The organism is Pseudooceanicola antarcticus (assembly GCF_900215355.1).
GTDB lineage: Bacteria > Pseudomonadota > Alphaproteobacteria > Rhodobacterales > Rhodobacteraceae > Pseudooceanicola > Pseudooceanicola antarcticus.
Genome location: NZ_OBEA01000001.1, coordinates 889,515 through 931,265, shown reverse-complemented (window position 1 = coordinate 931,265; position 41,751 = coordinate 889,515). Strand labels below are relative to the sequence as shown.

Annotated in this window: 42 protein-coding genes and 1 tRNA gene (1 of these 43 cut by a window edge); 17 read left to right on the top strand and 26 right to left on the bottom strand. The window is 66.5% G+C overall.

The window, feature by feature from the left end; translation table 11 throughout:
- Positions 1–776: 776 nt before the first annotated feature.
- The 3 genes from CRO50_RS04530 to leuB all read right to left on the bottom strand — a co-directional run bounded on the left by CRO50_RS04530 (position 777) and on the right by leuB (position 3,112).
- Positions 777–853, bottom strand: a tRNA-Pro gene (locus tag CRO50_RS04530).
- 81 nt (positions 854–934) lie between these two features.
- Positions 935–1,903 (bottom strand): DMT family transporter, encoded by a 969-nt coding sequence (locus CRO50_RS04525; RefSeq protein WP_097144652.1) that lies wholly within the window; start codon positions 1,901–1,903, stop codon positions 935–937.
- Between the two features lie 105 nt (positions 1,904–2,008).
- Positions 2,009–3,112 carry a 3-isopropylmalate dehydrogenase gene (gene leuB, locus CRO50_RS04520; protein ID WP_097144651.1) on the bottom strand — a complete coding sequence of 368 codons (1,104 nt, stop codon included), beginning with the start codon at positions 3,110–3,112 and terminating at the stop codon, positions 2,009–2,011.
- A 239-nt stretch (positions 3,113–3,351) separates the two neighbouring features.
- On the opposite strand from leuB, the gene CRO50_RS04515 reads away from it, so the two are divergent.
- Positions 3,352–4,689 carry a globin-coupled sensor protein gene (locus tag CRO50_RS04515; RefSeq protein ID WP_198431775.1) on the top strand — a complete coding sequence of 446 codons (1,338 nt, stop codon included), beginning with the start codon at positions 3,352–3,354 and terminating at the stop codon, positions 4,687–4,689.
- A 236-nt stretch (positions 4,690–4,925) separates the two neighbouring features.
- On the opposite strand, the gene CRO50_RS04510 is transcribed toward CRO50_RS04515, so the two are convergent.
- From CRO50_RS04510 to leuC, 5 genes are all read right to left on the bottom strand, one after another.
- A complete protein-coding gene (locus tag CRO50_RS04510) occupies positions 4,926–5,918 on the bottom strand; it encodes an endonuclease/exonuclease/phosphatase family protein (protein WP_232617692.1) in 993 nt (330 codons plus the stop codon).
- Between the two features lie 11 nt (positions 5,919–5,929).
- A complete protein-coding gene (locus tag CRO50_RS04505; RefSeq protein ID WP_232617693.1) occupies positions 5,930–6,769 on the bottom strand; it encodes a hypothetical protein in 840 nt (279 codons plus the stop codon).
- A 273-nt stretch (positions 6,770–7,042) separates the two neighbouring features.
- On the bottom strand, positions 7,043–7,561 hold the full coding sequence (locus CRO50_RS04500; RefSeq protein ID WP_179747195.1) for an HdeD family acid-resistance protein: 519 nt from the start codon (positions 7,559–7,561) through the stop codon (positions 7,043–7,045).
- Between the two features lie 144 nt (positions 7,562–7,705).
- Positions 7,706–8,311, bottom strand: a complete 606-nt coding sequence (leuD, locus tag CRO50_RS04495) for a 3-isopropylmalate dehydratase small subunit (RefSeq protein ID WP_097144647.1) — start codon at positions 8,309–8,311, stop codon at positions 7,706–7,708.
- A gap of 12 nt (positions 8,312–8,323) precedes the next feature.
- Complete coding sequence (leuC, locus tag CRO50_RS04490; protein WP_097144646.1) at positions 8,324–9,745, bottom strand: 3-isopropylmalate dehydratase large subunit; 1,422 nt, start codon at positions 9,743–9,745, stop codon at positions 8,324–8,326.
- A 268-nt stretch (positions 9,746–10,013) separates the two neighbouring features.
- Between leuC and CRO50_RS04480 the strand changes: the two genes are divergently transcribed.
- From CRO50_RS04480 to CRO50_RS04455, 6 genes are all read left to right on the top strand, one after another.
- Positions 10,014–10,685 (top strand): ferredoxin reductase domain-containing protein, encoded by a 672-nt coding sequence (locus CRO50_RS04480; protein WP_097144644.1) that lies wholly within the window; start codon positions 10,014–10,016, stop codon positions 10,683–10,685.
- Between the two features lie 150 nt (positions 10,686–10,835).
- Positions 10,836–11,249, top strand: coding sequence for a ribosome silencing factor (gene rsfS / locus CRO50_RS04475; RefSeq protein WP_232617704.1), 414 nt, complete (start codon positions 10,836–10,838; stop codon positions 11,247–11,249).
- 22 nt (positions 11,250–11,271) lie between these two features.
- The gene (gene rlmH / locus CRO50_RS04470) at positions 11,272–11,742 is read left to right on the top strand and encodes a 23S rRNA (pseudouridine(1915)-N(3))-methyltransferase RlmH (protein WP_097144642.1); all 471 of its coding nucleotides are present in this window, start codon (positions 11,272–11,274) and stop codon (positions 11,740–11,742) included.
- Between the two features lie 336 nt (positions 11,743–12,078).
- Positions 12,079–13,596, top strand: coding sequence for a 2,3-bisphosphoglycerate-independent phosphoglycerate mutase (gpmI, locus tag CRO50_RS04465; RefSeq protein WP_097144641.1), 1,518 nt, complete (start codon positions 12,079–12,081; stop codon positions 13,594–13,596).
- 30 nt (positions 13,597–13,626) lie between these two features.
- Positions 13,627–14,769, top strand: coding sequence for a murein hydrolase activator EnvC family protein (locus tag CRO50_RS04460; protein WP_232617694.1), 1,143 nt, complete (start codon positions 13,627–13,629; stop codon positions 14,767–14,769).
- On the top strand, positions 14,769–16,145 hold the full coding sequence (locus tag CRO50_RS04455; RefSeq protein ID WP_097144714.1) for a S41 family peptidase: 1,377 nt from the start codon (positions 14,769–14,771) through the stop codon (positions 16,143–16,145). The genes CRO50_RS04460 and CRO50_RS04455 overlap by 1 nt, the downstream gene beginning before the upstream one ends.
- A gap of 82 nt (positions 16,146–16,227) precedes the next feature.
- Here the strand turns inward: CRO50_RS04455 and CRO50_RS04450 are convergent, their stop codons facing one another.
- The gene (locus CRO50_RS04450; RefSeq protein ID WP_097144640.1) at positions 16,228–17,187 is read right to left on the bottom strand and encodes an NAD(P)-dependent alcohol dehydrogenase; all 960 of its coding nucleotides are present in this window, start codon (positions 17,185–17,187) and stop codon (positions 16,228–16,230) included.
- 93 nt (positions 17,188–17,280) lie between these two features.
- Here CRO50_RS04450 and CRO50_RS04445 point away from each other — a divergent pair, with 93 nt between their 5' ends.
- A complete protein-coding gene (locus CRO50_RS04445; RefSeq protein ID WP_097144639.1) occupies positions 17,281–18,183 on the top strand; it encodes a LysR family transcriptional regulator in 903 nt (300 codons plus the stop codon).
- On the opposite strand, the gene CRO50_RS04440 is transcribed toward CRO50_RS04445, so the two are convergent.
- On the bottom strand, positions 18,153–18,554 hold the full coding sequence (locus tag CRO50_RS04440; RefSeq protein WP_097144638.1) for a VOC family protein: 402 nt from the start codon (positions 18,552–18,554) through the stop codon (positions 18,153–18,155). The two genes, CRO50_RS04445 and CRO50_RS04440, sit on opposite strands and share 31 nt — an antisense overlap.
- Positions 18,555–18,763: 209 nt before the next feature.
- Complete coding sequence (locus tag CRO50_RS04435) at positions 18,764–19,990, bottom strand: acyl-CoA dehydrogenase (RefSeq protein WP_097144637.1); 1,227 nt, start codon at positions 19,988–19,990, stop codon at positions 18,764–18,766.
- A gap of 129 nt (positions 19,991–20,119) precedes the next feature.
- Between CRO50_RS04435 and CRO50_RS04430 the strand changes: the two genes are divergently transcribed.
- The 3 genes from CRO50_RS04430 to CRO50_RS04420 all read left to right on the top strand — a co-directional run bounded on the left by CRO50_RS04430 (position 20,120) and on the right by CRO50_RS04420 (position 22,197).
- Positions 20,120–21,016, top strand: coding sequence for a LysR substrate-binding domain-containing protein (locus tag CRO50_RS04430; protein ID WP_097144636.1), 897 nt, complete (start codon positions 20,120–20,122; stop codon positions 21,014–21,016).
- A 201-nt stretch (positions 21,017–21,217) separates the two neighbouring features.
- The gene (locus CRO50_RS04425) at positions 21,218–21,700 is read left to right on the top strand and encodes an RNA pyrophosphohydrolase (RefSeq protein ID WP_097144635.1); all 483 of its coding nucleotides are present in this window, start codon (positions 21,218–21,220) and stop codon (positions 21,698–21,700) included.
- Positions 21,697–22,197: a hypothetical protein gene (locus tag CRO50_RS04420; RefSeq protein WP_097144634.1), complete on the top strand. Its 501-nt coding sequence runs from the start codon at positions 21,697–21,699 to the stop codon at positions 22,195–22,197. Before CRO50_RS04425 ends, CRO50_RS04420 begins: the two co-directional genes overlap by 4 nt.
- Positions 22,198–22,199: 2 nt before the next feature.
- Here the strand turns inward: CRO50_RS04420 and hemC are convergent, their stop codons facing one another.
- Positions 22,200–23,147: a hydroxymethylbilane synthase gene (gene hemC, locus CRO50_RS04415; RefSeq protein ID WP_097144633.1), complete on the bottom strand. Its 948-nt coding sequence runs from the start codon at positions 23,145–23,147 to the stop codon at positions 22,200–22,202.
- Between the two features lie 128 nt (positions 23,148–23,275).
- On the opposite strand from hemC, the gene hemE reads away from it, so the two are divergent.
- The gene (hemE, locus tag CRO50_RS04410) at positions 23,276–24,310 is read left to right on the top strand and encodes a uroporphyrinogen decarboxylase (RefSeq protein WP_097144632.1); all 1,035 of its coding nucleotides are present in this window, start codon (positions 23,276–23,278) and stop codon (positions 24,308–24,310) included.
- Positions 24,311–24,322: 12 nt separating this feature from the next.
- Here hemE and CRO50_RS04405 read toward each other — a convergent pair whose 3' ends face one another.
- The 5 genes from CRO50_RS04405 to clpS all read right to left on the bottom strand — a co-directional run bounded on the left by CRO50_RS04405 (position 24,323) and on the right by clpS (position 28,652).
- Positions 24,323–25,348, bottom strand: a complete 1,026-nt coding sequence (locus tag CRO50_RS04405) for a YihY/virulence factor BrkB family protein (protein ID WP_097144631.1) — start codon at positions 25,346–25,348, stop codon at positions 24,323–24,325.
- Between the two features lie 22 nt (positions 25,349–25,370).
- Positions 25,371–26,261: an oxygen-dependent coproporphyrinogen oxidase gene (gene hemF / locus CRO50_RS04400; protein WP_097144630.1), complete on the bottom strand. Its 891-nt coding sequence runs from the start codon at positions 26,259–26,261 to the stop codon at positions 25,371–25,373.
- 229 nt (positions 26,262–26,490) lie between these two features.
- Positions 26,491–27,291 (bottom strand): SDR family NAD(P)-dependent oxidoreductase, encoded by an 801-nt coding sequence (locus tag CRO50_RS04395; RefSeq protein ID WP_097144629.1) that lies wholly within the window; start codon positions 27,289–27,291, stop codon positions 26,491–26,493.
- A 2-nt stretch (positions 27,292–27,293) separates the two neighbouring features.
- Complete coding sequence (locus tag CRO50_RS04390) at positions 27,294–28,319, bottom strand: class I SAM-dependent methyltransferase (RefSeq protein WP_097144628.1); 1,026 nt, start codon at positions 28,317–28,319, stop codon at positions 27,294–27,296.
- Positions 28,320–28,325: 6 nt separating this feature from the next.
- Complete coding sequence (clpS, locus tag CRO50_RS04385) at positions 28,326–28,652, bottom strand: ATP-dependent Clp protease adapter ClpS (protein ID WP_179747203.1); 327 nt, start codon at positions 28,650–28,652, stop codon at positions 28,326–28,328.
- 263 nt (positions 28,653–28,915) lie between these two features.
- Here clpS and CRO50_RS04380 point away from each other — a divergent pair, with 263 nt between their 5' ends.
- The gene (locus CRO50_RS04380; RefSeq protein WP_097144627.1) at positions 28,916–29,617 is read left to right on the top strand and encodes an HAD family hydrolase; all 702 of its coding nucleotides are present in this window, start codon (positions 28,916–28,918) and stop codon (positions 29,615–29,617) included.
- Positions 29,618–29,990: 373 nt separating this feature from the next.
- Positions 29,991–31,454 carry a D-alanyl-D-alanine carboxypeptidase family protein gene (locus CRO50_RS04375; protein ID WP_232617695.1) on the top strand — a complete coding sequence of 488 codons (1,464 nt, stop codon included), beginning with the start codon at positions 29,991–29,993 and terminating at the stop codon, positions 31,452–31,454.
- A 90-nt stretch (positions 31,455–31,544) separates the two neighbouring features.
- Here CRO50_RS04375 and ccoS read toward each other — a convergent pair whose 3' ends face one another.
- The 5 genes from ccoS to CRO50_RS04350 form a co-directional block, all read right to left on the bottom strand.
- On the bottom strand, positions 31,545–31,703 hold the full coding sequence (ccoS, locus tag CRO50_RS04370) for a cbb3-type cytochrome oxidase assembly protein CcoS (RefSeq protein WP_097144625.1): 159 nt from the start codon (positions 31,701–31,703) through the stop codon (positions 31,545–31,547).
- 59 nt (positions 31,704–31,762) lie between these two features.
- Positions 31,763–33,961, bottom strand: coding sequence for a heavy metal translocating P-type ATPase (locus CRO50_RS04365; protein ID WP_097144624.1), 2,199 nt, complete (start codon positions 33,959–33,961; stop codon positions 31,763–31,765).
- A 7-nt stretch (positions 33,962–33,968) separates the two neighbouring features.
- Positions 33,969–34,442 carry a FixH family protein gene (locus tag CRO50_RS04360; RefSeq protein ID WP_097144623.1) on the bottom strand — a complete coding sequence of 158 codons (474 nt, stop codon included), beginning with the start codon at positions 34,440–34,442 and terminating at the stop codon, positions 33,969–33,971.
- A complete protein-coding gene (ccoG, locus tag CRO50_RS04355) occupies positions 34,442–35,875 on the bottom strand; it encodes a cytochrome c oxidase accessory protein CcoG (protein ID WP_097144622.1) in 1,434 nt (477 codons plus the stop codon). Before ccoG ends, CRO50_RS04360 begins: the two co-directional genes overlap by 1 nt.
- 93 nt (positions 35,876–35,968) lie before the next feature.
- Positions 35,969–36,862, bottom strand: coding sequence for a LysR family transcriptional regulator (locus tag CRO50_RS04350; RefSeq protein ID WP_097144621.1), 894 nt, complete (start codon positions 36,860–36,862; stop codon positions 35,969–35,971).
- A 96-nt stretch (positions 36,863–36,958) separates the two neighbouring features.
- On the opposite strand from CRO50_RS04350, the gene CRO50_RS20065 reads away from it, so the two are divergent.
- Positions 36,959–37,111, top strand: a complete 153-nt coding sequence (locus CRO50_RS20065; RefSeq protein WP_157791706.1) for a hypothetical protein — start codon at positions 36,959–36,961, stop codon at positions 37,109–37,111.
- Positions 37,111–37,293, top strand: a complete 183-nt coding sequence (locus tag CRO50_RS04345) for a hypothetical protein (protein ID WP_097144620.1) — start codon at positions 37,111–37,113, stop codon at positions 37,291–37,293. Before CRO50_RS20065 ends, CRO50_RS04345 begins: the two co-directional genes overlap by 1 nt.
- Positions 37,294–37,532: 239 nt before the next feature.
- Here CRO50_RS04345 and ccoP read toward each other — a convergent pair whose 3' ends face one another.
- From ccoP to ccoN, 4 genes are read right to left on the bottom strand one after another with little or no spacing between them, the layout of a single operon-like run.
- Complete coding sequence (gene ccoP, locus CRO50_RS04340) at positions 37,533–38,393, bottom strand: cytochrome-c oxidase, cbb3-type subunit III (protein WP_097144619.1); 861 nt, start codon at positions 38,391–38,393, stop codon at positions 37,533–37,535.
- Entirely contained in the window at positions 38,390–38,602 is a 213-nt protein-coding gene (locus tag CRO50_RS04335) for a cbb3-type cytochrome c oxidase subunit 3 (protein WP_097144618.1), read from the bottom strand. The genes ccoP and CRO50_RS04335 overlap by 4 nt, the downstream gene beginning before the upstream one ends.
- Before the next feature lie 10 nt (positions 38,603–38,612).
- A complete protein-coding gene (ccoO, locus tag CRO50_RS04330; RefSeq protein WP_097144617.1) occupies positions 38,613–39,344 on the bottom strand; it encodes a cytochrome-c oxidase, cbb3-type subunit II in 732 nt (243 codons plus the stop codon).
- Positions 39,345–39,355: 11 nt separating this feature from the next.
- Complete coding sequence (ccoN, locus tag CRO50_RS04325; protein WP_097144616.1) at positions 39,356–40,960, bottom strand: cytochrome-c oxidase, cbb3-type subunit I; 1,605 nt, start codon at positions 40,958–40,960, stop codon at positions 39,356–39,358.
- Positions 40,961–41,212: 252 nt separating this feature from the next.
- On the opposite strand from ccoN, the gene CRO50_RS04320 reads away from it, so the two are divergent.
- Positions 41,213–41,751: the 5' portion of a universal stress protein gene (locus tag CRO50_RS04320; RefSeq protein ID WP_097144615.1), read on the top strand. 301 nt of this gene lie beyond the right edge of the window; 539 of the gene's 840 nt are visible here — the first part of the coding sequence; its start codon is at positions 41,213–41,215; the stop codon falls past the right edge of the window.

The window sequence follows — 41,751 nt, the reverse complement described above, 5'->3', positions numbered from 1 at the left end:
TCTGAATTTCTATCACCACCTCAGCTTCAGGTCCTTCAAGCAGCTCCGCCGCCCTCCGTTCCGTCCGCCTCCGTGGCGCCCCGGTGCGCCTCAGCGCCGCCGGTGAAGGGGGTTCTACGGTTAGTGACCCAAACCCGCAAGGGGTTTTTGAAGGGAAAATCGAAATTCTTGCAAAAATATGAATTTGTGTGCAAAATCAAATGGTTAGAGACACAATTATCTTCGCTACTGCGCGCGCACCCAGGCTTCCCTTTGGTCAGCCATCACGCCACTTTCCCCATATCTTGGGTTATCCACCGGGTTATCCTCAAGAGGCCCCGGAATCGCGGGGGAATCCCCCCTCCTACCCCTCGGCACCTTCCTGAATCGGTGTCTCGAGACGTCTCGGTGACTCGGTCAGCCCGGACTCGCCCTATCCCCTGCCAATCCCCCTCCTGGGAGCGGGACGGTGGAAGAAGGATAGGCTGGGCCGGGTTCCGGCGCTGCGTGGGGATGGCGGACTACATCGGACGGCCTGAGCCATGGGTGCCCTGCCCCCACTAGAGCCCCCGGTTGCGGAGCGTCGGGCTGTCAGGCGTGACGACCGCCGAGAGGCCTCACCCCCGGCGCTCCACGCTCTCTCTATATAGAGGTCGGACGACAGCGGAGATCGAAGCTCCGGGCACCATGGCCAGGGCCGGCACTGCGCGGATCCGTGAGAGGGGGAAGTCAGGACCACCTGCCGGAAACGACAAAGGCGCCCGCGGGGGCGCCTTGCATCAAGCTATTAGTGATATTGGTCGGAGTGAGAGGATTCGAACCTCCGACCCCTGCCTCCCGAAGACAGTGCTCTACCAGGCTGAGCTACACTCCGACCGTGCAGCGCGATCTACAGCCAGCCAGTAGGCTTGGCAAGAGCCAATCACAGGTTTTTACCGGCCCATCCCCAGTGCCGCTACCTCGCTCCGGTCTCGACCTCCGAGGTGCGCATCCGCATGAGCGGCCCGATCCTTAGCGCGGCAGGGGTGCCGGTCCGGTTGCGGGTGCGCAGCACGGGCTGCTTCGAGCCCCGGCCCTGGCGCGATTCCCGGATGACGATATAGAGGCCCGAGCCGATGATCAGCGCCGATCCGGCGGCGACATTGGCTCCGGGGAACTCGTCGAAGAGAAGCCAGCCGTAGAAGGTCGCCCAGAGGATCTGGGAATATTGCATCGGCGCGACCAGCGCGGCCTCTGCATTGCGGTAGGCCGAGATCATGAAGGTCATGGCCACCACCGACAGCAGGGCGATGGCGAAGAAGCCGCCGAGATCCAGCACCGGGACGGGTTTGTAGTAGAAGGGCATCAGCGCGCCCATCAGGACGAAGTTGGCCAGCAGCGGGTAGATCAGCATGACCACGTTGCGCTCGTCATTGCCGATCTTGCGCACGATGACCGAGGACAGGGCACCGCAGGCCGCCCCCGCCATGGCGGCGAAATGGCCGAGGCCCAGGGTGGCATTGCCCGGCTGCAGGACCACGCCCACCCCGAGCAGGCCGACGATTACCGCGATCCAGCGGCGCATGCGAACCTTCTCTCCGAGGATCGGGATGGCGAGGACGGTGATCAGCAGCGGCGAGGCGAAGAGGATGGCGTAGGTGTCGGCCATCGGCAGGACCGAGAAGGCGTAGTAGCCGCAGCCTGCCGCCACCACCGAGGCTAGGGTGCGCACCAGCATCCACCAGGGATGCACCGGGCGCAGCGTACCGGGGCGAGCGTCGCGGATGAGGATGATCGAGGTCAGCGGGAAGCTCATCAGCACGGTCAGCCAGACCATCTGGAAAGCAGAGTAATTCGCGCCGAGGATCTTGATGATCGCATCATGGCCCGAAAAGATCGCAAACCCCGCAAGGGCAAAGGCGATGCCTCGCATCGTTCCCGTCATCCTGCTGCTCCCCAAAAGAAAACCCTTTCCGTCACTATGGAGCGGAAAGGGTTCATGGCAAGCGGTCTGCCCGGCAAAGCCGGGATTACCGGGAAGAGGCGTGGCTCAGAGGCTCGCTTCGAGGGCTGCAACCACGGCATCGCCCATTTCGGAGGTCGTCGCCGGGGTGATGCCCTCTTCGTTCAGCAGGTCGGCGGTGCGGACACCATCGGCCAGCACCTTCTCGACCGCGGCTTCCAGGCGGGTGGCCTCGGCGCCCAGGTCGAAGGAATAGCGAAGCGCCATGGCGAAGCTGAGGATACAGGCACAGGGGTTGGCCTTGGCCTGGCCGGCGATGTCCGGGGCGGAGCCGTGCACCGGCTCGTAGAGCGCCTTGGGACGGCCGTTGGCCATCGGCGCACCCAGCGAAGCCGAGGGCAGCATGCCGAGCGAGCCGGTCAGCATCGCGGCGGCATCCGACAGCAGGTCGCCGAAGAGGTTGTCGGTGACGATGACGTCGAACTGCTTGGGCCAGCGGCAGAGCTGCATGGCGCCGGCATCGGCGTACATGTGCGACAGCTCGACCTCGGGGTAATCCTTGGCGACCTCGGTGACGACTTCACGCCACAGGATGCCCGATTCCATCACGTTGGCCTTTTCCATCGAGCACAGCTTCTTGCCGCGCTTCATGGCCAGCTCGAAGGCCGAGCGGGCAACCCGGTCGATTTCCGACTCGGTGTAGCGCTGCGTGTTGATGCCGACGCGCTCGTTGCCTTCTTCGATGATGCCGCGCGGCTCGCCGAAGTAGATGCCCGAGGTCAGTTCGCGCACGATCATGATGTCGAGGCCGGCGACCACATCCTTCTTCAGCGAGCTGAAGTCGGCCAGGGCGTCGAAGCACTGGGCCGGGCGCAGGTTGGCAAACAGGTCCATCTCCTTGCGCAGGCGCAGCAGGCCGCGCTCGGGCTTCACCGAGAAGTCCAGCACGTCGTACTTGGGGCCGCCGACGGCCCCCAGCAGGACGGCGTCGACTTCCTGGGCCTTGGCCATGGTGTCGTCGTGCAGCGGCGTGCCGTGCTTGTCGTAGGCGGCACCGCCCACCAGGTCTTCGGACACGTCGAAGGCAATGCCCCGCTTGGCGCCGAACCAGTCGATGATCTTGCGCACTTCGGCCATCACTTCGGGGCCGATCCCGTCACCGGGCAGGATGAGGAGCGAGGGGTTGCTCATGGGTGGGTCCTTCCTGATCTCTCTTGTCGCCCTCGGGTATCCTTGGGCGCGGGAAAGATCAAGAAACGAAAGGAATCCGGGCGCGGCCTCCAGAGACGGAATCTGGCGGCGGCCCGGCGCAATCCTTCCGAAAAATGCGCTCCGGTGGCGGCAGGGCCCCAAAAACCCCGGCGGTCTCAATGTTTCGGCAAGGACTTTGCCCGTAAATGCGAGCGAGAACTGGCTTGGAGGTGTTCCGCATGGGCTATGATATGCCCCGGCTGCTTGCGCGGATGGGAATGGATCAACAGAAGATCCGGCTGCTGATCGAGGCCGGCAAGGTGATCCTGCCCCGCATGGACAAGATCCTCCTTGGCCAGGCCGAGATGATCGAGGCCGATCCGACGCTCCATTCGATGTTCAAGGGCGAGGCCCATCTGCAAGCGGTGAACGCCGGGCAGGTGAAGCACTGGACCAAGCTGTTCCAGGGCCGCCTCGACGAAAGCTTCGCCGAGGAATCAATGGCGATCGGCAAGCTGCACTTCCGCGTCGGCCTGCCCTTCGAGGATTACTTTGCCTCCTACGCCAAGACCCTGACCGCCATGCACAACGTCGTGGTCTATTCCCACAGCCGCATGGGCCGGGTGAAGACCGGCGAGGTGAAGAAGCTGATCGACGTGGTCAATTGCGCCACGATGATCGACCAGCTGCTGGCCGTCGAGGGCTATACCCGCGCCCAGCGAGAGGACTTCGCCCGCCGCCTCGGCTCTCTCAGCGACAGCTTCCAGTCCGAGGTGGGCAATGTCTCGGAGGTGGTGAAGGATTCGATCACCAGTCTCGCCGGGATCGCCGGCGGCATGAGCCGCGGCACCGAAGGAGCGCTCAGCCAGGTCGACTCGGCGGTCAGCTTTGCCGGAGACACGGCCAGCATGATCCTGTCGGTCTCGACCGCCGCGGAAGAGCTCTCTGCCTCGATCAAGGAGATCACCGGCCAGGTGACCGACGCGCATCAGATCTCTGCCGTCGCCACCGAGAAGGCCGAGAAGACCGATACCCTGGTCCGCACCCTGCGCACCTCGGGCGACGAGATCGGCGGCGTCGTCGAGCTGATCTCGGACATTGCCTCGCAAACCAACCTGCTGGCGCTCAACGCCTCGGTCGAGGCCGCGCGCGCCGGCGAGGCGGGCAAGGGCTTTGCCGTGGTCGCCAGCGAGGTAAAGCACCTGTCGATGCGCATCTCCGAAGCTACCGAGGAAATATCGCACAAGATCGCCCAGATGCAGCAGGACATGGCAGAGGCCGTCTCGGCAATCCAGGACGTGGGCGGCACGATCCGCAAGATGGCCGAGATCTCCTCCTCGATCTCGGTCTCGGTCGAGCAGCAGAAGCTGGCCACCGACGACATCGCCCGCAACGCCGAAAGCACCGCCTCCAGCACCGATCAGATGACCCGCAGCATAGAGGCGGTCAGTGGGGTGATGCGACAGACCAGCAACGACACGCAGACGGTGCTCACCGCCGCCGAAGGGCTGCGCGGCAAGTCGGATGAGCTCAGCGCCCAGATCCGCAACTTCGTGCAGGGCATCAAGGCCGCCTAGGCAAGCGGCCCGCCAAGCCTCGGCCCGCCGCCTCGGCCGGGCACCGGGCCAGCCCCCCTCACGACCGCCGGCCCACTCCGTAGGGTGGGAGCCATCCCACCATCCCTGCCGCAGCACCACTGGCGCACTGATCGTGCCGCATCATCCCTGCCGCAGCGCCCTTGGCGCGCTGTCGCTGGCGCACCATCCCTGCAGCACCGTCCCCGCTCGACCGTCCCAGCCCGTCCCGGCGCCACCTAGGGCCAGCGCAGATCCAGCCAGATCAGCCGGTGACGGCTTGCCTGCGCCACCTGGCGCGCGAGGGGGGCCTCGCCTTCCGGCCAAAGCACCCCGCTGTCGATGACCTTCAGCCCGGCGGATGGCAGAAGGTAGTCCACCCGCATCTGTCCCGGCCCCGGCGCGGGCCAGTCTACCGTTGCAAGGGGCACCTCCGCCCTCCCCGGCCGCATCGGCCTTGTTTCCTGCAGGCGCCTGTCTTGCAGGAGCGCCCGGATCGCCGCCCGCCGGCCCTCGCTGCGATCACCATCCAGATTGGCGCCGCCGAGAATCACGAAGGGGTCGGGCAGCGCACCGGGCAAGGCGCCGTCCAGCAGCCTGACCCAGAACAGGATCTCGTCGTGATTGCGGCGACCGTTGCGATCCTCCGGCCCGTCGAAGACTGGCGGCGTGGCGTGGAAGATCCCCAGGTGCAGCCGCCGCCCCCGCACCTCGACTGGCAGCACCCAATGCACCATCGAGGACAGGCGCTGCACCCCCAGCCCCGGATCTCCGTCCGGCATCAGGTTGCCCGGCAGATCCTCCCAGAGCAGGGAGCTGAAGTCCTGCACCGTGCTGAACCCGTAGCGCGACAGCACCCCCATCCCCCCCGCCCCGGTGAACCGCCCATAGCCCTGCGCATCCCGCGCCTCGGCCAGACGGCCATTGCCATCAAGGTCGCGCCCCGTTGGCCTGCCGGCATTGGGACGGGCGGTGAAAAGATGGGGATAGGGCCGGGCCAGGGCCGCATTCAGCGCAGCAAGCGCCAGCCCCCCGGCATCCCAGTCCACGCCCGAGAGCACCAGCACATCAGCCTCCGCTGCCTCGATCACGGCCAGGACCGCCGCGACCTGGGCGTCCTCGTCGCGCAGGATATCGCGCAGGAGGAGGCCCGGACCATCGCGTTCCAGCTCGGAGTGGAAATAGGCCAGCCGCAAGGGCTCGGCCCCGAGGGGCGCGGCCAGCAACAGCAAGAGAAGGAAGATCAGGTGGCCAGGATGCCTTCGGCCTTGGCGGCGGCATAGGTGCGGCGGCGCTTGGCCTCGACCATGGCCGCGACACGGGCCAGGGCCACGCCGCGCATGATCAGGTTTGCCGGAAGGAATGCCCATGCCACCATCGTCCAGATCAGCGTCTGCGGCAGCGCGAGCGCATGCAGATCCACCATCGGCAGAAGGAAGCGCACCACCACCGGCGCCAAGAATGGCAGCAGGAAGCCTAACAGGATGTTAACCACCGAGTCGCGCTTCAGCCGCGCCAGCACGTCACCGCCGCCGGTCGGGTCGAAGAGCGGCAGGTTGATCCAGACGTTGAAGGCGCCGTATTGCGCCGGCCAGCCGTAGACCCGCACCAGGATGCCAAAGCCCACGAGGCCACAGAGCGAGGTCAGGTAGGCGATGCCGGCAGCGGCGCGCACGGTCTCGATAAAGGCGGGGCCAGCGTCAGACGGCAGGGCCAGGATCACCAGGCGCACCGGCGAATAGGGGAAGTCGACCGCGTTCACCAGCATCTGACCGACCCGCTGCAGCAGGTCCGAGATCGGGGAATCGAGCGCCGGGCCGGACTGGTAGACCGTCAGCAGCAGGATCATCCCGAAGGCGGTGAAGTAGCGCAGGCGGTTCACCGGCGGGGCGAAGCGGAACTCGATGATCGTCGGGAACTGGCTGAAGTACTCGATGAAGGTGTAGAGCGAGGCGACCATGGCAACGAGCACCACGATCTGTGCGGCATCGGCAGAGACATCCGGCAGCAGCAGGGACGGCGTGGCAATGGCCAGCGCAATCAGGATGGCACGCATCAGCGCGCCCGTGACTCGTACGATCACTGCTCGTTTTCCTTCAAACTGGCCCGGGCGGGTTCTGCGTCTGCCCGTGTTTCCACTTTGATGCCGCTGCATGGCGGTCTGCCTCATTGTTGCCACGATGTTGACGACCTTTCGCCGCATGCTCAAGGGTCACCCTCACAAGACTCTGATAATGAGGCAAAATGCGGGCCAAACTGGTGCCATCTTGCATCATTTGGCACGTGCAAACAGGGCCCCTTGGGCGCATGAGAAAGAGTTTTCGTTTGTCGGCAATGGGTTGAGTGCGCAGGCGGCTCAGTACCCCCGGTTGCGGGTCAGAAGCCCGAAAGCCATCAGCCCCAGCCCCTCGGCCAGCAGCTGCAACCCCAGCAGCATGCCCAGGACGGCACCGACCGCCGCCGCGCTGTCCAGCAGTACCACCCCGCCGATCATCGCCGAGACCAGGCCCGACAGCAGCACCAGCCAGAAATAGGGCAGGCCGCGCAGCGAGACCGACATCAGCACCCGCACGACGCCCACCACCAGGAAGACCGCGCCAAGCATCAATGTCAGAGAGATCGTCCCCGCCGTGGGATTGGCCAGCAGCCAGATCCCGGCAACCATGGTGAGAAAGGCAACGGCCCCGTTCGAGAACCGGCCCTTGTGCCGGCCCGCCTGGAACAGCACCCAGGCCTGGACCACACCGGAGCCCAGGAAGACCACCCCGACAAGGGTCGTCGCCGCCAGCGATGCTGCGAAGGGATTATTCAGGGCAAGGACACCGAAGATGGCCAATAGCAGCCCGATCACCAAAAACGCGGTGGATAGTCTCACCTTGCACCTCCTCTTGAAGCGCTTGGATGGGCGGAGAAACCGTCCGCCAGTACAAACAATATGGTTCCACGAATACCCCAGCATGACGCAAAGGCAAAGGGCCCCTGACGGGGCCCTGAGAAAATCTTGTGTTGTTGTTACGGATCAGACCCAGGGACGGGACTGCGCAAGGCCGGTCTCGAAGGTGTCGATCGAGGCGGCCTTTTCCAGGGTAAGGCCAATGTCATCAAGGCCTTCCAGCAGGCAATGCTTACGGAAGGGGTCGATCTCGAAGGAGAAGACCTCGCCGTCCGAGGTGGTGATGGTCTGTGCTTCCAGGTCCACCTCCATGCGGGCGTTTTGGCCCTTCTCGGAATCCTTCATCAGCACGTCCACAACCTCTTGCGGCATCACGATCGGCAGCATGCCGTTCTTGAAGCAGTTGTTGTAGAAGATGTCGGCGAAGGAGGTCGAGATCACCACCTTGATGCCGAAGTCCGCCAGCGCCCAGGGGGCGTGCTCACGCGAGGAGCCGCAGCCGAAGTTGTCACCGGCGACGATGATCTGGCTCTCGCGGTAGGCGGGCTTGTTCAGCACGAAATCGGGGATCTCGTTGCCCTGCTCGTCATAGCGCATCTCGGCGAAGGCGCTGACGCCCAGGCCCGAACGCTTGATCGTCTTCAGGTACTGCTTCGGGATGATCATATCGGTGTCGATGTTGACCAGCGGCATCGGCGCCGCGACGCCCGAGAACTTTTCAAACTTTTCCATGGGACTGGCTCCTCAGACGGCTTCTGCCGCGGTGAACTCGCGGATGTCGGTGATGCGGCCGGTGACGGCAGCGGCAGCCGCCATGGCGGGCGACATCAGGTGCGTGCGGCCTCCGCGGCCCTGGCGGCCCTCGAAGTTCCGGTTCGAGGTCGCGGCACAACGCTCACCCGGCGCCAGCTGGTCGGGGTTCATCGCCAGGCACATCGAGCAGCCCGCAAGACGCCATTCAAAACCGGCTTCCTTGAAGATATCGGCCAGGCCTTCTTCCTCGGCCTGGGCACGGACAAGACCCGAGCCCGGCACGATCATCGCCCGCATGCCTTCCTTGACCTTGCGGCCCTTCAGCACTTCGGCCGCGGCGCGCAGATCCTCGATCCGGCCATTGGTGCAGGAGCCGATGAAGACCGTGTCGATCTCGATATCGGTCAGCTTCTGGCCGGGGGTCAGACCCATGTAGTCGAGCGAGCGCTTGGCCGCCTCGACCTTGCCACCCTTGAAGCTTTCGGCCGCGGGGACCTCGGCGGTGACGGGCAGCGCATCCTCGGGCGAGGTGCCCCAGGTGACGGTCGGCGCGATGTCCTCGCCGCGGATGGTCACGACCTTGTCCCAATGGGCGTCGTCATCCGAGTAGAGCGTCTTCCACCAGTTCAGCGCGGCGTCCCACTGGGCGCCCTTCGGCGCATGGGGGCGGCCCTTGACGTAGTTGAAGGTGGTCTCGTCCGGCGCGATCAGGCCGGCACGGGCGCCGCCCTCGATGGCCATGTTGCAGATGGTCATCCGGCCTTCCATGGAAAGCGAGCGGATGGCCTCGCCACAATATTCGATCACGTAGCCGGTACCGCCGCCGGTGCCGGTCTCGGCGATGATGCGCAGCACGACATCCTTGGCGGTGACGCCCGGAGCCAGCTTGCCGGTGATCTCGACCTTCATGTTCTTGGACTTGGACTGGATCAGCGTCTGGGTGGCCAGCACGTGTTCCACTTCCGAGGTGCCGATGCCATGGGCGAGCGAGCCGAAGGCGCCGTGGGTCGCCGTGTGGCTGTCGCCGCAGACCACGGTCATGCCGGGCAGGGTCCAGCCGTTTTCGGGGCCGACGATATGCACGATGCCCTGGCGGATATCGCTGACGGGGTAGTAGTGGACGCCGAATTCCTTGGCGTTGGTGTCCAGCGCGGCCACCTGGATGCGGCTGTCTTCCGGCATCTGGTCGGGGTTCTCGCGGCCCTCGGTGGTGGGCACGTTGTGATCCGGCACGGCGATGGTGCGCTCGGGCGCGCGCACCTTGCGGCCCGTCATGCGCAGGCCCTCGAAGGCCTGGGGGCTGGTCACTTCGTGGACCAGGTGGCGGTCGATGTAGAGCAGGCAGGTGCCGTCATCGGCTTCGTGGACGACATGGGCGTCCCAGATCTTGTCGTAGAGTGTCTTGGGGGACATGAGTCCTCTCCCTTGATGTTCGTGGAAATTCGCAAAACTGGGAAACGCGCGCCGCGCAAGCGGGCGCGCCCGGCCTCATAGGCGGGCCAGGATCGTCATCGTCGCGCCGAAGAAGCGCCAGGGCAGGCGCGCGCGGTCATCCATGTCGAAAATCTGCGTCATGAGGGGTCAAATACGCCTGTCGGGCGCATTCATCAAGCCTCGGCTGAGGGCGGGCGCATGGAACCCTGCCCAAGCCGCATCGGTTGTTATCCCAAAGGAGACCCCGATGAGCCACCTGCTGACACTGCAGACGAGACAGCGCCTGACGCCCGACACCCAGGCCTACACCTTCACCCGGCCCGAAGGCCTGAGCTTCGCCCCCGGCGAGGCCACCGAGCTTTCGCTGCTGCGCGAGGGTTGGCGCGACAAGGGACGTCCCTTCACCTTCACCTCCCTGCCCGATGCCCCGGAGATCCAGTTCGTCATCAAGTCCTACGACGACCATGACGGGGTGACCCGGCAGATGGCCTCGCTGAGCTCGGGTGAGATGGCCCTGGTCACCGAGCCCTTCGGCGCCCTGCAGGACCAGGGGCCCGGCACCTTCCTGGCCGCCGGTGCCGGAATCACGCCCTTCCTCGCCATCCTGCGCAACCGCGCGGCCGGGCAGAGGCTGGACGGCAGCCGCCTGATCTACACCAACAAGACCACCTCCGACATCATCCTTAGGGACGAGCTCTCTTCCATGCCGGGCCTGACCACCCATTTCACCGTCACCGACGAGGAAGATGCCCCGGTTGAGACGGCACGGATCGACAAGGACTGGCTGGCAGACCGGCTGGAGGATGTCTCTGGGCGATTCTACCTCTGCGGCCCGCCGGGATTCGTCGACGCGATGCGTGACGCGCTGCGCTCGCTCGGTGCCGCCGGCGACCAGATCCAGACCGAGGATGGCTGGTGACATCGCCCATGATATGCCCTGAAGCCCTGCCCCGATCGCCGTCACGGCACTTCGGGGCAGGGTTCATTGAAATACCACGCCCGGACTGCTAAATTGGGGCCATGCCCAGCACCGGGGCCCTGACGGTGTGCTTCCAGGGAGGACAATGTCCTGTCACTTGACGCAACAGCGGAACTTTCCGCGCCTGAAGGGGCCCAGCTGATGGCCGCCCCGCAAGAGCTGAGTGTGAAAGACCAGCTCAACCTCATCCTGAAATCGCTGGAAGACGACAAGGCGGAAGAGATCGTCCAGATCGACCTCGCCGGGAAATCCTCTATCGGGGATTACATGGTCGTCTGCTCGGGCCGCTCTTCGCGGCAGGTCGGCGCGATGGCAGAGAAACTGGTCGAACGGCTGAAAGAAGCCACGGGCCGCACCGCCAAGGTCGAAGGCAAGGAAACCGGCGACTGGGTGCTGATCGACACGGGCGATGTCATCGTCCATGTCTTCCGTCCCGAGGTTCGCGAGTTCTACCAGATCGAGAAGATGTGGATGCAGCCGGGCCAGAAGGCCACGGTGTCCTGAGCCGGACCCTGAAGACCGGCTCATGAAACTGCATATCTGCGCCATTGGCCGGCTCCGCAAGGGGCCGGAGAAGGCGCTTCTTGACGATTACCTCGACCGCGCCGGCAAGACCGGCCGGGCGCTCGGGCTTGGTCCCTGCGCGGTCTCGGAAGCTGAGGCGAAGCGCGGCGGCGGTATGGCCGAAGAGGCTGAGCTTCTCTCCCGCATGATCCCCGCTGGCGCGGCGCTTGTCTGCCTGGACGAGCGCGGCAAGCTGCTAAGCTCGCCGCAGCTGGCCGATCAGCTGGGCCGCTGGCGCGACGACGGTATCCGCGTCGCGGCCTTCGTCATCGGCGGCGCCGACGGTATCGACCCCACTCTGCGCGCCCGCGCCGACCTGTCGATCTCCTTCGGCAAGATGGTTTGGCCCCACATGCTGGCCCGCGTCATGCTGGCCGAACAGCTCTACCGCGCCACCACGATCCTCGCCGGATCGCCCTATCACCGGGTGTGATGCCCGGCGGCACCCCCCCCCCGGACGCCTCCGGCGGGAGTATTTTCAGCCTGGTGATGAGATCAGGGCCGAGAGTTGAAGCCCCCTTCGTTTCCATGAAGAGCGTGCCACGCCCCTGGCGGGAAAGTAGGCCGCCATCCCGGGCGCCATCCCGCCATCATCACCAGGCCTGAAATACTCCGGGGGGAATGGCGCCGCAGGCGACAGGGGGGCAGCGCCCCCTTCTCGGGCAGCCTCCGGCGTCCTGCCGCCTCTCTGCCGCACCAGAGGTTTCCCCCTGCCCGCGAAGGGTCTAGAACCGGGACAACAGGCTCTAGGCCCAGGCAGGAGAATCCGATGTCCATCCCGAAACCCGTCGTCCTTTGCATCCTCGATGGCTGGGGCCTGCGCGAAGAGCGCGAGGCCAATGCCCCTGCCCTGGCCCATACGCCGACCTTCGACCGCATCATGGCCACCTGCCCCCATGCGACCCTGGTGACCTTCGGCCCCGACGTGGGCCTGCCCAAGGGCCAGATGGGCAATTCGGAAGTCGGCCATACCAATATCGGCGCGGGCCGCATCGTTGCCATGGACCTCGGCCAGATCGACCTGGCCATCGAGGATGGCTCCTTTGCCAAGAATGAAGCCATGGGCGAGATGATCGCCAAGCTGAAGGAAACCGGCGGCACGGCGCATGTCATGGGGCTGGTCTCGGACGGCGGGGTCCATGGCTCGCTGACGCACATCCTGGCCGCCGTGAACACCATTGCCGCAGCCGGTGTGCCCGTCGCGCTGCACGCGGTCACCGATGGCCGCGACGTGGCGCCGAAATCCGCCCTGGGCTACCTGGCCAAGCTGGAAGCCGGTCTGCCCGAGGGCGCGAAGATCGCCAGCGTTTCGGGCCGCTACTACGCCATGGACCGCGACAACCGCTGGGAGCGGGTCAGCCTCGCCTATTTTGCCATGATGCAGGGCAAGGGCGAAGCCGCAGCCTCTGCCGCCGAGGCGGTCGAGGCCAGCTATGCCGCCGGGAAAACCGACGAATTCGTCCTGCCCACGGTCATCGGCGATTGCGCAGGCGTACAGGACGGGGACGGCTTCTTCTGCCTCAACTTCCGCGCCGACCGCGCGCGCGAGATCCTGCGCGCCATCGGCGAGCCCGGCTTCGAGGATTTCGACACCGGCGAGCGCCCCGATCTGGCAGCGCTTCTGGGCATGGTCGAATATTCCGACGGCCATAACGCCTATATGACCACCTGTTTCCCCAAGCGCGAGATCGTCAATACGCTGGGCGCCTGGGTGGCATCCCACGGCAAGACCCAGTTCCGCCTGGCCGAGACCGAGAAATACCCCCATGTGACCTTCTTCCTCGATGGCGGGGTCGAGGCGATCAAGGAGGGCGAAGAGCGCTTCATGCCGAAATCGCCCAAGGTCGCCACCTACGACCTGCAACCCGAGATGTCCTCGGTCGAGGTCACCGACACCTTCGTCGAGGCCATCGAACGCGGCTTCGACCTGATCGTCACCAACTACGCCAACCCCGACATGGTGGGCCATACCGGCGATATCGACGCCGCGGTGAAGGCCTGCGAGGCCGTGGACCGGGGGCTGACCCGCGTGGTCGAGGCGCTGGAGAAGGTCGGCGGCGCCATGGTGGTCACCGCCGATCACGGCAATTGCGAAACCATGGTCGACCCCGAGACCGGCGGCCCGCATACGGCGCATACGACGAACCTGGTTCCGGTGGCGCTCTTCAACGGCCCCGAGGGGGCAGAGCTGCGCGACGGGCGGCTTGCGGACCTGGCCCCGACCCTGCTGCAGCTCATGGGGCTGGAACAGCCCGCCGAGATGACCGGCCAGAGCCTGATCAAGTAAGGGGCCTGATCGAGTGATGAGTCTGACCAAGTGAAAACGCTCTGCCGCCTTGCCTGCCTGGCGCTCATCGCGCTTGCCACGCCCCTCCGGGCCGCGGGCGATGCGGCCGAGCTGGCACAGGCCGCTGCCTCCGAGCTTGCCGCGGCCCATGACCGGCTGGAACGGGCCGAGGGCGCCTCGGACCGGGTGGCGGCGCTGACCGCCACCATCGCGGCCTATGAGAAGGGCCTTGCCGCCATGCGCGAGAGCCTGCGCGCCGCCGCCCTGCGCGAGGCCCGCATCCGGGCCGAGTTCGAAGCGCAGCGCGACGAGATCGCGGCGCTTCTGGGCACCCTGCAGACCCTCTCGCGCGAGCCGGCGCCGGTGCTGATGCTGCATCCCGATGGTCCCATCGGCACCGCGCGCTCGGGCATGCTGATGGCCGAGGCGACCCCGGCGCTCAATGCCCGCGTCGTCGAGCTGCGCGAGCGCTTGATGGAGGCGCGCCAGATGCGCGCGGTGCAGGAAGCCGCCGCCGACCAGCTGGCGCAGGCGCTGTCCGGCGTCCAGCAGGCGCGCACCGCACTCAGCCAGGCGGTGGCCGAGCGCACCGACCTGCCGCGCCGCTTCACCGCCGATCCGATCAAGACGCAGATCCTGATGGCCACCGCCGAGACCCTGCGCGCCTTCGCCGAGGGCCTGCCCGAGATCACCGATGGCCCCGAGGACCCGGCGCCGCAGGATATCCCGGCGCTCAAGGGCGAGCTGGCCCTGCCCGTCCAGGGCACCCTGCTGCGCCGGGCCGGAGAGACCGATGCGGCGGGAATCACCCGCCCCGGCATCGTCCTGGCCACCCGCCCCCGCGCGCTGGTCACCACCCCCCTGCCCGCCACGATCCGCTACCTTGGCCCGCTGCTGGACTACGGAAACGTGATCGTGCTTGAACCCGCTTCCGGTTTACTCTTTGTTCTCGCGGGGTTGGATATCGTCTACGGAGAGATGGGAGAGGTGCTGCCGCAAGGCGCGCCGATCGGCCTGATGGGGGGAGAGGACCCGGAACCGGGGGCCATTCTGACACAGGCCCAGCGGGGCTCTGGCCAAGACCGCTCGGAAACGCTTTACATGGAGGTCAGAGAGGGCGGCACGCCCCAGGACCCCGAAACCTGGTTCGCAGTCACGAAGGACACGCAATGATGAAGAAATTCGCCATGGCAGCGGTCAGCGGCATGACGGTGGCCATCGTCGCCACTACCCAGATTGCCCCGCCGCTGCTGGCGCAGGACAAGGCCCGAGAGAGCCTGGTCTACGAGCAGCTCGACCTTTTCGGTGATGTCTTCGAGAGGATTCGCAGCCAATACGTCGAAGACGTCGAACCCTCCGAGCTGATCGAGGCGGCGATTGACGGCATGCTGACCTCGCTCGATCCGCATTCCTCCTACCACCCGCCCGAAGAGGCCGACGACCTGCGCGTGCAGACCCGCGGCGAATTCGGCGGCCTTGGCATCGAGGTGACCCAGGAAGAGGGCTTCGTGAAGGTGGTCACGCCGATGGACGACACCCCCGCCGATGAGGCAGGCGTCGAGGCCGGTGACTTCATCACCCATGTGGACGGCGAATCCGTTCTCGGCCTGACGCTGGATGAAGCGGTGAAGATGATGCGCGGCCCCGTCGGCTCGGAGATCGTGATCACCGTGGTGCGCGAGGGCGAGCCCGAGCCCTTCGATATCACCATCGTCCGCGACACCATCAAGCTGACCGCCGTGCGCGCGCGCACCGAAAGCGATACCGTGGTGCTGCGGATCTCGGCCTTCAACGACCAGACCTATCCCAACCTCGCCGACAGCCTCGCCGAAGAGATCGAGGCCGCGGGCGGCCTGGACAACATCAACGGCGTCGTGCTGGACCTGCGCAACAACCCCGGCGGCCTGCTGCTGCAGGCGATCAAGGTCTCTGACGCCTTCCTCGACGAGGGCGAGATCGTCTCGACCCGTGGCCGCAATCCCGACGAGGGCAAGCGCTACAACGCGGTGGCCGGCGACCTGGTCGAGGGCAAGCCGATCGTCGTGCTGGTCAACGGCGGTTCCGCCTCGGCCTCCGAGATCGTCGCCGGCGCCCTGCAGGATCACCGCCGCGCCATCGTCGTGGGCACCAAGAGCTTCGGCAAGGGTTCCGTCCAGACGGTGATGCAGCTGCGCGGGGATGGCTCGATCCGCCTGACCACGGCGCGCTACTACACGCCCTCGGGCCGTTCGATCCAGAACCTCGGCATCTCGCCCGACATCGTGGTGCGTCAGCCCCGTGTCGATCCCAATGCCGAACCGGAGGAGGAGACGCCCAGTCGCCCCCGCCGCTCCGAAGCCGACCTGCGCGGCACGCTGGACAACGACTCGCTGAGCGAGGACGAGATCCGCCAGATCGAGCAGGAGCGCGAGATGGCCGAGAAGGCCGCCGAGCTGCGCGACGAGGATTACCAGCTGGCCTATGCCATCGACATCCTGCGCGGCCTCGCGGCGCTTGGTCCGCAATATCGCGCCCTGGCCGATTTCGCCCCCGAGGCTGCCGACCAGTAAGCGCCTGCCAGAGAAACCGAAAACCCCCTCGCAGCCTGGCCGCGAGGGGGTTTTTTCTTGTCCGCGGCCGGGGCCGGATGGCTCAGGCGATGCGCAGCACCGCCGCGCCACGCTTGTGGCGGCCTTCCACCAGCCGGTGTGCCTCGCGCACCTCCTCCATCGGGAAGACCCCAGCGATCACCCCGCGCAGCAGGCCCTGGGCGCGCAGGTCCACCAGGTGCTGCAGGTCCTCGCTGCGATCGCCGCTGATATGCAGCTTCACCTTGCGGGCCCGGAGGCAATTGGTCAGCGCCTGAAGCATCTCGGGCAGGCCGAAATTCAGCGGTACGAAGACCCCGCCGCGCACCAGCACCCTGCGTGCCTCGGGGGTGGTGACGGCCCCGAAGGTGTCGAAGACCACGTCGAAGCGCCGGCCCAGATCGGCCACGGGATGTGTGCGATAGTCCAGTGCCTCCTCGGCGCCCAGCTCTTCGAGCAGGGTCAGGTTGCCTGCGCTGGCCATGGCCGTCACATGGGCCCCCATGGCGCGGGCAATCTGCACCGCCATGGCACCCACCTCGCCCGAACCGCCGAGGATCAGCACCCGAGAGCCCCGCGCCACCTTGGCCACGTCGCGCAGGAAGACCAGCGCCGACAGCCCGCCGAAGGGCATCGCCGCCGCTTCCTCGACGCCCAGGTCCGCCGGGCGCTCGATGATGCATTCGCCGGGCTTTACCAGCAGGTACTCCGCATGGGCCTTGCCCATGACGAAGCCCATCACCGGGCCCTCGGAAATCTCGGCACCCACCCCGGCCTCGACGACCTCTCCGGCAAAGGCGCTGCCCAGCACCGGGTTCTTCGGACGCCGCCAGCCGAACATCGCCCGGCCAACCGGCCCCAGGATGCCCGGAAAGGCCGCGGCCCGCAGCCGCCAGTCTGCCGTGGTCACCGCCGAGGCCTCGACCTTCACCAGCATCTCGCCGGGGCCGACCTCGGGCCGCTCCACCTCCGCCACCGAGAGCACCTCGGGGCCACCATATTCCTTGTAGACAATCGCTTTCATTTTCTTGGCTCCATAAAAATCCTGAGCCGGAAATACGCGCCGGCATACCCAAATATAATTGACTGATTTAGCATAGTATCCAAACATAAACGCATGGACTTCACCCATGTCTCCTTCGACTGGTCCCGCGCCCGTGCCTTCCTGGCCACGGCAGAGACCGGCTCTCTCTCCGCGGCAGCGCGCGAACTGGGGCTGACCCAGCCGACGCTGGGCCGCCAGGTGGCGGCGCTGGAAGAAGAGCTGGGCCTGCTGCTTTTCGACCGCACGGGCCGCAGCCTGGTGCTGACGCCCGCGGGCCGCGCCCTGCTGCCGCGCGCACGGGCCATGGCAGAGGCCGCGCTGGCCTTCTCGCGCTCGGCGGCGGGGCTGACCGACGAGATCGACGGCAAGGTCGTGATCACCGCCTCGGAGTTCTACGCCGCCTTCCGCCTGCCGCCGATCATCGCCCGGCTGCAGCGCCTGCACCCCGGCATCCAGGTCGAGATCCGCGCCGACAACGACATCAGCGATCTGGCCCGGCGCGAGGCCGATATCGCGCTCAGGAACACCCGCCCCGACAACCCCGAGCTGGTGGCCAAGCGCCTGCCCGACGACGAGGGCCGCTTCTACGGCAGCGCCGACTACATCGCCTCGCTCGGTCCCATCGAGCGCCTCGAGGATCTCTCTCGCGCCCGCTTCCTGGCATGGGACAGCGACGAGGCGCTGCCCCGCCTGCTGCAGGGCTTTGGCGTGGCCACCACGGCAGAGAGCTTTCCGCTCGCCACCCGCAACCACCTGGTGCAGTGGCAATTGTGCGGCGCGGGCCTGGGCCTGGGTGCCTTCGCCACCCCCGAGGGTGATCGCCACCTGACCCGCGTGCCCCTGCTGCCCGCCATCCCCTTCCCGGTCTGGCTGGTGGCGCACAAGGACCTGGCCCATTCACGCCGGCTGCGCATCACCTGGGACCTGATCGCGGCGATGATGCCTCAGCTCTCGGCCGCCTCCTCTTCGGCGTGACAGGCGACACAGACCTTGTTGCCATCCGGGTCGCGGAAATAGGCGCCGTAGAAATCGGGGTGATAGCGGGGCCTCAGGCCCGGAGCCCCCTCGTTCTTCGCCCCTGCGGCAATCGCAAGGTCGAAACAGGCCCGCACCGTCGCCCGGTCCCGCGCCAGGAAGCCCACCATCGGCCCGTTGCCGGGCGTCGCCTCGCCCTCGAAGGGCTTGGTCAGGAAGAACAGCGGGCGCGGCTTGCCGGGCTCGCGGTAGGCCGCCTCCTGCCCCGGCGCCAGCCAGGTCTCGTCAAACCCCAGCCGCGTCATCAGCGGCAGGTAGAAGTCCCGCGCACGGTCAAAATCGGAAACGGCGATGGTCACATGGCTCAGCATCCACCCATCCTGCCACGCCCCCACGACAGGAAAAGCCCTATTCCCATCCGATGGCTGAAAATACTGCGGGGGAGCCCGCCGCAGGCGGGTGGGGGCAGAGCCCCCACGACCTATCCATTTGTCGCCATGCGATGGAGAGAGCGCCAAGCTCCCAACAGAAAGGGCGCCGATCTCTCGACGCCCTTCTCTCTTTCAGCTGACCCGTGGGATCAGAAGAAGGCCTGAAGCCCGGTCTGTGCCCGGCCCAGAATCAGCGCATGCACGTCATGGGTGCCCTCGTAGGTGTTCACCGTCTCGAGGTTGGCCGCATGGCGCATCACCTGGTACTCGATCTGGATGCCGTTGCCGCCGTGCATGTCGCGCGCCATCCGCGCGATATCCAGCGCCTTGCCGCAGTTGTTGCGCTTGATGATCGAGACCATCTCGGGCGCCGCCTTGGCCCGGTCGAAGAGCCGCCCGACCTGCAGCGAGGCCTGCAGGCCAAGCGCGATCTCGGTCTGCATGTCGGCCAGTTTCTTCTGGTAGAGCTGCATGCCGGCCAGGGGCTTGCCGAACTGCTTGCGATCCAGCCCGTACTGGCGCGAGCGATGCCAGCAGTCCTCGGCCGCCCCCATGACGCCCCAGGCAATGCCGTAGCGGGCGCGGTTCAGGCAGCCGAAGGGACCTTTCAGGCCCGAGACATGCGGCAGCAGGGCCTCTTCGCCCACCTCCACGTTGTCCATGACGATCTCGCCGGTGATCGAGGCGCGCAGGGACAGCTTGCCGCCGATCTTCGGCGCGCTCAGACCCTTCATGCCCTTTTCCAGCACGAAGCCACGGATGGCGCCGTCATGGGCCTCGGACTTGGCCCAGACCACGAAGACATCGGCAATCGGCGCGTTCGAGATCCACATCTTGGAACCGACCAGACGATAGCCGCCCTCGGTCTTGATGGCGCGGGTCTTCATGCCCGCAGGGTCCGAGCCCGCATCGGGCTCGGTCAGGCCGAAGCAGCCGATCCATTCACCCGAAGCCAGCTTCGGCAGGTATTTCATCCGCTGCTCTTCGCTGCCGTAGGCATAGATCGGGTACATCACCAGAGAGCTCTGCACCGACATCATCGAACGGTAGCCCGAATCGACGCGCTCCACCTCGCGCGCCACCAGCCCGTAGCTGACGTAGCCCGCACCGATACCGCCGTATTGCTCGGGCACCGTGACACCCAGCAGGCCCATCTCGCCCATCTCGGCGAAGATGCCCGGTTCGACACCCTCGTTGAGATACATCTCCTCGACCCGCGGCATCAGCTTTTCCTGCGCGAAGGCATGGGCGGTATCGCGGATCATCCGCTCTTCCTCTTCCAGCTGGTCATCCAGCAGGAAGGGGTCCTCCCACGAGAAGCCGGACATGTTCGGGCGGTCCTTGTCCTTCAGGACGGGGCGGTTGGGGGTATCCATCAGATGTCTCCTCGGTTCGCGGGGGCCGCGCGGCCCTGGCCTTTGCGGCGCAATCTAGGCCATGGACGAGGCGGGCGCTAACGCGTAATTCTTGCAAAGCTATGAGTTCGATGAATAGGCGTCCCGAAAATGCGTAAGCCCTACATACCCTCGGTCGGAGAGCTTGAAGCCTTTTGCGCATGCGCCCGTGTCGGCACCACCACCGGGGCGGCGCGCGAGCTGGGGTTGACGCAATCCGCCGTCTCGCGCTCGATCGCGGCGCTGGAGGACCGGCTGGGAGTGGCGCTCTTCACCCGCGCGCGTCAGCGGCTGGCGCTGTCGGACGCGGGCCGCTCGTTCCGGGTCGAGGCCGAGGCCCTGCTGGCGCGGCTCGATGCGGCGGCGACCTCGGTCATGGCCTTCGGCGGACAGGAGAGCGTGCTGCGGATCTCGGTGCTGCCCAGCTTCGGGCGCTCTTGGCTGATCCCGCGCCTGGGCGCCTTCCAGTCGACCATGCCAGGCATCAGCTTCGACGTGGCCGCCCGGCTCGCCCCGGTGAACTTCGACGCCGATCCCTATGATCTGGCGATCCAGCGCAGCGCGCATCGTCAAAGTGGTGCGCAGCATCTGCACCTTCTGGACGAGGTGCTGGTCGCCGTGGCCGCGCCCGCGCTGACCCGCACCGGCGTGCTCTCGGATACCGAGCTACTGGCCCTGCCGCTGCTACAGCAGTCGACCCGCCCCACGCTCTGGCCCGACTGGTTCCGCGAAGCCGGCGTCGACCCGCGCCGGGCGCTGCGGGGTGCGCGATTCGACCATTTCGACATGGTGGTGGATGCGGCCGCCGCCGGGCTTGGCGTCGGCCTGGTGCCCGAGGTCATCGCCGAGCGTCCGCTGGCGGAAGGACGGCTGCGGCTGGCCTCCGACCGACGGCTGGATACCGGCCAGGCCTACATGCTGATCCATCCGGAGCGCTCCGAAGCCCTGCCGGGCTTCGCCCGCTTCCGCGACTGGCTGGCGGCAGAGCTGGCGGGGATCTGGGCCTAGTTCCCGCCCCGAATCGCCCCCCGTCCGGGTCAGGCCGGGCCAGACAAGGACAGGCGTATTCTTTGCCTGCGAATAGGGATATCTTCAGTGCATGTTTGCGAACTTTCTACTCTGCAGTAAGGCACAGGACACCTGCGCTTCTGGTGGAATGGACAAGCCCGCGCGGGTCCGTAGGATGCGTTGAAATCTTGAGGAGAACCGATGACACCGGACGAGAAATCCGCCCTCCCCTACCGCGCTTGCGTCGGCGTGGTCCTGGTCAATTCCGAGGGACAGGTCTTCACCGGACAACGTCTGGATTCAGAGGTCGCCGCCTGGCAGATGCCCCAGGGCGGAATTGATCCGGGAGAGACGCCGCAAGAGGCCGCACTGCGCGAGCTCTGGGAAGAGACCGGCGTGCAGGCCGAAAAGGTCACCGTAGAGGCCGAGACCGAGGAATGGATTCCCTACGACCTGCCCGATCACCTGCTGGGCAAGGTCTGGGGTGGCAAATACCGTGGCCAGGAACAGAAGTGGGTGCTGATGCGCTTCCACGGCACCGATGCCGATGTGAACATCGCAACCGAACATCCCGAGTTCAGCGAATGGCGTTGGATGCCGCCGCAGGACCTGGTCGAAAACATCGTTCCGTTCAAGCGCGCCGTCTATGCCCGCGTGCTGGAGCTGCTCGGAGATCGCCTGTGAAAAGCCCCATCCCCGCCCTCGTCACCGGCCTCTGGGCAGGCCTCGTGGCCAGCCTGGCCGCCGGTCCCGCGCTCGCGCTGTCCTGCGTGCCGATAGGTGTCGGCCAAAGCTACAACGAGCTCTCGGCGGCCCCCGGTGACTACGTGGTGCTGCTCGGCGATTTCGACTTCGAGAAGATCGAGCTGCCCGAACAGGATCTCAGGAACCCGGACCCGGAAGAGGTGCGCTTCCCGGCGCGGTTCACCGGGCAGGTCCTGGACGACGATGGCTTCGGCGGTGACTTCGCGCTGGACCTGACGGTGCTGCTGCGCTGCTTCGGGCCCTGGTGCGCCGGCCAGCCCGATCCGGGCGAGGCGCTGGCCTTCGTGCAGAAGACCGCCACCGGGCTGGTGCTGGGGCTGGGTCCCTGCGACGGGCGCCACTTCTCCCGCCCCGAGCCCTCGGACATCGCGCTGATCGAGGCCTGCCACGCCCAGGGCGCCTGCCCGACCGGCTGACCTCAGCTCTTGAAGTCGAAGAAACCGGCACCGGCCTGGGCCAGCAGTGCCTCGGCCATCTCAGTGCCCAGCGCCGCGCCGTCCTCGATGGGGGCGGAGCGGTCATCTGCCAGCGCCTCCGAGCCATCGGGGCGCAGGATCTCTCCGCGCAGGCGCAGGGTCGCGCCGTCAAGCTCCGCCAGACCCGCAATGGGCGTCTCGCAAGAGCCGTCGAGCCGGGCCAGGAAGGCGCGCTCTGCCGCCAGCCGCTGCGCCGTCTGCGTGTCGTGGATCGCCTCCAGCAGCGCCGCCGTTGCGCTGTCGGCCGCACGCCGCTCGATGCCGATGGCCCCCTGGGCAACGGCGGGCAGCATCTCTTCCGGCTGGATCGGGCTTTTCGCCACGTCGGCCATCTCGAGCCGGTTCAGCCCGGCCATGGCAAGGAAGGTCGCCTCCGCCACGTTTTCAGAGAGTTTGCGCAGGCGGGTCTGCACGTTGCCGCGGAACTCCACCACGTGAAGGTCGGGCCGCCGCACCAGCAGCTGCGCCCGGCGGCGCAGCGAAGAGGTGCCCATGACCGCGCCCTCGGGCACCGCCGCCAGCGATCCGTGCTTAAGCGAGACGAAGGCATCGCGCACGTCCTCGCGCGGCAGATAGCAATCCAGCACCAGCCCCTCTGGCTGATCCACCGGCATGTCCTTCATCGAATGCACGGCGATGTCGATCGTGCCATCCGAGAGCGCCACCTCGATTTCCTTGGTGAACAGGCCCTTGCCGCCCACCTCGCGCAGCGCGCGGTCCTGGATGCGGTCGCCGGCCACCGAGATCACCACGACCTCGAAGGCCTCGGGCGGCAGATCGAAGGCGGCAGCAATGCGCCCCAGGGTCTCATGCGCCTGGGCAAGCGCCAGCGGAGAACCTCGGGTGCCGATCTTCAGGGGCTGGGCGGGGGTCGGAAGCATCTGCGTCATGGCCCTTGGTTACGCGCGCCCGCGCGGGCTGGCAAGCATTGGCAGGCGGGCCGAGGTGTCGCAGGCCCCACGCTTGACATCAGGCCCTCGGGACGCGACCAGAGACACGACAACCAGAGAGGGACGACATGGCCGACAAGACGATCCTGCGCGCGCTGAAAGGCGAAACGCTGCCCACGCCGCCGATCTGGATGATGCGCCAGGCGGGCCGCTACCTGCCGGAATATCGCGCCACCCGCGCCCAGGCCGGAGACTTCCTGTCCCTGTGCTACAACCCCGAGCTGGCCGCCGAGGTCACCCTGCAGCCGATCCGCCGCTATGGCTTCGATGCGGCAATCCTCTTTGCCGACATCCTGCTGCTGCCCCAGGCCCTGGGGGCCGATCTGTGGTTCGTGACCGGCGAGGGCCCGCGCCTCTCGACCGTGACCACCCAGGCCGACTTCGACGTGCTGAAGCCCGCCTCGGATGTGCACGAGGTCCTGTCTCCGATCTACGAGACGGTGAAGATCCTCTCGCGTGAGCTGCCCGCCGAGACCACGCTGATCGGTTTCGCCGGCGCGCCCTGGACCGTGGCCACCTACATGATCGCCGGACGCGGCACCCCCGACCAGGGCCCTGCCCATGCGCTGATCGCCGAGAACCGCCCCCTCTTCGAGGCCCTGCTGGAGCGGCTGACCCTTGGCACCATCGAATACCTGTCGAAGCAGATCGAGGCCGGCGCCGAAGTGGTGAAGCTCTTCGACAGCTGGGCGGGATCGCTCTCGGGCGAGGACTTCGACCGTTACGCGCTGGAACCGGCCCGCCGCATCATCGCGGAACTCAAGGCGCGCCATCCGGGCATCCCGGTCATCGCCTTCCCCCGCGAGGCGGGCGAGAAATACGTGGGCTTTGCCAAGGCCACCGGCGCCGATTGCGTCGCGCTCGACAATTCCGTCAGCCCCGAATGGGCCGCGGCCAATGTGCAGATCGACGGCTGCGTGCAGGGCAACTTGGCCTCGAAGCACATGGTGACCGGCGGCGACGCCCTGGTGGCCGAAACCCGAGAGATCGTGAAGGCCTTCTCGAAGGGCCCGCATATCTTCAACCTCGGGCACGGGATCACGCCGGATGCCGACCCCGAGAATGTGCAGCTGATGATCGACACGGTGCGCGCAGGCGCCTGACCTTCTGCGCCGTCAGACCTTGACCTGACGCGGGTCATGCTCGGGCGGCGCGGGGGTATCCTCGGGCAGCTCGGCCGAGGTGTGGATCGGGCCTTCCTCGACCAGCTGATCCTCCTGCGGCGCATCCACCGCGCCGCCATCGGCCTCTTTCCCGGTCAGCACGGTATCCGCCTTGCCCCGCTGCGGCGCCGGGTCCGGGCTGCCCGCGGCCTGCGCCCGCGCCCGGTCGAGCTGCACGTTCAGCGAGGCTCCGAGCAGCACCACGAAGGCCGAGACATAGAGCCAGAAGAGCAGCGCCATGGCCGCCCCGAGCGAGCCATAGACCTCGTTGTAATTGGCGAAATTGGTGAAATAGAGCGACAGCCCGTAAGAGGCCCCCATCCACAGCACCACGCTGAGCAGCGCGCCGGGGGTGGCCCAGGACATGCGCTCTCCGCGGTTGTTCGGCCCGAAGCGGTAGAGCAGCGACAGGCCGACCATGACGGCGACGACGGCGCAGATCAGGCGCAGCGCCTCGACGGCGATAGAGGCCACGGGGCCCAGCGGGATGAAGGTCAGCACGATGGGCAGCACCACCACCGAAGCCAGCGCCACCAGCCCCACCCCCAGAAGCGCCACGGTCAGCAGGAGCGCGATCAGGTAGTGGCGCAGCGAGCCGCGGTTCTCTTGCCCGTGAATGGTGTTCAGCCCCAGGATCATCGCCGCCACGCCCGAGCGCGACGACCAGATCGCCACCGCGAGAGAGGCCACCCCCGCCCAGCCAAGGGTCGAGCCCGAGGAGGCCGAGATCTTGTAGACCTGCGCGGCGACCAGCGTATAGACCTCGTCCGGCATGATGTTGCGGGTCAGCTTGAGCTGCTCCATCACCACCGACGGGTCCGAGATGATCCCCCAGAGCGCGATCAGCGCGGCGATACCGGGAAAGAGCGCCAGCATGGCGTAGAAGGCCACCCCGGCGGCGACCAGGGCCATGTTGATCTCGCCGATCTGGAGGAAAATCCCCACCAGCACTGCCCAGGTCGTCTTCAGATACGCCATCCCGCCTCCGAGGCTGCTTTGCTCAGACCCACTTTGCCAGTGGTGGCAGGGACATCAACACGGCATTGGCATCATGGCCGGTTTCCAGGCCGAATTTCGTGCCCCGGTCATAGACCAGGTTGTATTCGGCATAGAGGCCGCGATGCACCAGCTGCGCATCCTTGTCCGCGTCATCCCAGGGCTGGGCGCGGCGCTTGTCGGCCAGCGGCAGGAAGGCGGGCAGGAAGGCCCGGCCCACGTCCTGGATGAAGGCGAAGTCCGTCTCCCAGTCGCCGGTGTTGTAATCGTCCAGGAAGATGCCGCCGACACCACGGGCGCGCTTGCGGTGCGGGATGTAGAAATACTCGTCCGCCCAGGCCTTGAAGCGGGGGTAATGACCCGCGTCGTGGCGGTCGCAATGCTCTTTCTGCACGGCATGGAAATGCGCGGTGTCCTCGGCATATTCGATGCAGGGATTCAGGTCAGAGCCACCGCCCAGCCACCAGCCATGCGGGGTCCAGAACATGCGGGTGTTCATGTGGACCGCCGGCGCATGGGGGTTCTGCATATGCGCCACCAGGCTGATGCCCGAGGCCCAGAAACGCGGATCCTCGGCCATGCCGGGCAGACCCTTGCGTGCCGCCATCGAAACCTGCGCCCGTTCGCCCAGGGTGCCGAAGACGGTCGAGATGTTCACGCCGACCTTCTCGAAGACCCGCCCGCCGCGCATCACCGACATCAGCCCGCCACCGGCGTCGCTGCCATCCTCGCTGGTGCGTTTCGTCGGCGTCACCTCGAACCGGCCCGCGGGCTGATCCGACAGCGGCCCCTCGACCTGAGCATCCTCGAGCCCCTCGAAAGCCGCGACGATCTGGTCCCGCAGCTCGCGGAACCACGCGCTGGCCCGCGCCTTCTCGTCCGTCATCTCTGCCATGAAGCGCTCCTTGTCACTGCTTGCCCCCTCCCTAGCAGCCCCGACGCGCAGGCAGAAGAGGGCGCCCCCTTCCATCTATCCGACGGCCACAAATACTGCCGCCGGAGGCTCGGTGCTCCGCAGGAGCGCCGAACGGCCAGGTCCGCAAGGGGTTGGCCCCTGCGGGGCCATGCCTCCGGCGGCAGTAGTTTTGGCCATCGGATGAGGAAAGGGGATTGCTGCCCGAGGGTCAGTGCGCAGGCGCGGCGACCGGGTCCAGCAGGGTGCGGCCACCGTCGACGGTGACGATCTGGCCGGTCATGAAGGACGAGGCATCGCAGGCCAGGTACTGCACCGCCTCGGCCAGTTCGCTGGGGGGCGCGATGCGCGACAGCGGGGTGTGGTCCTCGATATCCTCGCGGAAATCGGAATTGTCGCGCAGGGTCTCCTTCAGCGACGAGGACATGACCGAGCCGAAGGCCAGGGCGTTCACGCGGATGCCATGCGGCGCCAGGGCCACGGCCATCGAGCGGGTCATTTGGTCCAGCGCCGCCGTTGCCACCGAGAAGCCCATGAGGTCGGGGTGGGTGCGGCGCGCGGCAATGGACGAGAGATTGACGATGGCGCCGCCGCGCGGCCCTTCGGGCTCTTCGGCCTGCTTGATCATCCGCTTGGCCACCGTCTGGCTGACCCGCAGCGCCGTCAGCAGGTTCTGCTGCAGCATGGTCTCCATGGCATCGTCATCGGGGTTCAGCGGGTCCGAGACCAGCACCTGGCGCGAGGCATTGACCAGGATATCCACCTGGTCGAAAGCGTCGATGGTGGCCGAGAGCAGGTTGGCGATGGTCAGCTTTTCGCGCAGGTCGCCGGCGAAGTAGCGGATATTGCCCTCTTCCACCGCTTCGCCCAGTTCTTCGCGCAGGCGGTCTTCATCCATGTCGGCAAACATGACATTGGCGCCCTTGTCGGCAAAGAGCCTGCCGATGGCCAGACCGATTCCATGCGCGGCTCCGGTCACGATGGCGGTCTTGCCCGCAATCGAAAAACTCATCGCTATCTCCCCTGACGTCCCGTCCCGGACCCTAGCCCGGTACGCGGGCTTTGGCGAGAGGGGCGCTCGGCGCGGAACAGCTTGAAGCTGCGATCGCCGCCGATCCGGCTGACTTCGCCGAAGTTTTCGTCCAGGACGTTCTCGTATCCGAGATGCGCATTGGCCACCATCAGCAGGATGCCTCGCGGGGCCAGCATGCCCGCCGCTGCGCGGATGAAGGCGCGGCCCAGCTCCGGGTCCTGCTTGCGGCCCTGGTGGAAGGGCGGATTCATGATCACGAAGTCCAGCATCCGGTCCGGACGCCAGGTCAGCGCGTTGTTCCAGTGGAACTGCGCGCGCTCGTCGTCGATGTTCTGCTCTGCGCTGTCCAGGGCGGGATAGTCGGCCTCGACCAGGTGCAGCGCCTTGATGCCCTCGTTCTGCTTCAGCGCCATGGCCGACAGGTAGCCCCAGCCCGCGCCCAGGTCCGCGCCGTGGCCCTTGAGGGACGAAAGCTCTGCCGCCAGCAGCGCCGAGGCCCGGTCGACCCCATCGGCCGAGAAGACGCCCGGCTGGGTTTCCCAGCCATCGGCAGTCTTTCCAGGGTCCACCCACCAGTCGACGAAGTCGCCATCCTCGATCACGAAGAGCTTGCCATGGGCCTTGTTGACCGGCGCATCGATCAGGACCCGCTCACGGCAGGCCTTCAGCATCGAATCGACACCGTCTTCCTTCTGCCCGTCGACGATCACCGGCCCCTTGTCCGCAAGCAGGTGACGCCCCCAGGCGACCAGCAGCCGCCCCAGCGGCTTTGAGCGGGGCAGGCAGACGACCGCGGCGGCATAGCCCACCGAGGGAGCGGTACTTACCTTGTAGCCGCGGGCCTTGAAGACCTGGTGATCGGGATAGAAGCGCGAGATCACCTCGACCCGCTCTTTCGGCAGGGCCGAGAGATCGGCATCGACGGGCGGTTCGAAAACGGCGATTGTCCCGCTCTCGGGCAGGCTCAGCCCGCCATCGAGGGCGAGCTTCAGACGGGTTCCCAGCATGGGGCCCTATTCCTTTTCCATGGTGCATTGCAGCGGGTGCTGGTGCTTGCGGGCGAAATCCATCACCTGGGCCACCTTGGTCTCGGCGATCTCGTGGCTGAAGACGCCGACCACGGCGACGCCCTTCTTGTGGACCGTCAGCATGATCTCGAAGGCCTGGGCATGGTTCAGGCCGAAGAAGCGCTCAAGCACCAGGACGACGAATTCCATCGGCGTGTAGTCGTCGTTCAGCAGCAGAACCTTGTAGAGCGGCGGGCGTTTCGTCTTCGGCTTGGTGTCGAGCACCACCGAGAGATCGCCATCGTCACCGCCTTCATCATCCTTGCCCGCCATCCGCAGCACGTCGGCGCGAACCACCATCGGGTCCTTCAGCAACAGGGCATGCTGCCCGGCTTTCAGGGTCATCGTCACATCTCTCATTGTCACGTCGGTCGTCGCTTCCGCCGGTTTGCTGTCTGGGTCTTGCAGACCCTGACCGCGAGAACTGCGCGTCGAGGAGGCTGCCAGCGGTCAAGTTTGAGGTTTCGGGGTCAGGCTGCTCTATATAACGTCAGTCGGGCCTCAGGGAAGGCCCAGGCCGGGAGTACGTGGACAAAATGACTCGAAAAATCACAACAATCGGTTTCGATGCGGACGATACCCTCTGGCACAACGAGCGGTTCTTCCAGCTCACCCAGGAGCGATTCGCAGAGCTGCTGGCCGAGCATGCCGATCCCGACCACCTGGCAGAGCGGCTTCTGGCCGCCGAACGGCGCAACCTCGGTCACTATGGATTCGGCATCAAGGGCTTCGTTCTGTCGATGATCGAGACCGCGCTCGAGGTCACCGACAAGCGGGTCCCCGGCGAGGTGATCTCTCAGCTCATCGCCGCCGGGCAGGAAATGCTTCAGCATCCGATCGAGCTTCTGCCCCATGCCCGTGAGGCGGTAGAGCAGCTTTCCGAGGATCACCTGGTGGTGCTGATCACCAAGGGCGACCTGCTGGACCAGGAGCGCAAGCTGGCGCAATCCGGCCTGGGCGATCTCTTCGACGGGATCGAGATCGTCTCGGACAAGACCTCCGATATCTACGCCCGGATCTTCGCCGCCCATGGCGGGGGGGCCACGCAGGCGCTGATGGTGGGCAACTCGATGAAATCCGACGTTCTGCCGGCGATTGCCGCCGGTGCTCATGGGGTCCACATCCCCCATGGCCAGACCTGGGCGCTGGAACATGCCGAGGCGCCCGAGGCCGAGCCGCGCTTCCATGCCCTGCCCGATCTGGGCGAGCTCCCCGAGCTGGTGGCAAGGATCGGCTGACGGCGGAATGCGCAGGCTTTTCCGCCTGCGCACCTTAGCTGCGGCCTGCATCCAACTGAAAAACCTTCGCATTTGCACAATTACAAGAGCGCCTTTGCTTTTCGCATCGCGGCGGGTGCAATCGCACTTCTGGTAGGACCACATCTGTGGATAACTACATCTTGAAGCTGTACACAGCCCCCTGCGTTTCGCCCAGAAATGGTCGCTTTGTTCACTATGCGCCCTATGATATCACTTGCAGAAGACGACTGTCCCGGCCAACGGGGCGAAAAATGGGCCGACCGGAAAACCGGCGGCAACGAGGCAGATGGTGAATGACGTGGCAGGGCGGAGCATGAGGCCGGCTCTTACCGGGCTTTTCCTGAGATTTTCGATGCTTATCCTGATCCTGATGGGGTCGGGAGGCTTCTCGACACAGGTCCATGCGGCGCCCTACGCCGAGATGGTGGTCGACGCTCGCACCGGCGAGGTATTGCGGTCGCGCAATGCCGATACGCGGCTGCATCCGGCCTCCCTGACCAAGATGATGACGCTCTACATCGCCTTCGAGGCGGTGGAGAACGGCGAAATCTCGCTGGATACGATGGTGCGTGTCTCGCGCAATGCGTCGCAGGAGGAGCCCTCGAAGCTGGGCCTGCGCGAAGGGCAGCGGATCAAGCTGCGCTACCTGATCCGGGCCGCGGCGGTGAAGTCCGCCAATGACGCGGCCACGGCGATCGGCGAAGCCATCGAAGGCTCGGAGGCGGCCTTTGCGCGGCGGATGAACCGCACCGCCAAGGCGCTTGGCATGACCCGTACCACCTTCCGCAACGCCCATGGCCTGACCCGCGAGGGGCACATGTCCACCGCGCGCGACATGACCACCCTGGGCCGGCACCTCTATTTCGACTACCCCGAGTACTTCCATCTCTTCTCGAAGGTGACCGCGAACGTCGAGGGGCGGACGCTCTACAATACCAACCGCAAGTTCCTGGGCGCCTATAGCGGCGCCGACGGGATCAAGACCGGCTATACCCGTGCGGCGGGCTTCAACCTGACCGCCTCGGCACATCGCGGCAACAAGCACATCATCGCCACCGTCTTCGGCGGCCGCTCCACCGCATGGCGCAATGCCAAGATGGCCGAGCTGCTCGATCTCGGGTTCTCGCGTGCGCCGGCCTCGGCCACGACCCGTGCGCCCGGCAAGCCCAACTACGCCCCCAGCGATCCGCTGCTGATGGCAGGCAAGACTGTCCGGGTGAACGGCGCGCCGCGGCGCTCGCTGCGCCCCAAGGCGCGTCCCGCCGCCCCCGCCGCGCTGCCCTCGCAGGAGATGCTGCTGGCGGAAGCCGGCGCGCAGGAGAGCACCAGCCTCGATGCCGCCGCCGCCGAGGCCCTGGCCTTTGCCACCACCGGCCAGCGCAGCGATGCGCTGAGCCCGACGGAAGAGGTCATCGCAGAGGCCCCCGCCGCGCCCGCGGGTCCGGTGATCAACCCGGTCTCGCCCATGGCCCGGCCCAAGACACTGATGCAGCAACGCGCCCAGGACACCCCTGTCGCGGCGGCGCGCCCGGCAGCGCCGGAGCCGCAGCTGGTGACCCGCTCCGCCTCCAGCGGTGATCCGAACTGGGCGGTGAACGTGGGCCGCTATCCCAGCGAGGGTGCCGCGGAACGCGTGCTGCTGACCACGGCCCTGTCGGAAATCGAGACGCTGGAGGGGGCCGACCGTAAGGTCGTCCGCTCGCCCACCGGGTTCGACGCCAATTTCGCCGGGCTGACCCGCGACGCGGCGGACCGCACCTGCCAGCGGCTGAATGCGCGCAACATGACCTGCTTCATGGTGGGTCCCGGCGCCTGACACGACATTGCCGCGCCGGGGCTTGGCCACCGGCACGGCAATTCAGATCAGAGATCCACGATTGGGGCCCCTTCCGGGGCCCTTCGCTTTTCAGGGTTTCGGGTGGTCGTCCCATTGATCGGAGAGAATGCGCTGCGACGACCCGTCGGGGTCCTCGTATTGGTCGCTGCGCACGGTCCAGATGAAGGCCACCAGCCCCAGCCCGCCAAGAAACAGCGAGATCGGGATAAGCCAGACCAGTATATCCATTGCCTTGTCCCCTTTCGGGCCGATTGCGGCCCTGATGCCCCTGCCCCGGTCCCCGGCTGTCAGCGCAGCCGCAGGGCGTTGAGCGATACGGTGATCGAGCTGGTCGACATGGCCAGCGCCGCGATCAGGGGCGAACAGAGCCCTGCCACGGCCAGCGGCACCGCGATCACGTTGTAAAACGTCGCTATGCGGAAGTTCTCACGAATGCGCCGAGTCGCGCGAGAGGCAGTTTCGAGCGCCCCCGGAATGGGCGACAGCTCGCCTCCCAACAGCACGATATCGGAAGCAACCCGCGCAGCATCCAGCGCCGAGGCCGGCGAAATGGACACATGTGCGGTGGTCAGCGCGGCGGTGTCGTTCAGCCCGTCCCCGACCATCAGCACCTTTGCGCCCCCGTCCTGCAGCGCCGCGACACGGGCGGCCTTTTCGCCGGGCAGCGCGCCGGCCTGCCAGTCGGTGATGCCCAGCCTTGCGGCCAGCGCAGCGACCGCGCCCTCGGTATCGCCCGAGATGAGCGCCACCTTCTTGCCCTGCGCCAGCAACTGCGAGACGGCCTCCTGCGCGCCGGGGCGCAGGCTGTCCGCAAAGCGGATCTCGGTCAGCCCGGCGGGGGTCTGCAGCCAGGTGGCGGTCTCTTGCCCGCTGCTGGCGCCCAGCCATTCGGCGCGGCCAAGACGGACGCGCTGCCCGGCCAGGAAGGCCTCGGTGCCATAGCCCGGCACCTCGCGCAGATCGGTCAGGGGGGCGGGGGTCTCCTCCGCCAGCGCCGCGGCCAGGGCCTGGGACAGCGGATGCGAGGACCCGGCAGCCAGTGCCAGCGCGATGCCCCGCGCCTCGGGGGCCAGCACGTCGAGATTGACCACCCGCGGCTTGCCGGACGTCAAGGTGCCGGTCTTGTCGAAGACCACCGTATCGACCTCCGAGAGCCGCTCGAGCGCGGTCTCGTGCTTGACCAGCATCCCCTTGCGGAAAAGCCGCCCCGAGGCGGCGGTGGTCACGGCGGGCACGGCCAGGCCGAGGGCACAGGGGCAGGTGATGATCAGCACGGCGGCGGCGATATTGAGCGCCACGCGCAGGTCGCCGCTCCAGAGATACCAGCCCAGGAACGAGAGCGCCGAGAGGATATGGACCCCCGGCGCATAGAGCCTGGCCGCGCGGTCGGCCAGCGAGGTGTAGCGCGAACGGCCGCTTTCGGCGATGGCCACCAGGTCGGCCATGCGCGCCAGCGAGGTATCGCGGCCGATGGCCGTGGCGCGCAGGGTCAGGGGGCCGGTCAGGTTGACCTCTCCGGCGCTGACCGCCTGCCCCGGACGGGCCGGGACCGGGCGCGTCTCGCCGGTCAGCAGCGAGCGGTCGAGCTCCGAGGTCCCCTCGGCGATCTCGCCGTCGACCGGCATGCGGCCACCGGGCCGGACCAGAACGAGGTCCCCGATGCGCAGCTCGGCTATGGGCAGCTGCACCTCGGCACCGTCGCGCAGGGCGATGGCACGGGGCACCTCCAGCGCGGCCAGTTCCTCGGCGGCGGAGCGCGCGGCGGAGCGGGTGCGGTGGTCCAGGTAGCGGCCCGCCAACAGGAAGAAGGTCAGCGTGAGGGCGGCGTCGAAATAGGCGTGTTCGCCCGAAAGCGAGGTCTCCCAGAGAGAGGTGACCAGCGCCAGCGTGATGGCCAGGGCGATCGGCACATCCATGTTGAGACGGCGCACGCGCAGGGCGGCCGCGGCATTGGCGAAGAAGGGCTGGGCGCAGAAGGCGATGGCCGGCAGGGTGATCGCGGCGCTGATCCAGTGGAAGAGATCGCGGGTGGCATCCTCGGCGCCCGACCAGACCGAGACCGAGAGCAGCATGACGTTCATGCTGGCAAAGCCCGCCACTGCGAGACGCATCAGCAGGGCGCGGCCCGCGCGGTCGGTGGCGGTGGCGGCGATGGTGCCGGGGTCGAGCTCATGGGCCTCGTAGCCCACCCCCTCGACCACCCGCACCAGGTCTTCGGCGGTGACCTCGGGATCGGCTTTCACCTGCGCCCGCTTCAGGGTCAGGTTCACCCGCGCCTCGCGCACGCCCGGCGCCGCGACGAGGGCCCGCTCGACCGTGTCGATACAGGCCGCGCAATGGATGCCGGGCAGGGAAAGCGACAGGCTGGCGCCCTCGAGCTGCGCGGCGCGCGCCGCCAGCTCCTCTGCCGCCGGGGTGACGGCGCAGGCGGGACAGGCGGCGAAACCGCCGCGTTCCACAGTCGGAGAGACGCTCAGATCCGCCATTTCACCCTCAGCGCACTACGTGCAGGTCGAGCCGCTGCAGGAACTCGGTGCCGTCCTCGGCAATGGCCGAGAAGCGGACGATCCACTTGCCCTCGGTCAGCGCCAGCGGGGCCTCGAAGCCGGTGCCGTTCCAGGCCAGCTGGGGCACCAGGTCGTCGGTGGAATCGGTCGGGCGACCGACCACGGCGTGGATTTCCTGCGGGCGCACCGGCTGGCCGGCGGGGTCGGTGACGGTCAGGGTGATCCAGCCGTCGCGGTCCTCGGCCTCGACCACCCAGCCCAGGCGCTCCTGGTCCGCCACGCGCTCGTTGAACTCCTGGCTGAAGACATAGGTGTTGTCGACTTCCAGGCCGGGGAAGGTGCCGATGGCCTGGGAGGCCATGTAGACATTGACCGAGATGACCACTCCGAAGAAGCCCACGAAGCCGGCCAGCACATGCCAGCCCTTCAGCCGAAAGCCCGTATCCGCCGTTTCGCTCATCAGTCTGCCTTTCCGTTGAAGACCGTGCCCTCGCTGGCGCGGTCGCCGTTTTCCAGGTCCTCGACCCAGAGCGTGAACTCCGTCCGGTCGGTGCTTGCCGGGGCAGAGCCCGCGGGGGCGGTGACATAGACCCGTGCCAGGTGGGTGGCATCGGGGGCCACTTCGACCAGGGCATCCTCGCTGCCCTCGACCTGGACCTCAAGGGCCGTGGCATCGGTGGCCGAGACGCGGAACTCGCGCGCTTCGCCATGCTTGTTGCGCAGGCGCACGTCGTAGACGTTGCGAATCGTGCCGTCCGAGAGGGTGATGTAGGTCGGGTTGCGGACCGGGGCGACGGTGATGTCGATATCGGAGCGGATGAAGAGCGCCACCACCAGCCCGATGCCGACAGCCGCCCAGAGCGCAGTGTAGAGAATCGTGCGCGGACGGAAGACATGCTTCCAGATCTTGCGGGGCGCCTTGCCGGCGCGTTCGTTCACCTCGTCGGTCAGGGCCATGTAATCGATCAGCCCGCGCGGCTTGCCAACCTTGTCCATCACGTCATCGCAGGCGTCGATGCAGAGCGCACAGGTGATGCAGGCCATCTGCTGGCCATCGCGGATGTCGATCCCCATGGGGCAGACGTTGACGCAGGCGTTGCAGTCGATGCAATCCCCAAGCTTGTCCGCACCCTCGGCCTTGCGGTGCTTGCCGCGCGGCTCGCCGCGCCAGTCGCGATAGGCGACGGTGATCGTGTCCTCGTCCATCATGGCGGCCTGGATGCGCGGCCAGGGGCAGGCGTAGATGCAGATCTGCTCGCGCGCGAAGCCACCGAAGAGGAAGGTGGTGAAGGTCAGGATCAGCATGGTGGTATAGGCCACCGGATGCGCCGAGAGCGTCACCAGGTCGCGCAGCAGGCTGGGTGCATCGGCGAAGTAGAAGACCCAGGCACCACCCGTGGCCAGCCCGATGAAGAACCAGGCCACCCACTTGGTCACCCGCAGCCGCAGCTTGCGCAGGTCCCATTTCTTCTGCCGGTGCAGGCGCAGGCGCGCGTTGCGATCGCCCTCGATCCAGCGTTCGACCAGGATGAAGAGATCGGTCCAGACGGTCTGCGGGCAGGCATAGCCGCACCAGACCCGGCCCAGGGCCGAAGTGAACAGGAAAAGCCCCAGCCCCGCCATCACCAGCAGGCCGGCGATGAAGTAGAACTCATGCGGCCAGATCTCGATCCAGAAGAAGAAGAAGCGCCGGTTGGCCAGGTCGATCAGCACCGCCTGGTCGGGCAGGTTGGGGCCACGGTCCCAGCGCAGCCAGGGGGTGACGTAGTAGATGCCGAGGGTCACGATCATGATGACCCATTTCAGGTTCCTGAACCGGCCTTTCACTCTGCGGGGAAAGATGGGCTCCCTGGGAGCGTAGAGCTTGGGATCTTCGGTATCTGAGGCGGACACGTGGGGATTCCTTCGGTCATGTCGTGGCAGTCTTCTCGCAGCCGCAGGCTTTCGGAACATTGACTTGCATCAAATGCGACATTTTGAGCTTACCTATTCAGCTTCCCCCCAGGATTGCCGCGCCTGGCGCCGCACCCAACGAGCGAAATCCCGCGCAGCCGGGCGCAGCCCGTCTCGCCGAGTCACCAGATAATAGCCTTTTTTTCTTGTGTCTTCATGCAGAAGCCTGAGTCGCCCGGCCTCCAGGTCGGGCTCGGCAAAGGCCCTGGCCATGGGCCCCACACCGCGCCCCGAGCGCAGCGCCTCGATCATCAGGTTGCCCGGCAGCGACGTCACGCCGCGGGTCGGGTTCAGCCGCGCCCCCTGCCATTCCAGGAAATCGCTGGCCTCGTTGGTGCCCAGTTCCTGGAACCAGGGGTAATCGGCGAGCTCGGCGGGGGTGGGGTTGATCTCCCAGGGGATCAGTTCGGGCGAGGCCAGCACGCTGACCGGGCTGCGCACCAGCAGATGCGCCTCGAGCCCCGGCCAGGTGCCATTGCCGTAGCGCAGGGCGATGTCGGCTCCGCCGGGGCCGAGGTCGCGCAGCTGCGGCGTCGGGTCGATCATCAGCGAAACCTCGGGGTGGGCCTGCTGGTATTCTGCCAGGCGCGGCATCAGGAAGTAGCTGGCCAGGGTCGGGGTGCAGGTGACCAGCACCGGGCGGCTGGCCTCTTCGCCGCGCAGCTGACGCACGACCTCCTCGATGCCCGCCACTCCGGCCAGCACCGCCTGGGCCAGCTGGCGGCCCTCTTCGGTCAGTTCCAGCGCCTTGCCGCCACGGCTGACCAGGGCCAGGCCCAGGTGCTCTTCCAGCGCCTTCACCTGCTGGCTGACCGCGGCGTGGCTGACGCTCAGCCGGGCGCCCGCCGCCACGGTCGAGCCGGTCTCGGACAGCGCGGCAAGGGCACGCAACGCGGTAAGCGGGGGAAGGGAGCGCCAGTCTATCATGTAAGCACACCTTACAGCTTAGCAGCATTCCTGAATAGGTGCTTTGGGTCATGGGCCTTAAAACAAGGGTCAGACACCAGTTGAGGAGTAAGCCCCATGCTTCAGATATTCGCAAAAACCTACATGACTGCCACCCGTCGCCCGATCAGTGCCTCCGCCGCCCAGGGCGAAGAGGCCCTGCCCCGGCTCAACGCCGCCGCCCTGCATGGCGCGCGCGCCGCGGGCCGCCCTGACCGGGAGCAAGCGTGATGGACCCGATCCTCTACCGCCCGCTTGACGTGCTGGACGAGCGTATCCGTCGCGCCGATCCCCATCAGCGCCACGAGGCCCGGCCGCACCAGCCCCTGAAAGCCCCCGGCCCGCGCCGGGCGCGGCTGGGATGGCTGAACCCTCGGCGCTGGTCGCGCGGACCCGACGGCTTGCTGGAGTGAGGCGCGACACCCAGAGGCAGGCATAGGGTGGGAGAGATCCCACCGTCCCGACAAGCAAAGCCCGCCGCGGAGTGATCCGCGGCGGGCTGCCCCGTGAAGCGGGGGAGGAGGAGAAAAAGGGCGCCGGCCGTTTCAGGAAACGCGCGAACAGGACGAAGCGGCCAGCGCCGACCCCGCGATCTGGCGGGGTTGGGAGGGGCCGGGGACAGAGCGCCCCCGGCCGATCTTGTCAGGGGCGGTTACTCACCGCCGCCCAGCTGGTGCACGTAGCTCGCAACGGCACGGATCTGCGCTTCGCTCAGGCGGTTGGCCCAGGCGGGCATGACACCGAAGCGGGCATTCTCGACCGTCTCGCGGATGGCGGCATAGTCCCCGCCATAGAGCCAGATGGCATCGGCCAGGTTCGGAGCGCCCTGCTCGCGGTCGCCAAGGGCCTGCTCGCCGTGGCAGGCGGCGCAGTTCTCTTCAAAGACCACGGCGCCTTCCTCGACCAGCGCCGGGTCCTGCGGCGTGCCCGAGAGCGACATGACGTAGTTCACCACCGCGTCGATCTGCTCGTCTTCCAGCAGCTCGTCGGCACCGAAGGCCGGCATCTGGCTGTAACGGGCGTCGAAGTCTTCCTCGTTCCGGATGCCGTGGCTGACCGTGTAGTGGATATCCTCGATCGAACCGCCCCAGAGCCAGTCATCGTCCAGCAGGTTCGGATAGCCCTTGGCACCGGCGGCACCGGAGCCGTGGCACTGCGCGCACCAGGTCTGGAACACCGAGGCCCCGGCGGAAACCGCGAATTGGTTCAGCTCGGGATCGGCGCTGATCTGGGTCAGCTCTGCTTCGGCCAGGCGCTGGTTGATACCTGCGTTGGCGTTCTCGACCTCGGCAACCTGCTCGGCCAGTTCGGCACGGCTGGAATAGCCCAGGATGCCCCCGGTTGCACGGTTCACCAGCGGCCATGCGGGATAGAGGATCGTGTAGATGATCCCCCAGACGATGCAGATGTAGAAGGTGTAGAGCCACCAGCGCGGCAGCGGCGTGTTCAGTTCCTCGATACCGTCCCAGCTGTGGCCGGTCGTACCGTGCTTGTCCTTGAGGTCATCGCTCATTTTGCAAGGTCCTTTCCTGCCTGAGCTTCCACCGATGCGCTCGCAGCGGCGGGACGGTCTTCGTGACGGAAGGGGATGCCGGCGGTCTCCTGGTAGGTGCGGCGGGCGCCGGGCCGGAAGACCCAGAGCACCACAGCACCGAAGAACAGGAACAGCACGAGAAGCATCCAGCTGTCCGCGAATTCACGCAGAAGGGAATAGGTGTCCATGGCTCCCTCCTCAGCGGCTGTCATCGGGGTAGAAGGTCGAGAAATCGACCAGCGTGCCCAGCATCTGCAGGTAGGCGACCAGCGCATCCATCTCGGAGACACCGGGCTCGCCATCGAAGTTGCGCACGCTGACGCTGTCTTCGCCATAGCGCTCCAGCAGCCCGTCGTAGTCGCTGTCGGGATTGGCCTGGGCCAGGAAGTCGGCCTGACCGTTCTCGACCATCTCTGCCGTGTAGGGCACGCCGAGCAGGGCATGGGTGCCCATCTCGTCGCTGATGTACTCGCCCTCGATCATCCGGTCCGTGAGGAAGCCATACTTCGGCATCACCGATTCCGGCACCACGGACTGCGGGTTGGTCAGGTGATCGACATGCCATTCGTCCGAGTAGCGGCCGCCGACGCGGGCCAGGTCAGGCCCGGTCCGCTTCGAGCCCCACTGGAACGGCCGGTCGTATTTCGACTCGGCCGCCAGCGAGTAGTGGCCATAGCGCTCCACCTCGTCGCGCATCGGGCGGATCATCTGCGAATGGCAGACGTAGCAGCCCTCGCGGATGTAGATGTCCCGACCAGCGAGCTCGAGCGGCGTGTAGGGACGCATGCCCTCCACGTCCTCGATGGTGTTCTCGAGGTAGAACAACGGTGCGATCTCGACGATACCGCCGATGGTGACGACGAAGAACGAGCCTGCCAGCAGCAGAGTGGCGTTCTTTTCGAGGAACTTGTGTTTATCAAGAATACCCATTTATCCGCTCCTCATTCCGCCGGCACGAGGCCGTTGGCGGTTTCCACGGCCGGCGCCTTGCGGACGGTCAGCCAGAGGTTGGCGCACATGATCAACGCCCCGGCGAGATACATCACGCCACCCAGGCCACGCACCACGTACATCGGGAACTTGGCAGAGACGGTGTCGGCGAAGCTGTTCACCAGGAAGCCGTTGGCATCCACTTCACGCCACATCAGGCCTTCCATGATACCCGTGACCCACATCGAGGCGGCGTAGAGAACGATGCCGATGGTGGCGAGCCAGAAGTGCCAGGAGACCATGGAGAGGCTGTAAAGCTTCTCGCGGTTCCAGAGTTTCGGCACCAGGAAGTAGAGCGCACCGAAGGTGATCATCCCGTTCCAGCCAAGCGCGCCGGAGTGGACGTGACCGATGGTCCAGTCGGTATAGTGGCTGAGCGAGTTGACGGCCTTGATGGACATCATCGGGCCCTCGAAGGTCGACATGCCGTAGAAGCCGACGGCGATCACCATCATGCGGATGACCGGATCGGTGCGCAGCTTGTCCCAGGCGCCCGAGAGGGTCATCAGACCGTTGATCATGCCGCCCCAGCTGGGCATCCACAGGATCACCGAGAACACCATGCCAAGGGTCGAGGCCCAGTCAGGCAGCGCGGTGTAGTGCAGGTGGTGCGGACCGGCCCAGATGTAGAGGAAGATCAGCGCCCAGAAGTGGATGATCGACAGCTTGTAGGAATAGACCGGCTTCTCGGCCTGCTTGGGGATGAAGTAGTACATCATGCCCAGGAAGCCTGCGGTCAGGAAGAAGCCCACGGCGTTGTGGCCGTACCACCACTGCGTCATGGCATCCTGCACACCGGCGAAGACCTGCACCGACTTCGAGCCGAAGATCGACACCGGGATCACCAGGTTGTTCACGACGTGCAGCATGGCGACGGTGACGATGAAGCTCAGGAAGAACCAGTTGGCCACGTAGATGTGGGGCTCTTTCCGCTTGATGATCGTGCCCAGGAAGACCGCCAGGTAGGCCACCCAGACGATGGTCAGCCACAGGTCGACGTACCATTCGGGCTCGGCGTATTCCTTCGACTGGCTGCCGCCCAGAACGTAGCTGAGTGCCGCCAGCACGATGAAGAGGTTGTAGCCCCAGAAGACGAACCAGGCGAGGTTGCCGCCCCAGAGGCGCGCCGCCGAGGTCCGTTGCACCACGTAGAACGAGGTACAGATCAGCGCGTTGCCACCGAAGGCGAAAATCACCGCCGAGGTGTGTAGCGGGCGAAGCCGGCCGAAGTTCAGAAGGCCCTGGGACCATTCAAAGTTCAGTACCGGGAAGGCCAGCTGGAAGGCGATGAAGACCCCCACGAGAAAGCCCACGACGCCCCAGAAGGCGGTGGCGATGACCCCGTAGCGGACCACATCGTCCATGTATTCTCCGGACAGATCCCTGAGGACCCGGTCCTCATCTGCCTTGCGCAGCGTGATGACGAACATCACCGAGGCGACCAGCATGATCACCAGTGCGTTCACCATATACGCCAGATCGCGCGCGTAATTGGCTGCGATCGCGGCGAACAGCGCGACCAGCCCCAGCACGACTAGCTTGATTGCATTTGCCATAACGCGTCCCTTTTTCAGTCCAGCAGAGGGAATGGCCCCGCTCTGCCCAAATCGGGTTAACGACTTCCCGCTTCATGCGGCGCGAGCGAGTCGGATGCCTTGATCTGTATCAATCGCGGACTCGTGATGGGTTGATGCTGATCAAAGTGCGGCGATTTCCCACATGATAATGTGACCTTATCGACCGGGGACCGGTCAAGTTATCTCTCGGTAGGGTAACGGTTCATCTGAAATACAGATCAGGAGGCTCCCATGGCCTACAAGACGATCTTCACCATCCTGACCCGCAGCGAAGGGCTGAAAGCCCAGCTCGACCAGGTGGCTGCTCTCGCTCAATCCCACGATGCGCATCTCGACGTGCTCTGTCTCGGCGTGGATCGCACCCAGATGGGGTACTACTACGCCGGCGCCAACGCGGTGATCATGCAGGAAGCCATCGGCCGCGCGACCAAGGAAGCCGCCGCGCTCGAGGCTCAGGCCTCTGACGCGCTGAAGGGCACCCCCATCCGCTACGCCGTGGATACCGACGTGGCCCAGATGGGCGATCTCGGCCGCCACGTGGCCTGGCGCGCCCGTTTCTCGGACCTCGTGGTGCTGCCCAAACCCTATGGAGAGGGCAAGGGCGTCGAGGACGAGCCGATCATCGAATCGGTGCTCTTCGAGGGCCGCACGCCGGTCATGGTGCTGCCCGAAACGCTCGGCAGCCCGCAGGCGCCCGCCGCCCCGATGATCGCCTGGAACGAAACGCCCGAGGCCCTGGCCGCCGTGCGCAAGGCGCTGCCGCTGTTGCA

Coding starts and splice junctions, on each gene's coding strand:
- CRO50_RS04525 (WP_097144652.1), bottom strand. CDS start 1,903: ATGACGGGAACGATGCGAGGCATCGCCTTTGCCCTTGCGGGGTTTGCG.
- leuB (WP_097144651.1), bottom strand. CDS start 3,112: ATGAGCAACCCCTCGCTCCTCATCCTGCCCGGTGACGGGATCGGCCCC.
- CRO50_RS04515 (WP_198431775.1), top strand. CDS start 3,352: ATGGGCTATGATATGCCCCGGCTGCTTGCGCGGATGGGAATGGATCAA.
- leuD (WP_097144647.1), bottom strand. CDS start 8,311: ATGGAAAAGTTTGAAAAGTTCTCGGGCGTCGCGGCGCCGATGCCGCTG.
- leuC (WP_097144646.1), bottom strand. CDS start 9,745: ATGTCCCCCAAGACACTCTACGACAAGATCTGGGACGCCCATGTCGTC.
- CRO50_RS04480 (WP_097144644.1), top strand. CDS start 10,014: ATGAGCCACCTGCTGACACTGCAGACGAGACAGCGCCTGACGCCCGAC.
- rlmH (WP_097144642.1), top strand. CDS start 11,272: ATGAAACTGCATATCTGCGCCATTGGCCGGCTCCGCAAGGGGCCGGAG.
- gpmI (WP_097144641.1), top strand. CDS start 12,079: ATGTCCATCCCGAAACCCGTCGTCCTTTGCATCCTCGATGGCTGGGGC.
- CRO50_RS04455 (WP_097144714.1), top strand. CDS start 14,769: ATGAAGAAATTCGCCATGGCAGCGGTCAGCGGCATGACGGTGGCCATC.
- CRO50_RS04450 (WP_097144640.1), bottom strand. CDS start 17,187: ATGAAAGCGATTGTCTACAAGGAATATGGTGGCCCCGAGGTGCTCTCG.
- CRO50_RS04445 (WP_097144639.1), top strand. CDS start 17,281: ATGGACTTCACCCATGTCTCCTTCGACTGGTCCCGCGCCCGTGCCTTC.
- CRO50_RS04440 (WP_097144638.1), bottom strand. CDS start 18,554: ATGCTGAGCCATGTGACCATCGCCGTTTCCGATTTTGACCGTGCGCGG.
- CRO50_RS04435 (WP_097144637.1), bottom strand. CDS start 19,990: ATGGATACCCCCAACCGCCCCGTCCTGAAGGACAAGGACCGCCCGAAC.
- CRO50_RS04430 (WP_097144636.1), top strand. CDS start 20,120: ATGCGTAAGCCCTACATACCCTCGGTCGGAGAGCTTGAAGCCTTTTGC.
- CRO50_RS04425 (WP_097144635.1), top strand. CDS start 21,218: ATGACACCGGACGAGAAATCCGCCCTCCCCTACCGCGCTTGCGTCGGC.
- hemC (WP_097144633.1), bottom strand. CDS start 23,147: ATGACGCAGATGCTTCCGACCCCCGCCCAGCCCCTGAAGATCGGCACC.
- hemE (WP_097144632.1), top strand. CDS start 23,276: ATGGCCGACAAGACGATCCTGCGCGCGCTGAAAGGCGAAACGCTGCCC.
- CRO50_RS04405 (WP_097144631.1), bottom strand. CDS start 25,348: ATGGCGTATCTGAAGACGACCTGGGCAGTGCTGGTGGGGATTTTCCTC.
- hemF (WP_097144630.1), bottom strand. CDS start 26,261: ATGGCAGAGATGACGGACGAGAAGGCGCGGGCCAGCGCGTGGTTCCGC.
- CRO50_RS04395 (WP_097144629.1), bottom strand. CDS start 27,291: ATGAGTTTTTCGATTGCGGGCAAGACCGCCATCGTGACCGGAGCCGCG.
- CRO50_RS04390 (WP_097144628.1), bottom strand. CDS start 28,319: ATGCTGGGAACCCGTCTGAAGCTCGCCCTCGATGGCGGGCTGAGCCTG.
- clpS (WP_179747203.1), bottom strand. CDS start 28,652: ATGGCGGGCAAGGATGATGAAGGCGGTGACGATGGCGATCTCTCGGTG.
- CRO50_RS04380 (WP_097144627.1), top strand. CDS start 28,916: ATGACTCGAAAAATCACAACAATCGGTTTCGATGCGGACGATACCCTC.
- CRO50_RS04375 (WP_232617695.1), top strand. CDS start 29,991: ATGCTTATCCTGATCCTGATGGGGTCGGGAGGCTTCTCGACACAGGTC.
- ccoS (WP_097144625.1), bottom strand. CDS start 31,703: ATGGATATACTGGTCTGGCTTATCCCGATCTCGCTGTTTCTTGGCGGG.
- CRO50_RS04365 (WP_097144624.1), bottom strand. CDS start 33,961: ATGGCGGATCTGAGCGTCTCTCCGACTGTGGAACGCGGCGGTTTCGCC.
- CRO50_RS04360 (WP_097144623.1), bottom strand. CDS start 34,442: ATGAGCGAAACGGCGGATACGGGCTTTCGGCTGAAGGGCTGGCATGTG.
- CRO50_RS04350 (WP_097144621.1), bottom strand. CDS start 36,862: ATGATAGACTGGCGCTCCCTTCCCCCGCTTACCGCGTTGCGTGCCCTT.
- CRO50_RS20065 (WP_157791706.1), top strand. CDS start 36,959: ATGCTTCAGATATTCGCAAAAACCTACATGACTGCCACCCGTCGCCCG.
- CRO50_RS04345 (WP_097144620.1), top strand. CDS start 37,111: ATGGACCCGATCCTCTACCGCCCGCTTGACGTGCTGGACGAGCGTATC.
- ccoP (WP_097144619.1), bottom strand. CDS start 38,393: ATGAGCGATGACCTCAAGGACAAGCACGGTACGACCGGCCACAGCTGG.
- CRO50_RS04335 (WP_097144618.1), bottom strand. CDS start 38,602: ATGGACACCTATTCCCTTCTGCGTGAATTCGCGGACAGCTGGATGCTT.
- ccoO (WP_097144617.1), bottom strand. CDS start 39,344: ATGGGTATTCTTGATAAACACAAGTTCCTCGAAAAGAACGCCACTCTG.
- ccoN (WP_097144616.1), bottom strand. CDS start 40,960: ATGGCAAATGCAATCAAGCTAGTCGTGCTGGGGCTGGTCGCGCTGTTC.